Here is a 57328-nt window from a genome sequence, read left to right on the forward strand (position 1 = left end):
CGATCTGGCACAAAGGATTCCAAATTAATACGTTGCGGAGCTTGTCTGGCAGTGAGTCAGGAAGAAAGAAGATTCCCGACACCGCCCACAGCAGAGGGCCGATTATGTTGCCAAGAAGAAATCCGATCGGGGCAAAGACGCCGAATGTGCCGAAGACCAGCCCGGTTGCGACACCTAAAAGCCAGGACTGCACCAGCGCAAGCAGGAAGCCCTGATAATCTGCGATGACCAAGTCATGCCCAAGAAGCGCGAGCGTTCCGACGACGATGGCCACCACCAGGGTGCTGGTGACGATTTCCACCACAATGCGAGCGGCGAACAGGTCGAATATGTCCACGCCCGGAAAATAGAGCAGGGGGCGGTTTTGAACGATCGTCATCATGATCTGGCGGTGGCCGTACAGCCAGATGATGAAGGGCAACACTCCCGTCATCAGGAATACGGCGGTATCCGATCCGATGGGCGTCGGCCGCCCGACGAGCATCGTAATTGCGATCGCGATCGTCAAATGCCCCAGCGGCATGATCAGCCCCAGCAGGAAGCCGAAATAGCCGGTGCCGAAGCGCGTCTGCAGGTCGCGCATGATGACGGCGCCGACCACGCGGGCGTGCATGCCGGAGGCGGCGGCCCAGGTTTCGGTCGCGTGGCGCGTCCGGGCGTGATGGGTCGGCGCGTGACGGGGGCGCTGCATCGTCAGGCCTCCATCTGCTGGCGGTGGACCTCGATGGCGTCGTTGATGTCCTCGAACACCATCAGCCGTCCCTTCTGCAGCACCATCCCGGCCGAGCAGTATTCCTTGATGGTGCCGGTGGAGTGCGACGCCATGATGAGCCCGGCCCGCGCCCGCCGCTCGGCGAAGGCGCGCGCGCATTTGAGCTGGAAGCGCGAGTCGCCCACGGCGGTGATCTCGTCCACCAGGTAGAAATCGAACTCGATGGCCATGGAGACAGCGAAGGCGAGGCGCGAGGTCATGCCCGAGGAATAGGTCTTCACCGGCATGTCGAGATCGCGCCCGAGCTCGGAGAAATCCTCCACGAACTCCGTCACCTCCGCGATGTCGGCATCGTAGACGCGGGCGAGGAAGCGGATGTTCTCCCGCCCGGTCATCATCGGGTGGAAGCCGCCCGCGAACCCCAGCGGCCAGGAGATGCGCACCGAGCGATAGATGCGGCCGGAACTCGGCGCCTCGGTGCCGGCGATGAGCTTGAGGAAGGTGGACTTGCCCGCCCCGTTCTGGCCGAGCAGCCCGTAGCTGGCGCGGGTGTCGAGGTTCACCGACACGTCGGAGAGCACCACCTTGCGCTTCAGGTGCGTCCAGTAGGTCTTGGTGAGGTGGTCGGTGACGATCATGCCCGCCTCACGACTTGATATGCCGCATCAGCTCGAAGGCCGACACCAGCAGCAGCCACAAAAGCCCGAACAGCAGCGCCGCCGCCATCGGCATCCAGAAGCGGTTCGGCCAGTCGTGCTCCTGCGCCAGCACCGGCTTCACGAAGGTGGCAAGATACATGCCCTGCCGCTCCGCCGCGACCCGCGCCTGCTCCAGCGCCGCCGCGGCGGCGGTGTACTGGCGCTCGGCGATCTGGCGTTCGAGGTCGAGGGTGTCGTAGCGCGTCATCACCGCGGAGAGGGTGTCCTTGTCCGAGCCGGGGCCGCTGGTGAGGCGGGCCTTGAGCAGCGCGATGTTCTCGCGCACCGCCTGCCGCCGCGCCTCCAGCAGCATGAATTGCGGCGCCCCCGGGCTGAGCGTGCGCCGGGCGGTGGCGATCTCCTGGTCGATGAGCACCTGGTCGCTCTCGAGGTCCGCGATCAGCTTGCCGATGCCCTCGTTGGTGCGGGCGGGATCGATCACGCCCACCTCGTTGCGCAGGTCGCGCACGGCGGAGCGGGCCTTGCGCAGCCGCGCCTCCGCGCGCTCCAGCTCCTTCTCCGCCTGGGAGATGGCATCGGTGCGGGTGCGCTCGCCGAGCTTGTTCACCATGTCCTCGGAGAGCGAGACCATGGCCTGCGCGATCTTGAGCGAATCCTGCGGCGAGAAGGCCCACACCTTCACCGTGATGATGCCGGATGGCGACTCGATGGCGGTGTCGATCTGGCTGCGCCAGGCCCGCTCCAGCCGCTCGATGGGGCGATCGGGGTTGAAGCGGGAGAACCAGTCGATGCCGGGGCGGGAATAGAGCTGGCGCAGGTTGACCCGCTCCTCCAGCGCCTCCACCACGGCGAGGCTCTTCACGTAATTGGCGATGATGAGGCTGTCCTGCACCTCGGCAAGGCCGCCCAGGCTGGCGGCGCCGGAGAGCGACTCGAGGCCGGCATGCTCGGACGCGCGCACGGCGAACCGCGCCTCGGAGAGGTACTGGCTCGATGCGAAGAAGACGAAATAGAGCGTGGCGAGGAGGGTCGGAATCGCCGCCACCACGATGAAGCTCGCCATCAGCGGCAGGCGGAACTCTGCGATGGCGCGCACTTCCGCGCCCCAGAACGCCGCGGCCGAGGGCCGCACCACGGAGCGCTGCAGGCGCGCCTCGCGGGCCTGTCGCCTGAGCTCCTCGCGCAGCCGCGAATTGCGGCGCACGAGAAGGTCTGGCGATCGGCCCTGTGCAGGCAGCCGGACGCGCGATGCGACCTCCTGGTTCACTCCTCGACCCTCCCGGAGCGCCCCATATTGCCCCAGTTCTCCAGCCTGTGCGCGACCGCAACCGGCGCGCGTGCCGGGACACGCCGCTACTAGCAGCCGGCGGGCTTGTGTGTCTATCCTCGCCGCCCGTCGGCCAGACCATGGCCCGAAATGACCCAACAAAAGGTTCGCGTTGCAGATGTCTCGTCCGTTCGTCGCCGGTCCGCCCCCAGCCGATCCCGTGCCGGACGGGGATGACGCCCTTGCCGCCCGCCTCGACCGGATCGAGAGGAGCCTTGCCAACCTCGCGGCGGGGCAGGAGGAGATCGTCCGCCGGCTGGAGGCGCTTCAGGACCATGCCAATCTCGTCGGCTACAAGGTGGAGCAGATCGCCGCCGGGCAACCGTCGCGCACCTTCCACCTCAATCTGCCGCTGCCGCTGGAGCGGCTGCGCGAGCTCATCGTGGCGCCCGGCCCGTCCGTCGGCGCGCTCGCCGAGATGTGGCGCGCCGCCGGCCGCACCGCCATGGTGCCGGAACGCGATGGCGCCGGCCTGCTGAAGGCGCGCGCGCAGCCGGTGCGTCGCGCCCGCACCTTCGGTCGCGATTTCGCTGGCCTCGTGTTCGGGCGCAAGGGCGTGGTCTACCGCGTGCGGCCGCACCATCCGCCGGTGCCGGCGCGCCCGCGCATGCTCCACATCATCCCCAACGTGTTCGTGGGGGGCTCCACGCAGTTGGTGGTGGACCTCATGGAGCGCCTCGGCCACCGCTACGAGATGCAGGTGCTGACCGCCGCCTTGCCGCCTCAGGGCCGGCACGAGGGCATGGTGATCCACCACCTGCCCCTTGGCAGCCCTGTCAGCGCCTTTGCCCATGTTCTGGCGCAGGTGGCGCCGGACATCGTGCATATCCACTATTGGGGCGACAGCGACCGGCCCTGGTATGAGGCGGCGCTCGAAGCGACGCGGCCGACCCCGGCCGTGCTGGTGGAGAACGTCAACACGCCGGTGGAGCCGCTGCGCGATGCGCGGATCTCCTCCTATGTCTTCGTCTCGGACTATATCCGCGCCGCCTTCGCGCCGGACATCGTCAACGGCCGCGTGGTCCATCCCGGCATCGACCTCGACGCCTTCACGCCCGGCCCCTGGATCGGCGACGCGGCGGACAGCATCGGCATGGTCTACCGGCTCCATCCGGACAAGCTTGGCGAGACTTCCATCGACCCGCTGATCGCGGTTGCGCGGCGCCGGCCCAAGACACGGATCATCGTGGTAGGCGACGGCGAGCTTCTGCCCGTGTTCCACGCCAAGGCTGTTGCGGCCGGAGTCCTCCACAACTTCGAGTTCACCGGCACCGTGCCCTATGCGGACCTGCCCACGCTCTATCGCCGCTTCCGGCTTTTCGTGGCGCCGGTGGTGCGGGAGAGCTTCGGGCAGGTGACGCCCTTCGCGATGGCCATGGGGCAGGCGGTGGCCGGCTTCAAGGTCGGTGCCTTGCCGGAAATCCTCGGGACGTCGGAGACGCTGGCCGAGGAGTCCGAAGGGCTCGCGGGCATCATCTGCGACCTCCTGGACGACCCCGCGAAGCTCGATGCCGTTGGCGCCCACAATCGCGAACGGGCGCGGATGTTCGGCCTCGGCGCCATGATCGCGGCCTATGCCGAGGTTTATGCACAGGCACTCGGCCGACCCACAGACCTCATGCCTGGCTTCCCTCGGGCCAGCCTGTTCGCTGAAGTTTAACCAACATTGCTGCATATTGCGGTGCGATACGGACTGGCGGGTCCGGATCGTTCGCGCTAGGGTAGCAGCTTAGGCGGTAGGCAGGTCCTAACGGAAGGTGCCGGGGGGACTTGATCTTGGCCGTTTCTGTAAACTTCACACGGTGGAGGGTGCGGGGAGGCAGGGCCTCGCGCCGGCGGGGCATGACATCACTGGTTGTGGGGGGCGCAGGAGTCATCGGGCGTCGTCTGTGTCAAAGGCTTGCGGAAAGTTCGGTCGGCACCATCGCCACCACCCGCCGGCTCGATCATGCCCCCTTCCATCGTGGCGTCCGCTGGCGTGCCCTCGATCTTGCGACCTTCACCGGCTGGGATGACCTGCTCGACGGCGTCAGCACTGTCTATCATCTGGCCTGGTCCACAATCCCCTCCAGCGCCGGTCTCGATCCCGCCCGCGACATTCTGGAAAATGTGGTGGGCAGCGTGCGCCTGCTGGAAGCCGCGCGCCGCTATCCCGGCATCCGCATCGTCTTCGCGTCGTCCGGCGGCGCGGTCTATGGCGCGCCGGAACACCTGCCCGTCGCGGAGCATCACACGGCCAAGCCGCTCAGCGCCTACGGCATCTCGAAGCTCATGGTGGAGCATTATCTGGAGAAGTTCCGCCGCCTGCACGGGGTGGACGGCATCGCGCTGCGCATCGGCAATTGCTACGGCGCGGGGCAGACCGAGCTGGGCGGTCTCGGCGCCGTCACCCTCTTCACCCGCGCTGCCCTGCGCGGTGACCCGGTGAAGCTGTTCGGAAACGGCTCCATCGTGCGCGATTATGTGCATGTGGACGACGTGGTGAGCGCGCTGCTCGCCGCCGGACGGATGCACAATGTGCCCGGCCCTGTGAACATCGCCTCCGGCACCGGCCATTCCCTGTCGGAGCTGATCGCCAAGGTCGAGGCAGCGGTCGGGCGGCGCATCATCATCGAGCCCATCGCGGCCCGTCCCTTCGACGTCCCCGCCTCTGTCCTCGACATCCGCCGCGCCGGCGAGCGGCTTGGCTGGGCCCCCGTCATCGATCTCGATCTCGGCATCGAGATGCTCGTCAACGAGCTGAGGACCGAAGCAGACGTTCAATGCGGGTCGCCCTTTACGTCCATTGCTACTTCCCCGACCATTTCTACGGCACCGAAAGCTATACTCGCACCGTAGCGCGGGAGCTGAAGGCGCTCGGGCACGAGCCGGTGGTGGTCACGGCCACCTTTCCGGGCGAGCCGGCCCAGGGCGCACTGGTGGAGCGCGACAGCTTCGACGACATCCCGGTCATCCGCATCGACCGCAACGTCCATCCCAATGCCGCCGTTCGCGACACCTTCCACCTGCCGGCCCTGCGCTTCATCCACGAGCGCATCCTGCGGGACATCCGGCCGGACATCGTGCATGTGTGCCATCTCATCAACCACACCACGGCGCTGCTGGAGGTGACGGGGCGGCTCGGCCTGCCCACGGTCGCCACCTTCACAGACTTCTTCGGCTTCTGCTTCAACAACAAGCTGGATGCCGCCGACGGCAGCCTGTGTGCCGGGCCGGATGCCGACCGCGCCAATTGTATCGCCTGCGCCTTCTTCCCCGGCGGCAAGGACAAGGGGGCCGTGCAGGGGCTGCTGCGCGCCGTGGTGCCGCCGGTGGTGGCGCGCGTGCCGCGCCTTGCGCCGGCCGACTGGCGCGGCACCATCGCCGCCCTCAAGGAGCGGCCGGGGCACCTCGCCGCCGCCTATGGCGCCTATGCTGGCGCGCTCACACCGACCCGCTTCATGCTGGAGAGCTATCGCCGCTCGGACATCCGCGTGCCACTGGACCTGTGCCGCTTCGGCATCGACATCGACCGTGCCCCCAAGCCCGAACGATCCGCCGGGCCGCTGCGCCTCGGCTTCATCGGCCAGCTCGCACCGCACAAGGGACTCCATCTCCTCCTCGACGCCATGACGTCGGCGCCGGCCGGCGCCTTCAGCCTCGACATCTATGGCGACGAGCGGATGGACCCGGCCTATGCCGCAGAGGTCCGCGCGGCCTCGGCCGGGCTTCAGGTGGCGTTCCGCGGCACCTTCCCGGTGGAGCGGATGGCCGCGGTGCTGGCGGAGATCGACGTGCTCGTCATCCCCTCCGTGTGGGTGGAGAACAGCCCGCTGATCCTGCTCCAGGCCCTCGCCACCCACACGCCGGTGCTGGTCTCCGACGTGGAGGGAATGAGCGAGTTCGTGGAAAATGGCGTCAACGGCTTCACGTTCACAAAAGGCTCGGTGAAGGCGCTGTATGGCAGGCTGGAAGCCTTCGCGCGGGATCCGGGCCTTGCCCGCACCCTGTCCGCCGGCACGCGATACGATCGCACCTCGCGCCATATGGTGGAGGATGTGGTCGCCTTCTATGATCGCGCCCGCCAAGGCAGGGCGTCGGCCTGAGGGCGTCGGGGTACTGAGCGGGGAGACGGAAGAGGCGTGATGAGCATCGAGGCGGAGACGATGGCGGGTTCGCAGAGCGACGGCACGACAGCGGGTGAGCGGGCGGACGACGGGGCGGGCGCGCGCGCCCAGGCCGCGGCGCCGGGTAGCGTCGCGCCGGGCATCGCCGGGGATTTCGACGCCTGGCTCGCGCTCAACCGCGCCGAGGATGCGCCCGAAGGCGCCATCGCGCCGTTCCCGCCCGAGGAGCTGATGCACAACACGACGGGGCTCACCGCACCGCGCGATTTCGCCAGCCACGGCGTCGACTTCCTGCGCGCGCTGCAAGGGCTGAGCCCGGTGCCGCTCGCCGGCTTCCGCTCGGTGCTGGATTTCGGCGTCGGCGTCGGGCGGCTGGCGCGCATGTTCCACGGCTTCTCCGGTCGCTACGTGGGCATGGATGTGGACGCCCGCCATCTTGACTGGGTCGGGCAGAATCTCGCCCATGTGGAGCCGGTGCTGAGCGTGCCGCGCGCGCCACTGCCGGTGGCGGACGGCAGCTTCGATGCGGTGGTCTCCATCTCGGTCTTCAGCCACCTGAACGAGCAGGACCAGCTGTTCTATCTTCACGAGCTGCGCCGCGTGTGCGCCCCCGGCGCGCTCCTGTTCCTGTCCATCCATGGCGACCGCGCCTTCGCGCGCGCCCGTTCGGAGGAACGCATCTTCGAGATGCTGTCCATCCCGGAGCCCGAGCTTGCCGCTGCGCAGCCGGTGATGGAGGGCGGGCGCGGCTACGTCTTCATCCGCCAGGAGGGGCACCTCACCAGCACGGCCTATGAATACGGCATCACCTTCATCAGCGCGGCCTATGTTCAGGCCGAATGGAGCCACTTCTTCGACGTGGTGGCCATCGGCTCCGGCGCGCTGCATGATTTCCAGGATGTCGTGGTCCTGAGAGCGAGGTGACGATGGGCCTGCCGTCGGCGCCGCCCATCCGGGTTCTGATCGAGCGCAGCCGTGCCTTCGTGGTGCTGCCGTTCGTGCAGCCGGCGCTGCGCTGGCGGCGGCTGCCGCGCACCTTCGGAACCGGCGCGACGGCCTCGCAGCGCTGGTTTCGCCTGCTGCGCTTCTCTTTCGTCGCCTGCGTGCTGCTGCCGGCTGCGGTCTGCGCCTTCTATGCGGGAGTGATCGCGAGCCCCATCTATGTCTCGGAAGCGCGGCTCGCCGTGCGCGAATCCCAGCCCGACCGGGCCACGGCCGATGACGGCGAGGATGGCTCGAAAGGCGCGATGGCCGGGGTGATGAAGGGCCTCTCCAGCCTGTTCGGCGGCGGGGCCGGGGGCAGCCAGGCGCAGGCTCCCTTCGTCCTTGCCAGCTACGTCACCAGCCGTTCCTTCGTCGCCGCCCTCGATGCCGACGGCTGGCTGCGCGCCTTCTTCTCCCGCCCGGGGCTGGATCCGCTTTCGCGGCTCTCCGCCGATGCGACGCTGGAGGACGTGTGGCGCTACTGGAATCGCCACGTCACCGCCGCGGTGGACCGCCGCTCCGAAATCGTGCTCCTGCGGGTGCGCGCCTTCTCGCCCGAGGATGCCCGCACCATCGCCCAGCGCGTCGTGCACGCCGGCGAGGTGCTGCTCAACGACATCATCTCCCGCTCCCGGGCCGACAGCGTGACCCGCGCCGCGGACCAGCTCAACCGCGCCAAGGCGCGCTATGTGGCGGCGCTCGCCCACCAGCAGGAATGGCGTAGCCGCCAGCGCGCGATCGATCCGGTGCAGGCGGCCGAGGCGCTCGGCACGAGCCTCCTGCGGCTGGAGCAGGAGCGCATCTCCGCCGACAAGGAGATGCGCGCGCTGGAGAAGCTCTCCGCGCCCGATGGCCCCGCTTTGGGCGTGCTGCGCGACCGCGTGCGCGCCATCGACACAGAGATCGCGGCTTTCCGCGCCAGCCTTGGCGGTCCCGGTGGCTCCGAGGGGAGCACGGTGAACGCCCTCGCCGCCTTCGAGGAGGCCGAGATGGAAGTGCGTTTCGCCGAGACGATGCAGTCCATCGCCGTCGCCGGTCTGCAGGAGGCGGAGCGACGGATGCGGGCGCAGAGCGCCTTCGTCAACGTGTTCGTGCCGCCGAGCCTGCCCACCACCTCCACCGAGCCGAGCTGGTGGCGCACCGGCCTGTTCGTGCTGGTGCTGGCCGGCATCTTCTGGCTCAACGTCATGGTCCTGATCGCGGTCATCCGCGATCACCGCCGGTGAGGCGCCGCCCATGATCGCGCCCCATCGCGACCACCACCAGGAGGGCCGGCGTGCTCTTTAGCATCGACGAAGACGCCGGCAGCCGTATCGTCGGCTGGATCATGCCGGACAATCCCGCCACCACGCCGCGTGTCACTGTGATGGTGGGCGGTGAACTGCGCAAGGTGATCCCCGCCACCGTGCTGCGGCCGCTGCTGCGCGAACAGGGCCTGCACGAGACCGGCATCTGCGGTTTCGTGGTGGACGACCATGTGATCGCCGATCTCGCCAGCATCATCGACATCGAGCTTTACGACGAGACCACCAACATCCGCATCTACCGCCGCCGTCCACCGACGGCGAAGGCGGACCAGAAGCTGTTCCGGCTGGAGACGCGGGTGGTGGCGCAGGCGCAACTGAACCTGCCGCTGCAGGATCTCTTCCACATGCCGTTCACGCGGCTGGAGCGCACCCCCGAGGAGGCGGTGAAATCCATCCTCGGCATCGCTTTCACGCCGTCCATCTTCTGCACGGGGCGGGTGTTCTTCCGCACCTATGAGCCGCTGCTGCGCGACCGCGGATTCAAGTGCACCGTGCTGCTGCGCGATCCCTATGAGGAACTCGCCGAAGAGCTTCTGGTGCTGCGCTGGGCGGTGAAGACCCCGAACCTCGCTGCGTCGGTGCTGAGCGATGTCTACAAGCCCCTGCTGGACAGCCTCGCCAAGGCGGACCTCGCCGAGATGGCAGATCTCGAGACCTGGCTCGGTACCCTCTCTCCGTTCGAGCGCAGCCTCGTCGCCAATCCCATGGCGCGACTGCTCACCTGTCGCGGCTCCGACGACGTGCTGGAGACCTCGGCGGTCGAGAACGCCCTCGACACGCTCTCCGAGATGGACGTGGTCGGCCTCTCCGGCGATGAGGACGTCTGGTGGGAGACCATGCGCGCGGTGATGGAGCTGAACCTGCCGCCTCTGCCGGAACTCGCCTGGTCGCGGCAGGTCGGCGAACTGCGTGAGCAGGTGGCCGAGTGGCCGGCGGCGCAGGATCTCCTCGCCGTGGACGAACGCATCTTCTCCGACGTCACCGCTGCCGTCGGCCGGGTGGATGAAGCCACGGACGAGGCGGCGCAGGAAGGCGTCCAGGAAGGTGTCCCATAGGGCGCACCGGCGAGCGGTCAGTCGGTCAGAGCAGCCGTCAGGTCGCTTCCGGTCCGCCGGACCAGGCCCGGGGAGAGGCCGGCCCCGGATAGGCCGCGGGTTCCGGCCTCATGATCCGGAAAGCCCGTCCTACCGCGTCCGCGCGTAGACGCTCGCCACATAAAGTGCCACCACCGCCCAAGCGGCGAACAGGATGGCGAAGAGGGCGCCGGCCTGAAGCGCGGGGATGGGGAAAGCCTTCTCGTGCGGCAGGGTGGGGGCCATGAAGGCGAGGATGTAGACCTGCTGCCGGCCCCGGTCCATGCGGGCTTCGATGAGTTCGGCCTCGGCCTGCTTGAGCCGCTGCTCGGCGAGGCGGCGGCTCGCTTCCAGTTCGGCGCCGGCGACGAGGTTGACGCTGGAGCCCGAGGAGGCCGCATCGCCGAGGAGGGAGCCGTCGAGCGCGGCGATCTTTTCGTCCAGCGAGCGCAGCCGCTCCTTCAGCGCCCGTATCACGGGCGAATCCTCGTCGAGCCGGGCGCGGGCAGCGTTGAGGTCCGTGTTCAGGGCCGAGCGCTGGTCGCGCAGCTTGGAGATGACGGCGAAGGCGTCGCTGGCGCTCTTGGTCGGGTCCAGCGTGCCCTGACTGTTGCGGAAGGCTTCGAGCCCGGTGCGCACCACCGCCAGTTCCGTGAATGCTGCGCGCTCCTCCGCCTCGGCCTCCACCACGCGGTCGCTGCGGTTGCGGGCGGTGAGATCGTTGGTCACCTGCTCGGCCTGGCGCACCACGGCGGCAGCGAGCAGGGCCGCGCTCTGCGGGCTGAAGGCATAGACCTGCACCTTGATGACGCCCGACATCTGCTCGAGGCTGACACTCACCTGCCGGTTCCAGTAGGTGACGAGGTCTTCCGTGCTGGCCTCCGGCGACAGGGCGAACACCGGGTCGCGATCGGAGATGCCGAAGATGCGCTTCAGGTCGAGCTGGTCCTGGAGCGCGTCCACCATGGCGCGGCTGCGCAGGTAGTCCACGACGACCCGCGCCTCCTGGGTGTTGGCCACCTGCGGTATGCCATTGGCCGCGGGGGTGGCCGAGGCATTGGAGACGGTTTCCAGATTGCCGCGCACCACGAGGCGCGCCTCGGAGCGGAACTGGGGGGCGGCGACGAAGGTGAGATAGAGCAGGCTCGCGACCGCCGGCAGCAGCACCAGCAGCCCGAAGCTGCCAAGGGCGAGTTCCGTGCGGGTGAGACGGGCGCGGCGTCCTTCGGCGAGGGTGGCCTGCGCCTCGTTCCGCAACGCGGCCCGGCGACGGGAGATGGCCGCGCCGACGCCGCGCAGCAGCGGAAGCGGCAGGAAGCGCTGGATCCGCGCGACGGCCGGGGATGCGGCGACGGCGGGTTCCTGGGCCACGGCTGGCTCCTGAGTGACCCTGTCGGGGGCGGCGGTGGTCCTGCCGCCCCGCGCGCGGGTCGATCCGTTGTCCCGGGTCGCCTGCGCCGGGGCGGTCATGCCGGCCCTATTGCGCGACCGCGGCCGTGCTGACCACGGGCTGCGCGACGGAGTTGAACAGCGAGGTGACCTTCTGCAGGTCGGCCAGCGGCGCATTGGCCACGTAGATCGCGTCCTTGTTGCGGATATTGAAGCCGCGGGCGAGGAAGACGAAATTCGGGTCGCGCATGTTCCAGCGGTAGATCACGCGCACGTAGCCGTTGCTCTCCAGCGGCTGGGCGTCCGGCCGCAGGCGGTTGGCGAAGCGCACGGGCTCGATGCGCATGAGATAGACGCCGGAGGGATCGGCGCGGGAATCGATGAGGCCGCCGACGCGCGCGACCCCTTCTTCCAGCGTGATGCCGACGGCGTCGAACGGCACGATGGTCGGGTTCCCGGCGGCGCCGAACACCGTGTAGGTCTGCGGGTCGCGGATCAGCACGATCTTGTCCAGCGGGCGGACGTAGACGTCCTCCTTGGGATCGTTGAGCAGGGTCTGCATGGGCACGGTCACGGTGGTGCCGCTGCGGCTGAGGCGCACGAACACCTCATGGGCGGCAATCTTGATGCCGCCGGCTGCCGCAATCACGTCCAGCACGCGGTCGCCGCGCGGGGAGAGCGGGACGATCGCGCCGGAGGTCGCCTCGCCGAGCACGGTGGCGGCATTGCTGACGCTGCGCGTCACCACCACCACCACCTGCGGCTCGATGGCCTTGCCGCTCAGCTTCTCGACCACGGCCGACTCGATCTGCGCGGTGGTGCGCCCGGCCACCTGGATGCGCCCGGCATAGGGAACGGTGATGGAGCCGTCCTGCGACACCTGCTGCTCGGGGATGGCGGCGCTGCGCGAGCCGGTGCCCAGCCGGTCGATGACCGGACCGGAGAACAGGCCGCCGGCCGCCGCCTCCCAGATGGTGACGGAGATGACGTCGCCCACGCCCACCACGTAGCGGGTGGGGGGGCGGTAGTCGCCGAAGCGGCCGCCAAAGGAGGCGGGGCGCTCCTGCGCCAGAAGGGAGAGGGTGCGATCGTCCACGTCGACCAGCAGGTAGCGCTGGTCGTCCGTGGGCTGCGTCATCTCGATCTCGACCCGCGACGGGCCGGAAGACGGAAGCGCCGTGCACCCGCTGGTTGCGGCTGCGAGCAGCAGGGACACGAGGATCTTCTTTGCAGACAACATTGACGCGCTACGGTCCCGCCGCTGGAGGAGCAGGGCTGTTATACATCCTGGCACCGTTCACAGCGACCTAGCCACACAACGTTTAAGGGAGCGTTGCCGTGTTGCAACACGTCAGCGTTGTCCGCCAAAATACCGCAGTCGTCGCGCGCCTTTACGTGGTATCGCCGGCTCGATCATACCATCCGCGGAACGTGGGGACGGTATTTTAATAATCTCGAAAGGCAGGAGGAGGGGTTGAAACACGGTGTCGCAGCATCGATCGATCGCCCCAGCGCCCCCCTCGCCATCATCAGCGGCGGATCGAGCGGCATCGGTTTGTGCGCTGCAAGAATTCTCGGCGCAAAGGGATACCGCATTGCCCTCCTTGCCCGCGATCAGCAGCGCCTCGCGCAAGCCCGGGCGGCGCTGGAGGCTGACGGTATCGAAGTCGTCACCTGCATCCTCGACGTGCGTGACGCAGAGGCATGCCGGGCCGTCGTCGAAACGCTGACTTTCAGGCATGGCCCGCCTCTCTGGGTTGTGGCGAGCGCCGGCATCGTGGAGCCCGGATTCTTCCTGGAGCAGGGCGAATCCGCCACCCGCGACCAGATGGAGACCAACTTCCTCGGCACGGCGAATCTCGTGCGCGCCGCCGTGCCGTCCATGCTGGCGGCGGGGCGGGGGCATGTGGCGATGGTCGCTTCGGCCGCCGGCCTCTTCGGGGTGGCGGGCTACGCGGGCTATTGCGCGTCGAAGTTCGCGGTTCGGGGATTCGCCGAGGCGCTCCGCATTGAGCTTTCCGCCTCGGGTGTAAGCGTGACGGTGGCGGTGCCGCCGGATACAGACACGCCGCAGCTCGCCTATGAGCGCCCGCTGCGTCCGGCGGCCATCGCGCCTTTCGCCGGGTCCGGCCGGCCGCTGCCGCCCGAGGTAGTCGCCGCCCATCTCATCCGCACCGCCGAGCGCGGCGGGTTCCTGTCCGCGCCGACGGCGCAGCTCGCAGCCATCGCGCGGCTGCAGGGGGTCGCCTCCAGCCTCCTCGCGCGGATGCAGATGCGCCTGCTCAGCCGGCACAAAAGGTGAGCATCAGCGCCCCAGCGCCTCCAGCAGCGGCTGGATGGCGGGGCCGTAGCGGCGCCAGCGTCCGACCGAGGAGGCATAGAGCGGCTCGCGCACCTGGGTGATGCTGGCGGTGCGCACCGGCCGCTCGGTCTCGTGAAACTTCAGGCAGGCCGGGTCCCAGTCTTCCCCGCACGCGGAGATGAGACTGCGGGCGGCGGCCTCGATGTCGGCCACCACCGCCTCGTAGTCCATGGGAAGGATCGTGCCTTCCGGCAGCACCGCGCCCCAGTGTGCCATCAGGCCGGCATAGGCGTGATGGTGACGGGCAAGCTCGGCGAAATCGTAGCTGTACGGCAGGTCGTCGCGGAACAGCTTGGAGAAGCAGGAGATGGCGGTGTCCACCGGATCGCGCCGGCAATGGATGATGACCGCACGCGGAAACAGGATGTGGATGAGGCCGAGATAGAAGTAGTTGTTGAGCATCTTGTCCGCCACCAGCCGCTTGCCGGGGGCGCGGGCGGGCAAGGCATCGAGATAGGCGGAGGAGATCTCCCCCATCTCCGGCCGCTCCATGAGGTGCATCAGCTCGGGATAGTGGACCATGCCGCCGAAGGCCTGGTCGATGCGATTCACAGCGTGGTGGAACAGGTCCATCTCGCCGCCGCCCTGGATGGCGGGATGGCTGGCGAGAATCTGCTCCACCAGCGTGCTGCCCGAGCGCGGCATGCCGACGATGAAGATGGGCCGGGCCTCGGCAGTCCCCATCCCCGCCCGCTCGGCGATGAAGGAACGGGTGAAGATGGCGCGGATGCGCTCGAAGGTGGCGAGCGCGGCGGGCTCGTCATAGGTCACCTGCGCGCGCTTGAGCTTCGCGCCGGCGATGAACTGGTCCATGGCCTCGGCGTGGCGGCCGAGGTCGTCATAGGCCTTGCCGAGCGCGTAGTGGAGCGGGATGCGCTCCACTACGCCGGTCTCGCGCGACAGCGCCGTCTCCAGCGCCGCCACCATGTCTTCCTCCGGCCGCACCTTGCGCGCGGCGACGAGGTTCACGCGGCTGTTGAGGGAGGCGGGATCCTTCGCCAGCGCCCGCTCGAACAGGGCGCAGGCGCCGCGCAGGTCGCCGGTCTCCATCAGCAGCAGGCCGAGCACGTTCAGGGCGTCGAGATCGTCCGGGGCAAGCGCAAGCGCGCGGCGGGCGGCGTCCATGGCCTCCGGCCCGCGTTCCAGATCGCGCAGGATGCGGGCGAGGAGGACGAGGGTCGGCACATGGTGCGGATTGGCCCGGAGCGCACGCTGGCACGCCGAGCGCGCGCCTTCCGCCTTGCGCTCATTCAGCAGTCCCTGCGCCAAATAGAAGGCCGGCTCCGGCCGCTCCGGCGCCGCGGAAATGGCGAGGGCCAGCACCGCGAAGGCCTCTTCGCTCCGCTCCTGCGCGAACAGGGAGAGGGCGAGCGAATTGTAGGGCTCCACATAGTCCCGTCGCTGGGCGATGGCCGTATGGAGGGCTGCGTCGGCCTCGCGGAAGTCGCCCTGCTCGCGCAGCACGTTGCCGATGTTGTTCCAGGCCTCCGGATAATGCCCGCGGTGGGCGAGGGCGGCGCGGAAGGCGGCGATGGCCTCGCCCGGACGGCTTTGGGCGCGCAGGGCATTGCCGAGATTGTTGTGGGCCTCGGCAAAGGCGGGGCGCAGCGCGATGGCCCGCTCATAGCAGGCCATGGACTCCTCCAGCGCGCCGGTCTCGAACAGGGCGATGCCCAGGTTATTGTGACCGGCGGCATAGGCCGCATCCGCCGCCACCGCCGCGCGCCCGGCGGCAATGGCGCCCGCCCGGTCGCCGGTCTGGCGGCGCATCTCGCACAGATTGCTGTGGTAGGAGGCGCGTCCGGGATCGGTCTCGGCCGCAAGCGCCATGAAGCTCACGGCGTCTTGCGTGCGGCCTGTCTGCGCGAGGATGACCCCGACGAGGTGCGCCGCCTCGGCGGTCGCCGCCTGCTGGCCGAGCACCGCGCGCCGGACGATGGCCCGCGCCAGCGCTTCGGCACCCGCCTTGTCGCCGGCGTGGTAGAGTTCCCAGGCCCGCTCCAGCGTGGGCGGCCCGCCGCGATCCGCGCCCATCTCCCGCGCCTTCAGAACCGCAGCCTCAGCTGCGCGGAGGCGGTGCTGTTGGAATAGCTGTCGCCGAAGCTGCCGCGATACTCGATGTAGCCGTCGAAATTGGCCGAGAAGGCGAAGGAGAGGCCCGCTGCCGCCAGCGCCAGATCGCTCGGTCCGCCGGAGAGGATGTTGAAACCGATGGTGCTGTCGGCGAGGAAGGTGGCGCCGAGGCTCGCGCCGGTGTCGAGATATTCGTGCTGCCAGCCGGCCTCCAGGCGCAGCGTCACCGGCAGGGTGGAGAGAGACAACGGCTGCACGACACGCAGGCCCAGGGTGGATTGCAGCGACTGGGTGGTATCGGCGGCGACGTTCAGGTTGAACACGCCGGCGCCGCGCTCGGCGAAGGTCTCGGTGCCCAGCGCCGCGTAGGCGAGGCGCAGATAGGGCTCCAGCTTCGCGCCGGGGGCGTAGGCATAGTCAATACCCGCCTCGCCCACCACCGCGCCGGCATTGCCCGCATAGGTCGAGCGCGCGGTGAAGAGCGTGCCGCCGAACGCGATGGAACGGCTCATGTCGTAGGTCTGGTAGCCGTAGGTGCCGAACAGGTTGGCGTAGAAGGCGCCCCACTGCTTTTCCGCATAGAGCGAGGCGGTCCATTGATCCACCGAGCCGGAGGCGGGGCCGGTGAAGCCCAGATCAGCCGTCTGATAGCTGAACACGGCGCCGCCCCGCGCATCCGCGCCGAACGCCCGCTCGATGCCGCCGAGCACGCCGCCGCCGGAGCTGGTGGTGGTGCCGTTGCCGGTGTCCGTGCTGCCCCAATTGCCGAACGGGCGCAGCCACACGCTGTTCTCAGGCGCGGCCGGTGCCGGGGAGAGGGCGGCCCACGGGCCGGAGGCGCCGGAGGAGGGGGCCGTCGCGGCATAGGCGTTGGCGGAGAGGCTCACCTCGCCCGCGCCATAGGAGAGAAGCGCGCTGCCGCCGCTGGGCAGGGCGCCCGTGCCGCGCGTGGCGGCGAGTTGCTGGCTGATCTGCCCGTTGATGGTGCCGAAGGTCGCCATGGCGGCCGTCTTTGCATCGGCCAAAGGCGCGCCGGACATCTGGTTGAGGAGGTTGGCCACCTGCCCGTCGGTGCCGACATAAAAGCTGTCCAGCACCGGGCTCAGCGGCGAGGACAGGGAGAGCCGCTGGTAATTGAGATCGATGCCCGCCGCGAGCGAACGCCCCGCCAGCGTGAGGCCGGCGAGGGAGGTGGTGGCGTTGCGGGTGAGCACCAGCGTCGCCCCGTCCGCGTCATAGGTGACGGCGGCGGAGAGCAGGCTGTTGGGCGTGGTCACGTCGGAGAAGGCGCCGGAGATGTCGGTGGAGGCGACGAGATCGTAGTTCGTGGTCTTCGCCCGGATGCCGGTGGCGCCCAGCACGGCGACCGTGCCGTCGAGATCGGCGCTCGTCGCGACGATGGGCGCGGCGGTCCATTGCGGGGAGAGGTAGAGGCCCAGCGTGCCGCCGGCGGCCTGGGTGTAGGCGTTCGTTTCGATGGCGCTGTCGGCGGTGAGGATCAGCGTGCCCTGATCCTTCACGGCGAAGGTGCCGATGCCCACCGCCGTGCCGGTGAAGGCGAGGCTCACCGGTGTGCCGTCGCCGCCGACGCTGACGGTCGCGAGGCTCTCCAGCGTGCCCGAATAGGCGAAGCTCGTGCCCGCCCCGGCCAGAACGGTGAGGCTGCCGAGTCCACCGCCGAGCACGTCGCCGTTGAGGAGGCCGCCGCTCCAGGTGATGGCATCGGCATAGGTCGAGGAGAGCGCGAGGTCGCCGAAGACGGTGCCGTCCTCAAGCAGGATGCGGGTGGCCGCACCCTCACCGGTGAGGTCGACGGCGATGCCCGCCCCGTCCCCCTCGAAGGCGAAGATGCCGCCGCGATTGGTGAGCGTGCCGATGCTGCTGCCGCCCGCCACCTTGATGGCGGTGGCGCTGCCCGTAGCGCCGGTAGAGGCGGTGATGCCGCCGGTATTCACGAGGCCGCCGCTGATCGTCACCGCCCCGGCGGTCGCGAGCGCCGGGTCCACGCCCAGCGTGCCGAGGGCGGTCAGCTGCGCCGCGCCCAGCGCCTTGCCGTCGATGGGCGCGCCGATGGCGATGCCGATGGCGGTGGCGTCCGTGCCGTTCGCCTGCGCGGCAATGACGCTCGTGTTGGAGAGAGCCCCGCCCACCGCGCCGGAGGCGATCTGCAGGCCAACGGCTTTCGCCTGCGCCGTGCCGCTCGCGCCCGCCAGACCCGCCTCGGCGACCGCGATGACGATGCCTGAATTCACGATGCTGCCGCCGACGCCGCCCGTTGCATCGAGCGCGATGCCGTAGGCGAAAGCGGACGCATCCGCCTTGCCGCCGCTGGCGGACGCATTCGCGGTGGCGATGCCGCCGATGGTGCCGGTATTCACGAGATCGCCGCCGATGCCGGCGCCGCCCGCCGTGAGAAGCCCGAAAGCCGACGCGACGGCGTCTGCCTTGGTGGAGACCGTGCCGCCGCTGGCCGATGCGATCACGCTGGCCGATGCGGTCGCGCCGATGGTGGCGGTGTTGGTGAAATTGCCCGCAACTCCCGCCGTACCGGTCAGCATCACGCCCATGGAGAGCGCCGACCCGAAGCCGGTCGCGGTCGCGGTCCCATTGCCGCCGCCGGTGGCCGAGACAAGCGTGGTGACGGTGGCGCCGGAGAGGATGTCCGCGCTGTTGGCAAAGCCGCCGATGCCGTCGGTGGAGGCGATGAGGCCGCTTGCAAGCGCGAGCCCGGTGGCTTCGGCTTCCGCCGTGCCGCTTCCGCCCGAGGCGTTGGCGGCAGCGTTGAAAAGACCGGACGCGCGGGTCCAGATGGCGCCGGAATTGACGATGGAGCCCGTCACCTGGCCCGGCAGCGCGAGGACCCCCATGGCCAGCGACAGGCCGTCCGAGACGGTGGTCGCCTGCGCGCTCGTGCCGATGGCGGTGGCCGTTCCCGAAATGGCGAGCGCCTGCTCCACCGCGATGACGCCGGAATTGGTGAAGCTGCCGTCGAGCCCGTTGAGGCTCGCATAGATGCCGTAGCTCGCGGCGATGGCGCCGTCGAGGCCGGGCAGGGTGCTGAGCTGCGTGGACTGGCTGAGCGCCGAGGCCACGGCCGAGCCCGTGGTTGCGTTCGCGGTGGCGCTGTTGGTCAGCGTCACCGTCGAGAACAGATCGATGATGCCGGAATTGGTGATCGCCGTGGTCGGCACCACGCCGCTCGCGGGTGCGGTCGTCACCGCCGTGATGTTGAGGCCGAAGCTGTTGAGGTTCGGCGAGGCGGAACTGGCCGCGGCGCTCGCACTCGTCCCGCCGGAGGCCGTCGCCGTCTGGGTGGAGGCGAAGGACGAGGTGAGGTCGATGATGCCGGAGTTCGTCACCTCGGCGATGTTCGGCGTGTCGACGAGGATGCCGATCGCCTGGTTGGTGGCGTAGAGCAGGCCAGCGATGAGGGCGCTCGATCCCGAGGAGTAGGTGACATCCGCCACCGCCCCGCCGTCCGACAGGGCCGAGCCGGCGAAGGAACCGACCGCGCCGGAAGAGATGAGGACGCGCCCGCTGTTGCGCACGGTGGCGCTGTAGGTGCCGGCCTGGAAGCTGCTGGCCTCCACATCGATGCCGATGAGCCGCGTCTGCAGATATCCGGAGGCATTCGCGGTCGCCTGCTTGGTCGTTGGACCACTCTCGGCGGAGGCGACGAGCGTGCCTTTCGCCGAGGCGGTGGCTGTCAGCGCCACGGTGCCGCTGTTGACGATGGGCCCGGTGAGGTTGTCCACGGACACGTTGATGCCGGTGAGCTGGACGGCGGCGAAGTCCTGCTGCGCCACCAGCGCCTCTTCCCTGGCCATGGCGCTGGCGGTGGCGACCGTCGTCGCGATGCCCGTGACCTCGATGGTCCCGCTGTTGGTGAGTCCGCCGAGGCTGCCATTGGCGAGATCGACGCCGTAGGCGATCACCGCCGCACCCACCGAGCCCGACTCCAGGGAGGTCGTCGGCCCGGCGGGGGAATTGTAGTTCACCAATCGGGCGATCTTGTCCGCCGTCGCCTTGCCGGAGGAGGTCGCCGTCGCCGAGGCGGCGACCGAGATGGTGCCCGTATTCTCAAATTTGCCGATGGTCAGCCCGTTCGACATGACGCCGGACGCCTCGGCATTGGCGGTGGACTGGAGCATCAGCCCGGTCGCCTTCGCAGCGGAGGTCGACACCGAGAACTGGGTGGCGGCGGTGATGGACGCGGCGACATCGATGATGCCGGAATTGGTGAGGGTGCCCGTCGCGCCGGCAGGCGTCGCCAGGCCCGACTGGCTCATCCTCACGCCGATCGCGGTGGCGGTGGCCGAGGCCTGGAGCGTGCCCGTCGAGGTCTGGGCGAAGCTCTCGCTGATGGCTGCGGCCGCGCGCACCTTGATGGTGCCGGCATTGTCGAAGCTGTTCGCGGCGCCTGTGCCATAAGTGGCATAGCCATGGGCGAAGATGCCGGTGACGATGTCGAGCCCGGTGATCTTGTCGGACGCGCTGATGGCGACGTTCGCGGTATTGGCGACGTCGATGACGCCGCTGCTGGCATTGGTGACGCCGCCGGCGAAATAGCTGTCCAGCTGCACGCCATAGGCATATTCGGAGATGCCCACGTTGCCGCTGGTCTTGATGACGGGCTGGTCGGTGACGATGCGGTGAGACAGCACGGTCCCGCTGTTCAGCACGCTCCCGGTGGAGGGGGCGGAGCCATAGAGCACGATGCCCTTGGTGGTGCCGGAGGCACCGACCGCTGTGCCACCGGAATGGATCTTCAGCTTCGTGATGGTTTGGGTGACGCTCACCGTACCGGTGTTCACGATGCCGGCGCCGTCGGTCAAAGCGGACCGGTTGATCTCCAGCGCCGCCGCGCTGTTCTTGGTGGTTTCGGTATAGACGATGCCGCCGAGCACGCTGACCCCGCTGAAGGGTGCCCCCGGCGAGGCGCTATCGAGTGACACCGGCGCCGTGAGCACCGTGCCCGAGGGAACGAGATAATCCCCCGCCCGCGCCACCGGGCCGGCCAGCGCGAGCGCCAGCAGAGAGGTCGAGGCGAGCAGGCTGGTCGCAAGCAGGCGGGACATGCGCACCTCTCCCGGGGGGGCGGGACAGCTTTGGATGCAAGGGACGAGTGGGAACCTCTGCGAAGTTACCTCTCGATTCGGCTCGCGCGCAATCCGCCGGGAGCGCATCTCCCGCTTCATTTCAAACGGTTCTCGGGCGTGGTTAAGGCGTTGCACCGCACCGTCGCGGCCGAGCCCCCCCTTGATCGCCCCCCGCCCTTGACCGCCCCCCGCCGCATGGCGAGACCGGAGCGCCGCCGCCGGGGCGGCCGGCACCCGTTCCATGTCGCCTGCCGGTCGAGGACAACCATGGCGCAGGAAATGGAATGCGCTTCCGTCGGTCCGCCGGCCGTGCCATGAGCGGTGGTGTCGGGATCGGGCTGGAGAGCCGTGTCATGTCGCTGCCGTCGCGTGTCGTCGCCTCGCTCAAGGCCTCCATCGGCGATGTGGTGTTCGGCATGGAGGACGGCACCGTCTCCATCTTCGGCCTCGTCTTCGGCGTCGCCATGAGCACCAACGATCCCCGCGCGGTGCTGATCGCCGGCGCCACCGGCGCGGCCGCTGCGGCCGTGTCCATGATGGCGGGCAGCTATCTCGATGCGGAATCCGTGCGCGATGCGCGTCGTGCCCGGCGCAACGGGCCGGTGGATGCGGCGGAAGCCGCGGCGCAGGTCGAGACGGTCGCTGCGGCCCTCACGCGCGGCGGCATGGCGGCGGCGGACGTGACGCAAGTGGCGGAGGCGCTGAAGCGCGCGCCGCGTGCCACCCTCGGCCTGCGCTCCGAGCTGGACGAGGCGGACGACGGCGCCAGCCCCACCTCGCACGCTTTCTGGATGTTCGTCTCGGACCTGTTCGCCGGCTTCACCCCGGTGCTGCCCTTCGCCTTCCTGCCGATGGACGAGGCGCGGATCGTCTCGCTGGTGCTGACGACGGTGCTGCTGGTGGCGCTCGGAATCGGGCGCGGCATCGTGGCGAAACGCTCCATCCTGCGAGCCACGGCGGAAACGCTGGCCATCGCCGCCTCTGCCGCCGCGGCCGGCGTGCTGGTGGGCCGGCTGTTGTCCTGAGGGGCGATCGCGAGGGGCGTTGCGGCCTAATGTCCCTCACGCTGTCGAGGAGTTCTTCTGGCATCGAACTTGTTTCGACCTCGGCAGAGGAACCAGGGACAGGCCCATGCAGCCAAAGCCGGATGCCGACGACTATCTCGCGCTCTTCGGGCGCTACAAGGCGGATTTCGGGGACGTCTACATGGACCCGGAGGACGAGCGCTTCCGCCTGCTGTTCGACCAGATCTGCCGCATGCTGACCCAGCCTACGCCCTTCAATCTGGCCCTGCCGGAGCAGTTCCGCTCCACGGCCTTCCGCTATCTGGAGGGCGATCCGCACACGGTGGCGCACATGACCACCATCGAGAACCGGCACTTCATGCTGAGCGACCTGTTCGACTACGTCCACCTCGTGAACACCATGGGTGGACGCTGGGATCAGCGCGGGCGCTGATCCCACCACAGGCCCGCGGCTTCTGTCGGCCAACTCAGGCGACGTCGGGCCGGCGCGTCGTGGCGCCGTCGAGACGCCCGATCTCCCGCAGCCGGGTGCCGAGGGCGAGCCGGTCCAGCTTGGCGATCGGAAGCGCGGTAAAGGCCGATATGCGGTTCTTGAGATAGCGGAAGGCGGCGCTGAAGGCGGCTTCCTTGGCAATGTCGCTGCCCTCGACAGCGGCGGGATCCTCGATGCCCCAGTGTGCGGTCATGGGTTGGCCGGGCCAGATGGGGCAGGCCTCGCCGGCCGCGTTGTCGCAGACGGTGAAGACGAAATCCATCACTGGCGCGCCGGGCTCGGCAAACTCCAGCCAGCTCTTGGAGCGCAGGCCGTAGGTGGGATAACCGAAAGCGGTCAGGGTCCGGACCGCGAACGGGTTCACCTCTCCCTTGGGCGCGCTTCCAGCGGAGAAGGCGCGGAAGTGACCGCCCCCATCCTTCGCCAGAATGCTCTCTGCGAGAATGGAGCGCGCCGAATTGCCGGTGCACAGGAACAACACGTTGAAGGTGTCTCTTGTCTCAGACATGGCTCTTCTCGCGTCTTTTGGTTTCCGCGTTGGGTGGACAGGTACAGGAAAGAGCAGCCACGGCCGGTGCGCAGACTTCGGGATGGCCGTTGCAGCAGTCCTTCATCAGGAAGGCGATGAGCCCGGACAGGGCGGCATGGACAGGGCTGTAGATGATGGACCTGCCCTCCCGGCGCGAACGGACCAGACCAGCCTGTTCCAGATGGCCGAGGTGGAAGGACATCCGCGAGGACGAGGCGCCGCCCATCGCCTCTCCGATGGCGCCGGCCGCCAGCCCTTCCGGCCCCGCCTGCACCAGAATCCGGACGATGCGCAGCCGCGTCTCCTGCGAGAGGGCGGCGAATGCAGACAGGGCCGAGGCTTCGTTCATACTTCCATATCTCAAGATATGTTGAGATATGAGCGATCCTAATGCTTCCCATGGCAGGGCGCAAGGCTTGAGCGGTGGCGGGCGATGAAAGGTCAGGAGCGGCGGTTCGCCGAGTTCATGTCGGCGTGGCCATGGCAAGCGGAAGCCAGGGAGATGGAGCGTGCGGCCTGTGCCGCGGCCCTTCTTGCTCAGCCTGCGGCGACCGCCACGGCCTCGATCTCGAACCGCCATTCCGGGCGGGCGAGGGCGGCGGCGATCACAAGCGTCGAGGCGGGCTTTTGGCCCTTGAGCAGCTCCGTGCGCAGCGATCCGTAGCCGGCATAGTCGGCCGGATCGGTAAGAAAGGCCGTGACCTTGGCGAGGTCGCCGAGCCCCATGCCGGCAGCCGCGAGGACCTGTTCCAGATTGGCGAAGGCGGCGCGCACCTGACCCTCGAAGTCGGCCGGCACCTGCCCCGTGGCGTCGATGCCCACCTGTCCCGAGATGTAGAGCGTTCGCACCGGGCCAGTCGCGAGCACGGCGGGGCTGTAGGGCAGGGCAGCATCAGCCGGGTTGGCGAGCACGGGCGAGAGAACGGACATTCAGGCCTCCGAAGGGCTGGCGAGGGCGAGGATCGCGCGGGTGAGCGGGTCGGTGCCGTCGGCCAGGGGATCGAGCAAAGTGAAATGGTTGCGCCGGGCCGGCTCCATGGACTGCACCGCGCCGCCGCGCGCCGCCCACAGCGCGGCGAAATCGCGGCTCCAGCGTTTGAAACCGTCCGTCTCCTCCCCGCCCACGGCGCACAGGAGCGGCATGAGCCGGGCGCTTGGCGGCAGGTCGCCGAGACGCAGCAGCGGGCTCGCCGCCGCTGCCTCCGGCCCTGAGAGGCGGAGGTCGGCGTTGATGGAGGTGTGCCGCAGCGGCCGCAGGTCGTAGACACCGGAGAGGCCGGCGAGGGCGCAGATGGGGCCGTCGCCCCGCTCCGCCTGATCGAGCGCCAGCATGGCCGCGAGCTGCCCGCCCGCCGAATGGCCGGCCACCACGATGCGGGACGGAGCCAGATGGTCCACCACCCAGCGCAACGCGAGACGCATCTCGTCCAGGATGTCGGCAACGCGCACACCGGACACCAGATCATAGGTCGGTGCCACCAGCGTCACCCCGGCGGCGATCGAGGGGCCAGCGATGAAGGAGACATCGGACTTGTCCAGCGCGCGCCAGTAGCCGCCATGGATGAAGAACAGCACCGGCGCGCCGTCGCCGGCCGGAAACACGTCCAGCAGGCAGCGCGGGCCGGGTCCATAGCGCTGGTCCAGCCGCCAGCCACCGCTGGCGCGCAGCGCCGCACCGAGGCGGCGGTGGCCGTCATAGACGCTCTCGCGCTCGGGATGCCGTCGGCGCAGGGCGTATTCGGCTTCGAGCGCGGGATCGATGAGGGTATGCGGCATGGGATTTCCGAAAACTCACAGGCCGAGATAGGCGGCGCGCACGCCGTCGTCATGGAGGAGGTCGGCGCCCGCACCGTCGCGCACGACGGCGCCCTCGGCGAGGACATAGCCGTGGGCGGCGCTGCGCAGGGCCATGCTTGCATTCTGCTCGGCGATGAGGAGGGACATGCCCTCGGCATTGAGGCGGCGGATGGTGGCGAAGATCTCCTGCACCACCTTGGGCGCGAGGCCCATGGAGGGCTCGTCGAGCAGCAGAAGGCGGGGCCTGCCCATGAGGGCGCGGCCGATGGCGAGCATCTGCTGCTCGCCGCCGGAGAGCAGCCCCGCCGCCTGCCGCCGCCGCTCGGCGAGGCGGGGAAAGAGCGCGAACACCATGTCGAGGTCGGCAGCGACACCCTGCGCCCGGCGCGGCCACAGCCGGCGGAAGGCGCCCATCTCCAGATTTTCCTCCACCGTCATGGGCGCGAACACGCGGCGCCCTTCCGGCACCAGCGCCAGCCCGCGCGACAGGCGGGAGGAGGTCGAGAGGTTGGTGATGTCCGCCCCGTCGAACACGATGCGCCCCCCCGTGGGGCGGATGAGGCCGGCGAGGGTGCGCAGCAGGGTCGTTTTGCCCGCGCCGTTGGCGCCGATGAGGCAGACGGACTGCCCGCGCGCCACCTTCAGGGAAACCGCGTGCAGCACATCCGTTCCGCCATAGCCGGCGACGAGACCTTGCACCTCAAGCATCGGCCGCCTCCTCGCCGAGATAGGCGGAGAGCACCTCGGGATGGCGGCGAACCTCCTCCGCCGTCCCCTCGGCGATGCGCCGGCCGTTGTTGAGCACCAGGATGTCGTGGGAGAGCGACATGACCATGCGCATGTTGTGCTCCACCAGCAGCACGGTCATGCCGTCGCGGTTCAGGTCGCGAATGGTCTCGGCCATCCTGTCCGCCTCGGCATGGGGCAGGCCGGCGGCGGGCTCGTCCAGCAGCAGGAGGCGCGGCTCGGAGGCGAGGGCGCGGGCAAGTTCGAGCACCTTCATCTGCCCGAAGGCCAGCGACCCTGCCGGCGCATGTGCCTTGGCGGCAAGGCCGAAGCGCTCCAGCAGCCCCATGGCGGTGGCCTCCATCGCCCGTTCCTCGATGCTCACCGCCGGGATGTGGAGGAGGGCGGAAAGCGTGGTGGCGCGGCCGCGCAGGTGGCGGCCCACCATGACGTTCTCCAGCACGGTCAGCTCGCGGAAGATCTGCAAATTCTGGAAGGTGCGGGCGATGCCGCGGCGTGCGCGTTCGTGGGTCGGCAGGCGATCGATGCGGGCGCCATCGAACTTCATGGCGCCGTCGGTCGGTCGGGTGACGCCGGCGATCATGTTGAACAGCGTGGACTTGCCGGCGCCGTTGGGGCCAATCACCGCCTTGATCTCCCCGGCCTTCACCCGGAAGGAGAGATCGTCCACGGCGGTGACGCCGGCGAAGCGGCAGGTGAGGTTTTCGACCTGCAGAAGATCGCTCATGCGCGCCGTCATGCCCGCCTCCTGCGGATGAGGCCGGCCAGCGCGGCCGGAACGCCCGCAAGGCCGCGCGGGAACAGGATCAGCACCACCAGAAGGCCGAGGCCGAACAGCATGAGTTCGGCATCCTCGTAATCGAGCAGGATCTGCGGCACCGCCGTGTAGATCAGCGCCCCCATCATCGGCCCGTAGAAGGTGCCCGCCCCGCCGATGGCGACCATCACAAGGAGCATGATGGACGGCGCGATGCCGAAGGTTTCCGGCGAGGCATACTGGTTGATGTGCACATAGAGGCTGCCGGCGATGCCCGCCATGCCGGCGCTGAGCACGAACACCGCGAGCTTGGTGCGGAAGCTGTCGATGCCCAGCGACTGCGCGCCCAGTTCGTTGGTCGCCACCGCCCGGATGCTGCGACCGATGCGCGAGGCGAGAAGGTTGGAGATGGCGAGCATCACCAGGAAGGCCACGCCCCACGCCAGCGGGAAGGCCTTGGCCTCGGTGTCCAGCGCGTGGCCGAAGAAGGAGAAGGGCTCGACGCCGAGGAGGCCGTTGGGGCCGCCCGTGAGCCCCACCAATTGGGTGAAGAAGACGACGAGAATGGCATTCCACCCCAGCGTCGCCATGGCGAGGTAATGCCCGCGCAGCCGCAGCGCCGGAATGCCGATGAGGAGCGCTCCGAGGCCGGCGACGGTCGCGGCCGCCGGCAGCCCGGCCCAGGGCGGCACGCCATAGCGCACGTTGAGGATGCCGCTCGCATAGGCGCCAAGGCCGAAGAAGCCGGCATGGGCCAGCGAGATCTGACCGCCATAGCCCATCAGCAGATTGAGCGAGGCGATCAGCACCAGATTGATGAGGGCGAGATTGGCGAGGGAGATCCAATAGGCGTTGGGCACCAGAAAGGGCACCGCCGCCAGTGCGAGCCACACCAGCGCGAGACGGGCATGGCGGGAGAGGCCGCGCCGGGGCAGGCGGCTGTGGGTCATCGGTCCGGTCTCCGCCTCGATGCTGGCCATGGCCTCACACCTTCACGATGTCGGCGCGGCCGAGCAGGCCGGAGGGGCGGACGAACAGGATGAGCAGCAGCACGGCGAAGGCGATGGCATCCTTGAAGGCGGAGGAGATGTAGAAGCTGCCGAACGCCTCCAGCAGCCCCAGCGCCAGCCCGCCCACCACGGCGCCCGGCAGGCTGCCAAGCCCGCCCAGCATGGCGGCGCTGAACCCCTTGAAGCCGAACATGGCGCCCTGGTCGTAGGAGGCGAGGGTGAGCGGCGTGACGATGGCGCCGGCGAGCGCCCCCGCGAGCGCCGCGATGCCGAAGGAGAGCAGCACGGTGCTGCCCACATTCACCCCGACGATCGCCGCCGCCTCCCGGTCCGCCGCCGCCGCGCGCAGTGCCTTGCCGAGGATGGTGCGCTCGAAGAAGGCGTGCATCACCACCAGGAAGGCGAGGGTGATGGCGATGATCCAGAGCGTCTGGCTCTGGATGCTCACCCCGCCGACCGAGAGCGCGGTGTTGCCGGAGAAGCCGGCATAGCCCACCGGCTTCTTGCCCAGCACCAGCATCACGAGGCTTCGGCTGACGATGGAGAGGCCGATGGTGACGAGGGTGATGACCAGGGCATCCGGCTTCTTCAGCGGCTGCACCGTCAGCCGCTCGGAAAGAAGGCCGACGACGCCCACCAGCACCACCGCCGTCACCACCGCGAGGCCGATGCTGGAGAAGGCGCCGATGAGGAGAGCGGTGACCATGCCGCCCATCACCACCCATTCCCCCTGCGCGAAATTCATCGCGCCGGTGCTCTTGAAGACCACGTTGAAGCCAAGCGCCACCAGCGCATAAACGGCGCCCGTGCCGATGCCGGCGGACAGGACCTGGAGGAGGGCGGTTGCGGTCTGCATGGGGTGACGGCCAGCCTTCGGCGCGTTGGAAATGACGTGCCCCATCAGGGGGATGAAGGTCCCGGCCACCGCGCTCCGGAGCAATCGGGGCTTTGCCCCGGGGGGCGCGGACGGCCGGGACAGGTTCGGGTTGGGCGCGAGGCCCGCCCGTTTCCTCGGAACGAGACGTCCGAGGGGTCAGAAACTGCGCATGCGGTTGGTCTCGAACAGGGGCACCATGACCCCGAGTTCCGCGAGGCGCGTGCGGGCGTTGCCGGCGAAGGTCGCGAGCGCATCCTCCTCCGCCGCGCGCGGCGCGCCGCCGAGGCCGGCCTCGGCCGTGATCGCATCGGCCTCCGCTTCGGCCGCAGCGTGCTCGGGCGCGAGCCAGGGGCAGTGATAGCCCTTAAGCACCACGTCCCGCACATAGTCGGACAGCTCGGCCGCGATGGTCTCGCGCTCCGCCTTCGTCCAGCCCTCCGCCTTGGCGGCGAGATAGAGCCAGCCAAAGGCGGCGTGGCGCTCCTTGTCGGCAATCACGAAGTCGAGCATGGACTGCACGGCCGGGTTGGTGGCGGCGGCGCGCCAGGCCTTGGCCAGTTCCAGCTCCAGCCCGTCCTCGAAGGCGGCGTGGGCGGCCACGTAGGCGTCGAGCAATTGGCCGGCATCCATCACCCGGCGGTGCAGGTGGCGGTTGAAGACGGCCTCATAGGCCTTGGCCGCCGGCCGGGCGAGGCGACCGCCGAAGGTCTCGGCGATCTTGTCGTAGCACTCGACGTGCCACGCCTCTTCGGTGTTGCGGGTGGTGAGGTAGAATTTCGGGTCGATCTCCCGGCCCACCTCCATGCAGAAGCGCACGATGAGGGCCGGCGTCTCGGTGAGGCCGGTGGCCTCGGTCCACACCCGCCGGCTCCAGGTGCGGCGGGCGGCGGCGCGCACTTCCTCCGGATAGGTCTCCGGCCTGAGCGCGCTCCAGTCCACGTCGCGATGCGGGTTCCAGCGGCCGGCCTTGCCCGTGTCGTAGAGCGCGCGGATCTCCGGCAGCGTGACGTTCATCTCGAGCGGAAACCGCCGCTCGACGAGAAGCCGCACCGGCGGCAGCGAGGGCTCGGCCCGCGTGGCGTGGAGCGGCATGTCAGATGGTCCCGAGCTTGGGATGCGTGAAGGGGGGCAGTTCGATGCCGAGCGCGCGCATCTGCTCGCGGATACGCTGCACGGTCGCGATGAAGACCGGCTTTTCCTCGTCCTCCACGGTGGCGCCGAGGCCCGCCTCGTAGGTGATGCGGTCGGCCTCCACCTCGGCGTTGGAGGCCGGGTTCTCCGGCGCCAGCCATGCGCTGTGGTAGCCGTTCAGCTCCACCTTCTCCATCATGGTGATGACGGCATCCTCGATCATCTTCTTCTGATCGGGGGTGAGCTGCTCGCAGATGGCTTCGAGGAAATACCAGCCGAAGGCGCAGTGCCGGCTTTCATCGCGCATGATGTAGCGCACGATCTGCTTGGCGACGGGATCGTGTGTGACGTCGTTCAGGTGCTTGAAGACGTCGAAGGCGATCTCCTCCGCCGTGCAGACGAGGGCGGCGATGATGCCCTCCAGCGGCACGTCCGCATTGAGGGCGGCGCGGCGCACGCCGTGGGTGGAGACGGAGCCCTCGAAGAGCTGTTGCACCGGCTTCTCGATATAGCCGCCGAGCTTCTCCGCCATGGCGTGGCAGACCTCGGCGTGGCGCGCTTCTTCCTGGGAGCGGATGGTGAAGAAGAGCTGCATGTCGGAGGGGCGGTTCTCCACGCCGAAGCGCACCTGAAGCGCCGGGCTTTCGGAGATGGCGCCATACTCGCTCCACGCCCGGCGGCTCCAGTAGAGCCGGGCGGCGTAGCGCTGCTCGTCCGTGTATTTGGAGGGGTCGAGCTGGTCCCAATCCACGTCGGTCTTGGGGTCCCACTGGTTCCGCGTGGCCGCGTGGAACAGCTCGCGGATGCGCGGCAGATCGGAATTGAAGGTCAGCGGAAAGCGGTCCTCGGGGGCGTCCAGCAGCGTCTGGACCACCTCGAACGCCTGCTCGGCGGACATGTCACGCGAAAGGGCCATGGGTGTTTCCTCCCGTTGGTGTTTCCCGTCAGGCGTAGTCGGCAAGGTTGAAGCGGCCATCGCGCCAGTTCACCAGCACGATGTCCTGTTTCGAGAGGCCGGAATGGCGCTCGGGCGAGAAGGTGAAGACGCCGGAGATGCCGGGGAAATCCTTGATCTGCTCCATGCCCTGGCTGAGCTTGGAGATGTCGCCCCCCACCTTCTTCAGCGCCTCGCGGGCGAGCAGCGCGCCGTCGTAGGATTCCGCCGCATAGATGCTGGCCGGGCGTTTGAAGCGCGCCTCATAGGCCTTCATCATCTTGAGAATGCCGGCCTTGAGCGGGTCGCTGTCCGGCAACTGGTCGCCCACGGGCAGCTTCAGGCTGGCGAGGAGCAGGGTGTTGGCGGCGTCGCCGGCGAGCTTCATGTAGTCCGCCGAGACGAACCCGTAGCTGTGGATCAGCGTCTTCTTGTCGAGGCCCAGCTGCTGCGCCTGCTTGAGGAAGACGACGCCGGCCGGCGTCACCGTCCAGCAGATGATGGCCTCGGCGCCGGCATCGCGGATGCGGGTCAGCTGGGGCATCATGTCGGTGTCGGAGGGGGCGAAGGATTCATACATGACGTCGAGGCCGCGCTTCGGCCCGACGATCTTCATCTGCCCCACCGCGCCCTGGCCGAAGCCGGACGTGTCGGCGATGAGCGCCACCTTCTTGATCTTCTTCTTTTCGAGATAATCGGCGATGCGCTCCAGCACGTCGCCGTCGTCCACCGTGCTCTTGAACACATACTGGCGCTCGGCCACCGGCGTCACGATGGCGAGCGCGCCCTCGGACGAGATGAAGGGCACCTTGGCGGCATTGGTGATGGGCGCCATGGCCAGCGCGATGCCGCTCATGTTGCCGCCGCTGAGGATCAGCTCCACCTTGTCCTGGCTGATGAGCCGGCGGGTGGCGGTGATGCCCTTCTGGGTCTGGCTCTCGGCGTCGTAATAGGTCCACTCGATCTTGCGGCCGCCGAGGCCGCCCGCGGCGTTGAACTCCTCCACCGCGAGTTCGAGGCCGGCCTTCATGTCCTCGCCGAGGAAGGCCGCGGGGCCGGTCACGGAAAGGATGGAGCCGACGCGCAGCGGCTCGGCGGCGCGGGCGGCGCTGCTCCACAGGCCGGCCACGGTCCCGGTGCCGGTGGCCGCGAGGGCGGCGGCGGGCACCATCTTCAGGAAGCTGCGTCGTCCGAACTGCACTTCTGGCCTCCTCTGGAAGGGCGCTTCGTGCGCCTCGTTCATCGTGCGCCGGACGGAATGCCCGGAGCGGAAACGGCTGCGGGCATGGCAGTCAGTCGTCGTGGACGCCGCTGCGGTCGATTTCGGCGGCGGGGCCGCCGTCGCGGGAGAGGGGAACGCTGAGCGAATAGCGCACGAGATCGGCGCGATGCACGGTGTGGCCGGAGAGCGCGAGGCGGCCGGCGGCGTCGCGATAGCTCAGGGTGCGGATCAGCACCGGGGCGCCCTTGGTGAGGTGGAGATACTCCACCTCCTCCGGCCCGGCGACGCCGGCCTCGATGGTGAAGTCGCCGGTCTTCAGGTCCACCGCCTGCCACAGGCGATGGAGGGGCGAGCCGTGGACCGCCTCTTCCGTCCAGCCGATGGTGAGATCGGCCGGCAGATAGCGATAGTCGATGGCGAGCGGCACGCGGGCCGCCGCGCGCAGGCGCTTGATGAACAGCACCGGCGCGCCGGCTTCGGTCTCAAGGCTGGCGGCGATGGTCTCGTCGGCGACGATGCGCTCGAAGGCCAGCACGGTCGCCTGCATGGGCATGCCGGTGGCGGCCCACTGGTTCAGGAAATCCATGCCCGGGTTGAAGCGCTCTTCCAGCTTGCGCACGGCGACGAACGTGCCGAGGCCGCGGCTGCGGGTGAGCAGGCCCTCCTGCACCAGCTCCGCCACCGCCTGCCGCGCCGTGTCGCGGCTGACCGAGAACATGGCGCAGAGCTGCTCGTCCGAATAGAAGCGCCGGTCGCCCTGTTCCCACTTGAGGATGAGGCCGATCAGCCGCTGCTTGATCTGGGCATAGAGGGGCAGCGGCGAGGCGCGGTCGAGGGGCGGGAAAGGCCCCTCGGCGTCGAGCGGTGCAACGTTGGTCAGCGTCTCGGACATGCACGTCACCCCGGCGCGTAACCCCTGGTGCGTCACCTTTGGCGCGTCACCTTTGGCGCAGAACCCTCTGGTCCGCTGGCGCTGGACCACCGCGAAGGCCGTCTGCACCGGCTTTATATGAATGTAGGGTCAAGCATACATTTCACGCAACAGCTTTCTTGCGACGCGTGACGAAGACGGCAGCGACGGCGCAAACACGCAACCGGCGCGGCAGCGAACTAGGGAATATGAGAAAGGGCAGTGCCTGTATGGTACAGGTGGGTGGGCTCGAACCACCGACCTCCGGTTCCACAGACCGGCGCTCTAACCAACTGAGCTACACCTGCACGGCTCCGGCGCGTCGGGCGCCGGAAGAGAGCGCGGAACCTACGCGGGGCGCTCTGCAATTTCAAGGGGGCGAAAGCCGCTGATCACAGCGGTGTTGCGCGCCGGGTAAAATCCAGCGCTGGCGCGGGCGCGCGCCCGGTGCGCCGGGCGCGGCGCGTGTCGCCGGGCTTCAGTTTGCGCGCGCGGGGGCGTCGTCGTCCTCGTCTTGGACCAGCTCTTCCACCTTGCTCATGATGGAGACCCAGGTGCGGTGCGCCTCGACCTTGCCACCCAGCTCGAAGCTCTCCGCCATGCGATGGGCGAAGGCGACGCCCTCGGGGCCGTATTGCTCGGCGATGATGAAGGCGGTGCGCCAGACATCTTCCTCAGTGACCATGCTCTCATCCTTCCGTCGCGAGGGGGCAGCAAGCGCCAGGCGGAATTGTCACAAATCCAACACCAGCAGGTCGCCTTTGGCACGCGAGACGCAGGCCAGGAACCAGCCCTGCGCCTTGTCCTCGGGCTTGAGGCGCTTGTCGCGGTGATCGACCTCGCCTTCCAGCACCTTCACCTTGCAGGTGCCGCAGGCGCCCTGCTCGCAGGAGGTGGGAATCTTCACGCCTGCTTCTTCCATGGCGGTCGAAACGGAGCGGTCGCCGGGGATCTTGATGACCTTGCCGGTGGAGGCGATCTTCACGTCGAACACCTTGTCCAGCAGCGGCGGCGGCGCCTTGCCGGTGAAGCGCTCCACATGGATGCGGTTGACGCCGAAGCCCTTCTGCTGGGCGCTGGCGATGATGGGGTCGAGCCACCAGTCCACCCCGCAGAGGAAGACGTGCGTGTCGTCCGGCCGGTCCGCCAGCAGGTTCGCGGCGTTGAGGCGGGGCTCGGCGGCCTCGAAATAGAAGGTGGTGTTGGCCGCGAAGGCGGACGCCTCGATGGTGGACTTGAACGCGCCCGGCGAGCCGCCCGCGAAGAGATAGTGGAACTCGAACGGGATGTTCTTCGCCTTGAGATGATCGGCGATGGAGAGAATGGGCGTCGCGCCGATGCCGCGGGCAAACAGCAGCGCGCGCTTGGTGTCGCGCGGCACGGCGAAGCGGTTGCGCGGGGTGCCGACGGCGAGGCGGTCGCCCTCGTTCACCTGCTGGAACAGGGCCTTGGAGCCGCCGCGGCTGTTGGCATCCTTCCAAACGCCGATCACGTAGCGATGGCGCTCGCTCTCGCTGTTGATGAGGGAATACTGCCGCACGAGGCCGCCGGGGATGGTCACATCCACATGCGAGCCGGCAGTGAAGGCGGGCAGTTCGCCGCCCTCGGCGGGGATCAGCTCGAAGGAGGCCATGTTTTCGGCCTCGATCGTCTTCTTGGCCACGATCACCGGGCTCAGGGCATCGTCCGACATCGCATCCTCCAAACCATCCGCACAGGAACGCTGATTGGGGGAGGTGCAAACGAGGGGCCAGTTGCGTCCGCGGGCTCAGGCGAGCCTTGCGAGCGCCTCCGTGGCGAGCTTGTGCGTGAGGTCGGCGGCCGGAAGACGCGGGCTCAGGGCGGCGGATTGGCCGCACCAGAGGTTGGTGAAATCGTCCCGGCCCTCGGCCTCGGCCTTGGCGCGCAGCGGGGCGAGGGCGCCGCCGGAGGTGGGGAAGGCCGATGCCTCCGGCGCGATGGGGCCGATCTCGCGCATCACGCGGTTCATGATGCCGCGCGCGGGGCGGCCGGTGAAGATGTTCGTGAGCGCGGTGCTCTCGTCCGTCGCGGCCTCCAGGGCGGCGCGGTGGACGGCTGGCACCTTCGCTTCCGGCGAGAACAGGTAGGCGGTGCCGATCTGCACCGCCGAAGCCCCCAGCGCCAGCGCCGCCACGATACCGCGCGCATCGGCGATGCCGCCGGCGGCGATCACCGGCACCTTCACCGCATCCGCCACCTGCGGCACGAGGGAGAAGGTGCCCACCTGCCGGGCCACGTCCTGCCAGCCGATGGGGGTCTGCGAATAATCGCCGCCGAGGAAGAGGGCGCGATGGCCGCCGGCCTCGAAGCCCATGGCGATGATGGCGTCGCAGCCGTGATCCTCCAGCCAGCGCGCCTCGGCCACCGTGGTCGCGGAAGAGATGATCTTTGCGCCCGTCGCCTTCACCCGCGCCACGAGGTCCGGCGCCGGCAGGCCGAAATGGAAGCTCACCACCTCGGGGCACACCTCCTCCACGACGGTGCAGAACGTGTCGTCGAACGGCGCGCGGGAGGGGGAGGGGGTGCTCGCGGCCGGGTCGAGCCCGGCCTCGACGTAGTAATCGGCCAGGCGCGCCCGCCAGCGCAGCGCCCGCGCCGGATCGTCCTGCGGGGGCGTGTGGCAGAAGAAGTTGAGGTTGAGCGGCTTGCCCGGCAGGCCCGCGCGGATCTTCGCCACCGCCGCCTTCAGATCGTCCGCCCCATACATGGCGCAGGGCAAGGAGGCGAGGCCGCCGGCCGTGCCCACCGCAATGGCCAGCTCCGGCGAGCCGGGGCCGGCCATGGGGCCGAGAAGGATGGGGTGCTCGATGCCGAACAGGTCGAGGATGCGCCGGTCCGGCCAGCGGGCGGCGGCGGGAGCATCGGGCGTGGCGGCGGTCATGGCGTTGTCTCCCGAGGGGTCGCCGCCATTATCGCGCTTCCATCAATCATTGAAATTGAAACATTCTGATATTATCGTTCACTTCTGATGATGGACCTGCGCGATTTCCGCTTCCTGGAAGCGGTGGCCGAGACCGGCAGCGTCACCCGCGCCGCCGGGCGCCTCGGCTGCGTGCAGTCCAATGTCACCACCCGCCTGCGCAAGCTGGAGGACCGGCTCGGCCAGAAGCTCGTGGAGCGCATCGACGGCCGCATGGTGCCCACCGCCGCCGGTGCGATGGCTCTCGACTATGGCGCGCGGATCGTGCGTCTGTCGGAAGAGGCGGAGAAGCGGCTGCGTTCGGCGGCCGAGGCCTTCCCGCCGCTGCGCCTCGGCACCATGGAGACCACCGCCGCCGTGCGCCTGCCGCCGCTATTGAAAGCGGCGCGGGCGCAGCTGCCGGACCTGCGCCTCTCCATCACCACTGGCACCAGCGGCGAACTGGTCGCGGCGCTCGGGCGGGGCGACATCGACCTCGCCTTCGTGGCCGAGGAGGCGGCGGAGGCGCGTTTTGAAAGCGTGCCGCTGTTCGAGGAAGACCTGGTGGAGGTGCTGCCCATCGGCGGCGCGGCGGAGGCGGCCGCCGTCGTCTTCCGGGCGGGCTGCTGCTACCGCGCGCGCTTCGCCGAGGCGTTTGGCGACCTACCATTGCTGGAACTGGGCACGCTGGACGGCATCATGGGCTGCGTCGCCGCCGGGCTCGGACGCACGCTTTTGCCCGAAGCGGCGGTGGAGCGCTGGCGCAGGGCAGGGGAGGTGGAAACGCGCCCTCTTCCCCCCGGTCGTGGGCGGGTGGGCACGCTGGCGCTGTTCCGCGCCGCGAGCCCTTCCCGCCGCTCCATCGATGCCCTCGTGGCTCTGGCTCGCGGCTGAGCAGGTCCCACAGCCTCGCGACATCGTGCGTGGCTTCAATGTAACGCCGGAGGTCCATGGCCCGAACTCGGCCGTAGAAACCACACGGCGTCTGTGGCGTTGATGTCGGAGGCGGTCCGAGGCCGCATCGGTGAGCGAGGACGAATGAACAAGCCCTGGAAACCCCTCGCGACGCCGCAGACGTTTCGGCCCGAGGCCTCGGATGAGACCGGGCGCGGCCCCGCCATCGCCCGCTTTCTCAAGGTGCGCAGACAGACCGAAGACCTGGCGGAGCGCCTCCATCCCGAGGACCAGACGGTGCAATCCATGCCGGATTGCAGCCCCACCAAATGGCACCTCGCGCACGTTTCGTGGTTCTTCGAGACGTTCCTGCTGGTGCCCCACCTGCCGGGCTACGAGGTCGCCAACGCGGATTTCGCCTTCCTCTTCAATTCCTATTATGAGGCCGCCGGTCCCCGCCATGCCCGCTTCGCGCGCGGCCTCATCACCCGCCCCACGGTGACGGATGTGGCGGACTATCGCCGGCATGTCACCCACGCCATGACAGACCTCCTCACCGGGGCCGACGAGGAGACCGTCGCCCGTCTCGCGCCGCTGGTGGAGATTGGCATCAACCACGAGCAGCAGCATCAGGAACTGATCCTGATGGACATCCTGAACCTGTTCGCCGCCAATCCCCTGCGTCCCGCCTACCGGCCCGCGGTGCCCGCGCCGACGGCGGAGGCGCGGCCGCTGGCGTTCGTCGATTATCCCGGTGGCATCTTCGAGATTGGCCACGCGGGGGAGGGCTTCTCCTATGACAATGAGGGGCCGCGCCATGAGGTGCTGCTGCGCCCCTTCCGCCTCGCCTCCCGCGCCGTGACCAATGGCGAGTGGCGCGCCTTCATCGCGGATGGCGGCTATCGCCGGCCGGACCTGTGGCTCGCGGACGGCTGGGCGCGGGTGAAGGCGGGGGAATATGAGGCGCCGCTCTATTGGGAGCTTCATGACGGTGACTGGCAGGCGTTCAACCTCAATGGCCTCGCCCCGCTCGATCCGGCCGCGCCGGTGGTGCATGTGAGCTATTACGAGGCCGACGCCTTCGCCCGCTGGGCCGGCAAGCGCCTGCCCAGCGAAGCGGAGTGGGAGGTGGCGGCGCGCGGCCTGCCCGTCGCCGGCAATTTCCTCGACAGCGACGCGCTGCGCCCGCTTCCCGCCGCCACGGATGATCTGCCCGCGCAGATGTTCGGCGATGTCTGGGAATGGACCCAGAGCCCCTATGTGGCCTACCCCGGCTATCGCCCCGCGCCGGGCGCGCTCGGCGAATACAACGGCAAGTTCATGTCGTCGCAGATGGTGCTGCGCGGCGGCTGCTGCGCGACGCCCGAAGGCCATGTGCGGGCCACCTACCGCAATTTCTTCTATCCCCACCAGCGCTGGGCCTTCGCCGGCCTGCGCCTTGCCGAGGATGCCTGATGCGCGCTTCGTCCCTTCTGTGCGCCCCTGAGAGCCGAGAGTCCCCCGAGCGCGCCGCCTTCCGCGCCGACGTGATCAAGGGGCTTTCTGCCAGCCCAAAGCAGCTTTCGCCCAAGTATTTCTATGACGAGGCCGGCTCGCGCCTGTTCGACCTCATCTGCCGCCTGCCCGAATACTATCCCACCCGCACCGAGCTGGGTGTGCTGAAGGCCCATGCCGGCGACATCGCCGCCCTCGCCGGGCCGGGCGCGAGCCTCGTGGAGTTCGGCTCCGGATCGAGCGTGAAGGTGCGCCTGCTGCTCGATGCGCTGGAGCGCCCCGCCGCCTACGTGCCCATCGACATCTCCGGCCCGCACATGAGGGCTGCCGTGACCGCGCTGGCACGGGATTATCCGTCGGTTGCCATGACGCCGGTGGAGGGCGATTTTACCCGGCCGCTGGAATTGCCGGATCTTGGCGAAGGAGGGCGGCGCATTGGCTTCTTCCCCGGCTCGACAATCGGCAATTTCACGCCGGCCGAGGCTGAGGCGTTCCTGACCCATGCGCGGCAGTCGCTGGGCGCTGGCGCGGCGCTGGTGCTGGGGTTTGACCTGCCGAAGGACCGCGCGGTGCTGGAAGCCGCCTATGACGACCATCAGGGCGTGACCGCCGCCTTCAACCTCAACCTTCTGACGCGCATGAACCGGGAACTGGGGACGGATTTCGACCTCTCCGCCTTTCACCATCGCGCCGTATTTAATGAGGCCGAGAGCCGCATCGAGATGCATCTGGAGAGCCGGGCGGCGCAGACCGTGCGGCTCGACGGCGTGCGCTTCACCTTCGCCCCCGCCGAGACCATCCACACGGAGAATTCCTACAAGTATGCGGCTCCGCGGCTGATGGGCATGGCGCAGGCCGCCGGCTGGCGGCAGGCGGCACTGTGGACCGACCCGCGCCGCTGGTTCGCGGTGGCGGTGCTGGAAGCTGTCTGAACCGGGAAACAAACCGGCCCTGGCCCCGTTAGTCCTCCACCATGGCACGCTTCTGGGAAACCCAACTCATCCGCCCCATCTGGCTCCACGACGGATCGTGGTTGGCCACGCTCGGCGATTGCGGTCGCGTGCTGCTGCACCGCTTCGCGGAAGGTGAGAAGGGGCCGGAGCTGGACAATGCCCTGAAGGCACTCATCGGCGCCGCCGAGGCCGGGCGGCCGGAGGACATCGCCTTCGCCGAGCGGCAGGTCCGGCTTTTCTTCGAGGTGCGCGCGCTGCTGTGACGCGACCTTCCGAGCGCGCGGGCGCAAATGCGGCCATCATGTGACCGCGATCGCGTGGTAGTGGAGGGGGATGATCTGCGCCGAATGCGACCGCTGCCACCGCCGCTCCATCCTCTCCGCTCGGGGCGACGAGGACGGCCGGCTGGAGGACACATCTGAAATGCGGGCCAACAGCCTGCGCTGCGACCTGTGCGGCAGCCGTCGCGTGCGCCTCGTGCGGGTGGCTTCGCCGTTCGAGGCCGTCGCCTTCATCAACGGGAGGCTCGCGCCGGATCGCTCCGGCGGCTGAGCGGCGCGCGTCAGGAGAAGATCACGCCAGCCTGCGCGCTGCCCGTGAGGTGGCGGGGGGTGCCGGTGCCGGGAGCGTGGAGGCAGCCGCTGCAATAGACGGCGCTGTTCTGGAGGCTGCGGCCATCGGCATCGAGGGCATAAACCCCGACCCAGGTGCGATGGTCTCCCTCGTCGTCCGCGATGGAAAAAGCCAGTTCGCGGTCGAAGCAAATCGTTTCGCTCTGGAGGAGAAGTTTCCCCTCTTCGCTGACCATCGCCATGACGAGATAGGCGTTGGGGGTGGCGCTTGATGTCATTCGCGTCCCTTTCCGCCCCCGGATCGGTCCGTTCGTAATACAGAATTGGTAATTCCGCACCACGATGCGAGAACCTTACGCCTTAGACGGTCGCCGCGCTACTGTGACGTTCAGGATTCGGCGGGGCCAGGGCTTTTTGGACACATGGGATCGGTTGTTGTATCAAACATAGTCCTCCTCGTGGTTGCGGCGCTGGTCGTGGTTGGAACGCTCTCCAGCCTGCTCGCCGCCCGGTTCGGCGCGCCCATCCTGCTGGTGTTCCTCGTGGTCGGCGTGGCGGCCGGCGAGGGGGGGCCGGGAGGCATCCATTTCGATGACTACTGGGCCACCTACATGGTGGGATCCGCCGCGCTGGCGGTAATCCTGTTCGACGGTGGCCTGAGGATGCGGGTCGCCTCCATGCGCGGCGCCATCCTGCCCGCTGTGGGACTTTCCACGGTCGGCGTCGCTTTCACCGCCGCGCTGGTGGCGCTGGTGGCCGTGCCACTCCTCGGCCTTGGCTGGATGGAGGGCCTGCTGGTCGGCGCCATCGTCGCCTCCACCGATGCGGCGGCCGTGCTGTTCCTGGTCCGCGCGCAGGGGCTGCGCCTCGGCCGCCGGGTCGGCTCGGTGATCGAGATCGAATCCGCCACCAACGATCCTGCCGCCGTATTCCTCACCGTGTTGCTGGTGGAAATGCTCACGAGCAGCGCCGGCGGCCATGTGGGCGATCCCGGTCTCGTGGTGGTGTTCGGCGCGCTCCGCGAGATGGTTCTGGGCGCGGTGCTCGGCGTCGCGGGCGGATATGCGCTGGTGGCGCTGCTCAATCGCGTGGACCTGCCGGGCGGTCTTCATCCGGTGATGGTGGTGGGCGTGGCGGTGCTGCTGTTCGCGCTTACCTCGCTGCTGCACGGCTCGGGATTCCTCGCCGTTTATCTGGCGGGACTGGTGGTGGGAAACCGGCCGGTGCGGGCCATCGCCTCCATCACCTCGTTTCTCGATACAATCACCTGGCTCTGCCAGATCGTCATGTTCGTGATGCTGGGCATGCTGGTCTCGCCCGAGAAGCTCCTGCAATACGCCCTGCCGGCGCTCGGCGTCGCGGCCTTCCTGATTCTGGTGGGTCGGCCGGCGGCGGTGTTCGCCTGCCTCGCGCCGTTCCATTTCTCGCTGAAGGAGAAGCTGTTCGTCTCCTGGGCCGGGTTGCGCGGAGCGGTATCCATCTTCCTCGCCACCATCCCCATGCTGGCGCACCTGCCCATGGCGGAGGTGTATTTCAACGTCGCCTTCGCGGTGGTGGTCGTCTCGCTGATCCTGCACGGCTGGACCATGGGCTACGCGGCGCGGCGGCTCGACGTGGCCCTGTCCGATCCCGATCCCGGCGTTCGGCGCTTCGAGATCGACCTGCCGGGACAGACGGAAATGGAGCTGGTCGCCTATCCCGTCATGGCGGCGACGCCCGTGGTGGGGCAGGCGCAACTGCCCGAGTGGGCGCGCCTGATGATGGTGGTGCGCGCCAACGAGACGCTCACGCCCGAGGCGGCCGGCCCCCTCAAGACCGGCGACTACGGCTATGTGCTGGCGCCGCCCAAGCGTGTGCACCAGCTCGACCGCCTGTTCCGGCCCGAGGAAGCGACGCCGCTCGACGACAGCGCGGCCTTCCCCTTCGTCGGCGAGGTGCGGCTGGGCGATCTCGCCAGCTTCTACGGCCTTGCCGTTCCGGACGCCGAACTCGGCCTCACCATCGCCGACGCCTTCGCCGACCGCTCCGACGACAAGCCCGCGCCGGGCATGCGCATCGCCTACGGACAAGCGGTGATAGAGGTGCGGGCGGTGACCGACGGGCGGGTGAGCTATGTGGTGCTGCGGCTGCAGGCCGGCAAACTCAAGCGCTCCATCGCCCGCGCCCGTCGCCTGCTGGGCTTTCCGCCGGAGCAGGACGAGGACGACGAATAGAGGCCGACAACCGCCGCCGTCATGTTCATGCCGCGAGCGTGGATGAAACAGGGGCGTTCTTGAAGTCGTGCGTATGTGGAGACCCAACGGATGCGACTGTTCATGCGCCGCCGCGGCGAGGCCGGACCCGGCCTCGACGCCTCGCGCACCCTCGCCGACCTGGTGCGCACCACCCTGGCGCTGGAGGAGGCGGCCACCGTTTCCGTCTCCGAGATCTCCTGCGGTGATCCGGCCTGCGGCGGCGCGGAAACGGTGGTGCTGGTGATGCGCCCCGGCCGCCGCACCGAGGCGGCCAAGGTTCTGATGCCCATGGCGCAGGTGACGCCCGAGGCGCTGCTGGCGGCCCTGCGGCCGCTGATGCCGGGGGAGGCGGGGGTGTCCACCGGGCTTTCGCAGGAGGACGGAAGGGTCTAAACGGCGCTGGCCAGTCGCCCCACCTTCCTTGCCTTGCGAATTTCCCATGTCCCAGCCGCACTTTACGCCGCGTCCGCTCAATCCCCTCTATGCCGGCCTGCCCACCACCATCTTCGAGGTGATGTCCGGCCTTGCCCGCACCCATGCGGCGGTCAACCTCGGCCAGGGCTTCCCGGACGATCCCGGGCCGCTCGACGTGCGCGAGGCCGCTGCGCGGGCGGTGGTGGATGGCTGGAACCAGTATCCGCCCATGATGGGCCTGCCGGAGCTGCGTCAGGCGGCGGCGGCGCATTATCGCCACTGGCAGGGGCTGGAGCTCGATCCAGACGCCGAGATCATGGTGACCTCCGGCGCGACCGAAGCGCTGGCCGGCGCGCTGCTGGCGCTGATCGAGCCGGGCGACGAGGTGGTGCTGTTCCAGCCGCTCTATGATGCCTACCTGCCGCTGGTGCAGCGGGCAGGGGGCATCCCCCGCCTCGTGCGTCTGGAGCCGCCCTCCTGGGGCATGACGTCGGAGAAGCTGGACCAGGTATTCTCCGAGCGCACCAAGCTCGTGCTCTTCAACAATCCCCAGAACCCCACCGGCGTCGTCTACGACCGCGCGCAGATGCAGCTCCTCGCCGACTATTGCGTGCGCTTCAACGCCTATGCGGTGTGCGACGAGGTGTGGGAGCACGTGGTGTTCGACGGCCTCACCTTCGAGCCGCTGATGGCGCTGCCGGGGATGCGCGAGCGCACGGTCAAGATTTCCTCCGCCGGCAAGATCTTCGGCATGACCGGCTGGAAGGTGGGCCTCGTGTTCGCCGCACCGCACCTCATGAAGGTGCTGTCCAAGGCGCACCAGTTCCTCACCTTCACCACGCCGCCGAACCTCCAGGCGGCGGTGGCCTACGGGCTCGGCAAGCCGGACGATTATTTCACCACCATGCGCGCCGGCCTCCAGCGCTCCCGCGACCGCCTCGCAACGGGGCTCAAGGAACTGGGCTTCGACGTGCTGTCCTCGCGCGGCACCTATTTCCTCTCCATCGACCTCTCCCCCCAAAGTGTCTCCATCGATGACGAGGCCTTCTGTCTCGATCTCGTGAAGACGCGGAAGGTGGCGGCCATCCCGGTGTCGGCTTTCTATGCGCAGGATGCAGTGAAGAGCGTGGTGCGCTTCTGCTTCGCCAAGCACGACGCCACCATCGACCGCGCGCTGGAGCAGCTGGCCGGTCTTGCTGGCCGACTCTGACCAAAGGTCACGTAAAGGAGGGGGCTTTAAGCGTGGCCCTCACCCTTCACGAATGCGTCATTGCGCGCGCTTCCATGGCGAGATGCCGTGACAAAAGCTTAATTGGACCAGCGCGCTGAATTGTTGTTGCATTGCGGCGCGAAACGTTTCGACGCCGTGGGAGTATCGAGGACTTCATGCCAGCCGAGCACGCACCGGATAGCGCAAAGAGCGGCGGATCGGCCGGTCGCAAGATTGTCCTCGCGGTCCTGTTCCTGGCCCTCCTCGGCGGCGGGGCATGGGTGTGGGACAAGAAGCCGTGGCTCGCCGCGGGCGGCCAGAAGGCGCAGGCACCGCAGCAGCGGGTCATCGCCGTGCTCGCCGGAACGGCGGAGCGGACCTCCCTGCCGGTGCGGGTCGAGGCGCTGGGCACGGTGGAATCCATGGTCACGGTCCCGGTGCGCTCCCGCGTCGCCGCCGCCGTGGAGACGGTGGGCTTTGCCGACGGCGCGAGCGTGAAGGAGGGCGACCTGCTCTACCGGCTCGACGCCCGCGTCATCGACGCGCAGATTCTTCAGGCCGAGGCGACGCTCAACCGGGACAAGGTGCAACTGGACAAGAGCCTGCGCGATGTGGAGCGCTATGCCGGCCTCGCCACCCGCAACGCTGTTTCCCAGGTGCAGGTGGACGATGCCCGCACCACCGCCGACGTGCAGAAGGCGACCGTCGCGCAGGACGAGGCCAACCTCACCGCGCTCAAGGTGCAGCGCGGCTATTACGAGATCCGCTCGCCCGTCACCGGCCGCATCGGCGTCTCCGCCGTGCGCCCCGGCGCGGTGATCCGGGTGGACGATACCCTCGCCACCGTGCGCCAGCTCGCTCCCATCTATGTCGCCTTCGGCTTGCCGGAGCGTTACATCGCCGGCCTCAGAGAGGCGAAGGACGCCAAGGTGTCCTTCACCTTCCAGGGCACCGGCGAGACCATCTCCGGCGGCATTGTCGCGGTCATCGACAACACCATCGAGCCGCAGACCGGCACCCTCACCGCCCGCGCCATCTTCCCCAATGCCGACGAGCGCCTGTGGCCCGGCGCCCTCGGCGCGGTGACGGTGACGCTGCGCATCGAGGACAATGTGGTCGCGGTGCCGAGCGAGGCGGTCCAGAACGGGCAGGACGGGCCATTTGTCTTCGTCGTGGACGATGGCATCGCCCACGTGCGGCCGGTCACCGTCGCCCGCACGGTGGATGGGCGAAGTGTGATCTCCAAGGGCCTCAGCGGCGGCGAGACGGTGGTGACCGACGGACAGCTCTCCCTGCGCGAGGGCAGCCGCGTGAACGTGCGCACCCGCACCGCCGCACCCGCCACCGGGAGCTGAGCCCATGTTCTCCGAACTGTGCATCCGCCGCCCCGTGATGACGACGCTGATCATGCTGTCGCTCGTGGTGGCGGGCCTGTTCGCCTATCGCCAGCTGCCCGTGGCGGCGCTGCCGCGCGTGGATTTCCCCACCATCAACATCACCGCGACGCTGCCGGGCGCGAGCCCCGAGACCATGGCGACCTCGGTGGCGACGCCCATCGAACGCCAGCTGGCCACCATCGCGGGCATCTCCTCGCTCACCTCCTCGTCCACGCAGGGCTCCACCTCGATCACGGTGCAGTTCGACCTGAACCGCAGCATCGACGCGGCCGCCCTCGACGTCCAGTCGGCCCTCTCCGTCGCCCAGCGCCAGCTGCCGGACGAGATGACAACCCCGCCGAGCTTCCGGAAGGTGAACCCCGCCGACGCGCCGGTGATCCTGCTCGCCATCTCCTCCGACACCCTGCCGCTGTCGGCGGTGAACGAATATGCCGACACGCTGGTCGGACAGCAGATCTCCCAGCTGCCCGGCGTGGCGCAGGTGCAGATCTACGGCTCACAGAAATATGCCGTGCGCATCCGGGTGGATCCCGCCGCCGCTGGCGCCCGCAACATCTCGCCCGACGACATCCAGCGCGCGGTGGAGGCGGCGGCCTCCAACACGCCGCTCGGCATCGTCTCCGGTCCGAAGCAGGCGCAGACCATCGACATGGGCACGCCCAAGGCCGACGCCTCCCAGTTCCGCAGGGTGGTGGTGAAGGCGCGCGACGGCTCGGTGGTGCGCCTCGAGGAGATCGCCGTCGTCTCCGACGGCGTGGAGAACGAGCGCGTCGCCAGCTGGTTCAACGACCGCCGCTCCGTGGTGCTGGCCGTAGTCCGCCAGCCCGACGCCAACACCGTGCAGGTGGTGGACGAGGTGCGCCGGCGCCTGCCCCAGTTCCGCGCTCAGCTTCCCGGCTCGGTGGGCATCGAGGTGCTGAACGACCGCTCCGTCTCCGTCCGCGACGCGGTGGCGGACGTGCAGAAGACCCTGTTCGAAGCCATCGTCCTCGTGGTGCTGGTGATCTTCCTGTTCCTGCGCAACGTGCGCGCGACCCTCATCCCCTCGCTGGCGCTGCCTTTGTCCATCATCGCCACCTTCGCGGCCATGTGGGGCTTCGGCTATTCCATCAACAACATGACGCTGCTGGCGCTGACGCTGTGCGTCGGCTTCGTGGTGGACGACGCCATCGTCGTGCTGGAGAACATCTATCGCCATGTGGAGGCGGGGGAGAGCCCGTTCCGCGCCGCGCTGCGGGGTTCGCGGGAGATCAGCTTCACCATCATCTCCATGACGCTCTCGCTGGTGGCAGTGTTCATCCCCGTGCTGTTCATGGGCGGGGTGGTGGGCCGGGTGTTCCGCGAATTCGCGGTCACCATCTCGATCGCGATCCTGGTTTCCGGCTTCGTCTCCCTCACGCTCACGCCCATGCTGTGCGCCCGCGTGATGAAGCCGGTGGACCACACGAAGAAGCCCGGCTGGTTCTTCCGCGTCACCGAGCGGATGTTCGACGCCTGGCTCGCGGCCTACCGGGTGAGCCTCGACTTCGTGCTGCGCCACCGCCCCTTCATGCTGCTGGTGACCTTCGCCACCATCGGCCTGTCGGTCTATCTCTACATCGTCATCCCCAAGGGCTTCTTCCCGCAGGAGGACAACGGCTTCATCACCGGCACGGTCGAAGCGGCGACCGACAGCTCTTTCGCGGCCATGGTGGAGCGCCAGAAACAGGTTGCGGCCGTGGTGCGCGCCGATCCGGACGTGGACTATCTCGTCTCCACAGCCGGTGCCACGGGCATCAGCCGCACCACCAACACCGGCCGCATGTTCATCGCCCTGAAGCCCAAGGGCTCCGGGCCGGGCGAGCGCAAGCTCTCCGCCAACGAGGTCATCCAGAATTTGAGGAAGCGCGTCGGGCAGGTGCCGGGCGTGAACGTGTTCTTCCAGGCGGTGCAGAACATCAGCGTCGGCGGCGTCGCCTCCAAGAGCCAGTACCAGTACACGCTGCAGAGCCCCGACACCGCGACCCTCTACACCTTCGCCCAGCAGATGGAGCAGAAGCTCGCCACGCTGCCCGGCCTCAGGGACGTGACCTCCGACCTCCAGATCACCAATCCCCAGCTCACCATCGAGCTGGACAAGGACAAGGCGGCGGCCCTCGGCATCACCGAGCAGCAGTTGCGGGACGCGCTCTACACCCAGTTCGGCACGCGGCAGATCGCGACGCTGTACACGCCCACCAACCAGTTCGCGATCATCGCCGAGGTGCAGCCCATCTTCCAGCGCGACCCGAGCGACCTCGGCCGGGTCTATCTGCGCACCTCTTCCGGCAACGTGGTGCCGCTGGAGGCGGTGGCGAACATCAAGCGCACGGTCGGCCCGCTGTCTGTGCAGCATCAGCAGCAGCAGCCCTCCGTCACCATCTCCTTCAACCTCGCGCCGGGCACCTCGCTCGGCCAGGCGGTTGAGGAGATCAACGCCGCGGCCGCCGAGGCGCGGGTGCCGGACAGCGTCGTCACCGGCTTCCAGGGCACGGCGCAGGTGTTCCAGGATTCGCTGTCCAACCAGCCTCTGCTGATCCTCGCGGCGGTGGTCGTCATCTACATCGTGCTGGGCGTGCTCTACGAGAGCTTCATCCACCCCATCACCATCCTCTCGGGCCTGCCCTCCGCCGGCATCGGCGCGCTTTTGACGCTCATGGCGGCGGGCATGGAGCTTTCGGTGATCGCGATCATCGGCATCATCATGCTGGTGGGCATCGTGAAGAAGAACGCGATCATGATGATCGACGTGGCGCTGGAACGCCGGCGCGCCGGCGCGGCGGCGCAGGATGCCATCCGCGAGGCGGCGCTGCTGCGTTTCAGGCCCATCATGATGACGACGCTCGCCGCCATCTTCGGCGTGTTGCCCATCGCGCTCGGCGCGGGCGCGGGCTCCGAGCTGCGCCAGCCGCTGGGCGTCGCGGTCGTCGGCGGGCTCCTGGTGTCACAGCTGCTCACGCTGTTCATAACGCCGGTGATCTATCTCTATCTCGACCGGCTGGACGCTATCGTGCACCACGCGGTCTCCGGCCGTCACGACGAACGTGCCCACGCGCCCCGTCCCGCGCCCGCTGAGCGAATTGCGGCGGAGTAGGGGGCATGCTACCGGGCCGCGCATGCGGGTCGGTGGTACCTCCGGGTGTTGCGCCCGCGCCCCATGACGGGATGATTAACGGGTGTGACCAAATCTTGGCCATGCCCGGCAATTGCCCCAAGGTCGCCTGTTTGTTATCCGGAAAAAGACGAGGTTTGCGCGCGGGCGGCTGCGCGCCTTGATCCGGGGGCGGGGCATGAATCTGAAGTATCGGCCGGATATCGATGGCTTGCGGGCCGTTGCAGTCGTGGTCGCCCTGCTGTTTCACGCCCACATCCCGCCGTTCCGGGGCGGCTTCATCGGCGTGGACATCTTCTTCGTCCTGTCCGGCTACCTCATCACCTCGATCCTCTACAACGACATGATGAAGGGCGAGTTCTCGCTCGTCGACTTCTACGACCGCCGCATCCGCCGCATTTTCCCGGCGCTGTTCGTGGTGCTGCCGGTGAGCACCTTCGTCGCCGCCTTCCTGCTGATGCCGCGGCAGATGGTGCAGTTCGCGGAATCCATCATTCCCTCCGCGCTGTTCTACGCCAACATCCACTTCCAGGGGCTTATGAGCTATTTCGGCCCCAAGGCCGACGAGACGCCCCTGCTGCACCTGTGGTCGCTGGCGGTTGAGGAGCAGTATTACATCTTCTTCCCGCTGCTCATGTTCGCCTTCCTGAAGATGGGCGGGCGCGTCACCCTCGGCCCGCGCCGGATGGCGATCCTCGGCTTCCTCATCATCACGGTCGTGTCCGGCGTCTACGCGGAGCTGAGCGCGCGCACCCAGCCCACCGCGTCCTTCTTCCTGCTGCAGAGCCGCGCCTGGGAGCTTCTGGTCGGCGCGCTGCTGGCGCTGGTGCACATGCCGAAGGTGTCGGAAAAGGCAGCGAACTGGATCGGCGTCGCGGGACTGACGGCCATCGTGGTGCCGGTCTTCGCCTACGGCCACGACATGACCTTCCCCGGCCTGTCCGCCGCGCCCATCGTGTTCGGCACGGCGGCGGTGATCTATGCCGGCACCATCAACATGGGCGGCTACGCCAACTGGTTCCTCAGCCGCCCGCCGGTGGTCTATGTCGGCCGTATCTCCTATGCGCTTTATCTGTGGCATTGGCCGCTGCTGGTGTTCGGCACCATCTGGAAGGGCCGCGCGCTGACCTATTTCGAGGGCGGCGGGCTGCTCGTCGTCGCCTTCATCTTCGCCGCGCTGTCTCTGAAATATGTCGAGACGCCGCTGCGCCACGCCGGCTCGCTGGGCGGCAAGCGCCGGGCGCGCTTCGCGGTGGGCATCATGGCCATGGCCATGACGCTGGCGGTGGGCGTGCTGTTCGAGCGCCTGGGCGGCGGCTTCTATCCCATCTCACCGCTGGGCGCGCGCGCCGAGGCGGCGATGGAGGACAAGAGCCCCTTCAGCCGTACATGCAACAATTCGCCGAAGGGCTGGAGCGCGGCCGCGCTCAATCCGGCCTCGGCCTGCTCGGTGGGACCTGACGCGGCCAAGGGCGAGTATGACGTGGTGGTGTGGGGGGATTCCCACGCCGGCGCCTCCTTCATCGGCATCGCCGAGCAAGTGGCCGCCCTCGGCCACACCGCACGCCTCCAGACCATGGCCGGCTGCCCGCCCCTGATCGGCGGCCAGGCGCACCGCGACGACATGCCGAGTTGGACCTGCACCGCCTTCAATTCCGAGGTGCTGGATGAAATCCGCCGCGTGAAGCCCCAGGTCGCCGTGCTGGTCGGCCGCTGGGCCATGTGGACCAGCAAGGCTGGCCCCGCCTTCACCCTCACCTCCGACGAGGTGCCCGGCGGCGACGTGCGCTCCAAGGCGGTGAGCCAGAAGGTCTTCGCCCACATGCTGGACCGCACCCTGAAGGAACTCTCCGGCCTCGGCATCCATGTGGTGCTGGTGGGACAGACGCCGGAGTTCGGCCGCTCCCCCGGCCGCTGCGTCGCCGAGAGCGAATTCTACAAGCGCAATCTCGGCAACTGCCTGGAACTGCCGAGCGCATCGGTGGACAAGGTGGTGGGCATCGGCAACGAGATGATCACCAAGGCGGCGGCGACTTATCCCGGCACCACCACCTTCCTGCTCTCGGATGTCTTCTGCCGCAACGGCACCTGCCGCGCCGGGGAGGGGGAGCAGTTCTATTATGTGGACGCCGACCACCTCTCCGCCACCGGCGCCCACCACATGAGCCGTGACCCGGCCCTGCGCACGGCCCTGCTCAAGGCGCTGGGCGAAGGCGGCAACACCAGCGCCTCCCTCGCGCCGGCGACCGGCGAAGGACGCACGGCCAAGGACTGACCGCCAAGGAATCACCGCCAAGGATCCGCACGCGGCGGACGTTGCCGCGGCCCCTGCCGCCACCGGACTCGCTCTGCTGAAGCGCGGCCGTGGACCTGACCGCACGACGCTGCGGCAGGCCGGACGCCGCGCCGCGCGCTCCCAATGCGCGATTTGCCCCGGCCGAATTTTGCCGGTAAGGCGGTCGCCGCGGGGGCGTGCGCGTATGGCGCGCCGATCAAGGACACCAGGATGAGTCTGGCCTACCGGTCCGACATCGACGGCCTTCGGGCCATCGCCGTCGGCAGCGTGGTTCTGTTCCATGCACGCATACCGCCCTTCACCGGGGGCTATATCGGCGTCGACGTCTTCTTCGTCATCTCCGGCTTTCTCATCACGTCCATCCTCCATCAGGAGATGACGGCGGGCACCTATTCGCTGGCGGATTTCTACGACCGCCGCATCCGCCGCATCTTCCCCGCGCTCTTCCTGATGATGGCGGCGACCACCCTGTTCGCGGCGCTCATCCTGATGCCGCGGCAGATGCAGGGCTATGTGGGCACGCTGGTGCCCTCGGCCCTGTTCTTCGCCAACATCCATTTCGAGAACCTGCTCAACTATTTCGGTCCCGCCGCCGACGAGGTGCCGCTGCTGCATCTGTGGTCGCTGGCGGTGGAGGAGCAGTTCTACATTTTCTTCCCCCTCGTCCTGTTCGTGCTGATGAAGCTGGGCGGCCGCCGGCTGGCGGTCGGCGGGCTCACGCTCATCGCGCTCGCCTCGCTCGCCTATGCCGAGAGCATCGTGGAGAGCGAGCAGTCGGCCGCCTTCTTCCTGCTCCAGAGCCGGGCGTGGGAATTGCTCGCGGGCTCGCTGCTCGCCATGGTCACGCTGCCACGCCTGCCGGAGAAAGCCGCCTCCTGGCTCGGCATCGCCGGGGCGGCGGCCATCGTCATCCCCGTGTTCGCCTACGACAAGCAGACGGTCTTCCCCGGCCTGTGGGCGCTCCCGCCGGTGCTGGGCGCGGTGGCGATCATCCATTCCGGCGCCTTCGCGCCGCGCGGCATCGTCGCCCGCGCGCTGAGCCTGAAGGGCATGGTCTATGTGGGCCGCATCTCCTACGCGCTCTATCTGTGGCACTGGCCCATGCTGGTGCTCATTGCGATCTGGAAGGGGCGGCACACCACCTATATCGAATCGGGCATCGTCATCCTCGCGGCGGGCGTCATCTCCGGCCTGTCGCTGAAATATGTGGAGACGCCGCTGCGGCGCGGCAGCGCGCTGGGCGGGCGGCGGCTTCTGCGCATCGGCGCCGGAGCCTGCGCCATTCTCCTCACCGTGGGCGTGGCGCTGGCCCTGCAGAAGGTCGGCCGGGGCGTCTTTCCCATCTCCCGGCTGGGCGCGGCGGCCGAGGCAGCGGCCGACGACCGCAGCGTGTTCCAGCGGACATGCAACAACAACGCCCGATTCTGGACCCCCGACCAGATGCAGCCCATCGCCCTCTGCGCGCGCGGCCCGGGGGCTGCGACGGGCAGCTACGACGTGCTGGTGTGGGGCGATTCCCACGCCGGTGCGACCTTCCTCGGCCTCGCGGAGGCGGTGGAGAAGCTCGGGCTCACGGCGCGGCTCCAGACCATGGCCGGCTGCCCGCCGCTGGTGGGCGGCATCGCCCGGCAGGAGCACAACAACGGCGCCGTCTGCGCCAGCTACGTCAACGCCGTGATGGACGAGATTCGCCGCGTCAAGCCCAAGGTGGTGGTGCTGGTGAGCCGTTGGTCCCTGTGGACCACCCTGTCCGGCAAGGGCTTCGCGCTGGTCAGCCCCGAGGTGCCGGGCGGCACCGCCCGCGACCGGGCCTCAAGTGAGCGGGTGTTCGCCCACATGATGGAGCGCACGGTCGCCGAACTGCGCAAGATCGGGCCGCAGGTGATCGTGCTGGGCCAGTCGCCGGAATACAAGCCGGCCCCTGCCGGCTGCGTTGCGACCCGTGAGTTCAACCAGACGGGCGGGTCCGACGCCTGCATGACCCAGACGCGCGACAAGGCGATGAAGATCATCGGCCCGGCGAACGAGGTCATCCTCGCCACCGCCGGCCGGCATGACGGCGCGGCGGCCTTCCGCATGGCCGACATCTTCTGCCGGGACGACCGCTGCACGGCGGGAGAGGGCGCGCGCTTCTACTACGTGGACGGCGATCACCTCTCCGTCGCCGGCACACGCCACGCCTTCGAAAACAAGGCGCTGCGCCAGACGCTGCTGGCGGCGCTCGCCGCCGGTGGCGCGAAGCTCCCGGCGCCGAACGACTGAGAGGGGCGCCCGTCCGGCCTCAGTCCTTGTCGAGCAGGCCGGCGAGCTTCAGGGCGACGCCCTGCGAGCCCTCCACCTTCAGCCGGCCGGTGGAGAAGGCCATCATCGGCCCGATTCGCCCGGTGATGAGCTTGTCCAGCGTATCGGTGGAGAGCTTCAGCACCGCATCCGCCTCGCCCGAGCCCTCGCCCACCTCCACACCGCCGCCGGTGGCATCGAGCAGGATGGCCTCGCCGGTATCGGAAAGATCGAAGCGCACCTTGTAGCCCAGCTCCGAGAGGGCATCGGCGCGCTCGCGGATGGCTTCGACGAGGGAGGAGAGATCGGCCATGGAGTGTCCTTGTGAGAGGCCCTTTAGAGCGGTTTCCGTGAGCCAAGGCGGGCGGAAAATGCTGTAGGCCCCGGAATTGTTTGAACCCTCTCCCGCGTGCGGGGGAGGGCAGGGAGGGGGAAGCGGTGTCCGCGCTCACCCGGCCGCATCAGGTGGAGAGGGATGGCCCCCTCCCCAACCCTCCCCCGCACGCGGGAGAGGGGGGTGCAAAAGGCGAGGGCGGTGCCGTCCTAAGTCAGAAACACGCCCTCAGAACATCGCCTCGTCCAGCGCCATCATGGCGCCCTTGCCGGCCTTGATGGAACCCCACAGGGCCGCCACGTCCGGCAGGATCCGCTCCATGAAGAAGCGCGCGGTGACGATCTTGGCATCGTAGAAGGCGGCGTCGTCCGGGTTGGAGACGCGCTTCTCGTAGGCCACTTCCGCCATGCGCACCCACATGTAGCCCAGCGCCACGAGCCCGAACAGCCGAAGGTACTGCGTCGCGGCGGCGCCGGCCTCCTCCGGGTCCTTCAGGCCCTTTTCGGCGATATGGGCGGTGGCGAGCTGGAGCGCGCCGAAGGCCTTGGAGAGGGGGGTGATGAGGGGGCCGAGATTCTCGTCGTCCAGCTTCGCATCCATGTAGTTGAGCACGGGATGGAAGAAGGAGCGCAGGTAGCGGCCCATGTGCGCCGGCAGCTTGCGGCCCACGAGGTCCAGCGCCTGCACGCCGTTGGTGCCCTCGTAGATCATGGCGATGCGAGCATCGCGCACATATTGCTCCATGCCGTGGTCGCGGATGTAGCCGTGGCCGCCATAGACCTGCATGCCCATGGAGGTCGCCTCGAAGCCGAGGTCGGTGAACAGCGCCTTCACGATGGGCGTCATCAGCGCCGTGAAGTCCTCGGCGCGCTTGCGCTCCTCCGGATCCTCCGCCCGCTCCATGAGATCGAGCGCGCGGGCGACCCAGCCGGCGAGGGCCCGGCAGCCCTCGTTGTAGGCGCGCATGGTCATCAGCGTGCGCCGCACGTCCGGGTGCACGATGATGGGGTCGGCCGGCTTGTCCGGATGCTTGGCGCCGGTCAGCGAACGGCCCTGCAGGCGCTCCTTGGCGTAGACGACGGCGGCCTGATAGGCGGCTTCGCCAAGGCCGAGGCCCTGCGTGCCCACGGAGAGGCGCTCCGAATTCATCATGGCGAACATGGCGCGCATGCCCTTGTGGGGCTCGCCGACCAGCCAGCCGGTGGCCTCGTCGAACGACATCTGGCAGGTGGACGAGCCGTGGATGCCCATCTTGTGCTCGATGCCGGTGCACAGCACGCCGTTGCGCGGGCCGACGGAGCCATCCTCCTTCGGCAGGAATTTGGGCACCAGGAACAGGGAGATGCCCTTGATTCCCTTGGGCGCGTCCGGCAGGCGGGCGAGCACCAGATGGACGATGTTCTCCGTCATGTCCTGCTCGCCGGCGGAGATGAAGATCTTGTTGCCGGTGACCTTGTAGGACCCATCCGGCTGCGGCTCCGCCTTGGTGCGCACGAGGCCGAGATCGGTGCCGCATTGTGGCTCGGTGAGGCACATGGAGCCGGACCACACGCCATCCACCATCTTGGGCAGGAAGCGCTCCTTCAGCTCCTCGGAGGCATAGGCTTTGAGCGCCTGATAGGCGCCGTGGGTGAGGCCGGGGCAGATGCCGAAGGCGAGGTTGCCCGAGCAGAGCATCTCCTCAACCAGCTTGTTCACGCTCGCCGGCAGGCCTTGGCCGCCATATTGCGGATCGCAGGCAATGCCGTTCCAGCCGCCCTCGCGGAAGGCGGTGTAGGCTTCCTTGAAGCCCTTGGGCGTGCGCACCACGCCGTTCTCATAGGTGCAGCCCTCAAGGTCGCCGGACTGGTTGAGCGGCGCGAGCACCTCGGTGACGAACTTGCCCGCCTCCTCCAGCACCGCATCGATGAGATCGGGCGAAAGCTCCTCCAGCCCCTTGAGCGTGCTCAGCTCTTCGCTGCCGTGCAGCTCGTGGAGGACGAAGCGCATGTCGCGCAGCGGGGGGGTATAGACCTGCATGGCGTTGGCTCCCTTGTTGTGTTGCTCCCCTCTCCCCTTGCGGGAGAGGGGGCGGGGTGAGGGGGTGGCCGCCGTCTCCGGAGCGGTTGTGCCCGGCGGAGCCATACCCCTCACCCTGACCCTCTCCCGCAAGGGGAGAGGGGATTTGCTCCCTCAATTCCGCAGCGGCCGGCCCGTCTCAAGAATGTGCTCGATGCGGTCCAGCGTGGCGGTGGTGCGGATGAGCTTCATGAAGCCTTCCCGCTCCAACTCCAGCACCCGCGCCGCCGAGACCGGGGCGATGTGGTCGGCGTCGCCGCCGGTGAGCACCTCGGCGAGGGCCGCGGAGACCACCTTGTCGTGCCGGGTCGCCAGGCCCTTCTTGGCGAAGCCTTCCACCGCCATGTCCATCGCCGCCTTGCCGGAGGGACCGGGCAGGAAGAACTCCACGGGCTTGGGCGGCTGGTAGCCATCCACCATGGCGAGGGCCTTCGCCTTGGCGTCGGCCAGCAAGCGGTCGCGGTTCATGGTGATGCCGTCACCCTCGCGCAGGAACTTCAGCTCCTTCGCCTCGGCGGCGGACTTGGCGACGGTGGCGGTGGAGACGGTCTCGAAGACCTTCGAGGGGGCCGGCATGGGTCCCTTCGGGAATTTCGGGTCGGCCGCCCAGCGCTCCAGCATGGCGGTGCAGCCACCCCAGGCCGGCAGAACGCCGACTCCGCATTCGACAAGCCCGATATAGCTCTCGGCATGGGCCTGAACCGCGCTGACATGCAGGAGAATCTCGCATCCGCCGCCAAGGGCCAGGCCGGACGGCGCCGCCACCACCGGGAATGGCGCGTATTTCACATCCTGATAGGTCTTCTGCCCGGCTGCGACCAGTTTCTCGACTTCGCCGAAGGCGCCGATGTTGCAGGCAAACAGGGCGAGGCCGAGATTGGCACCCACCGAGAAGTTGGAGCCTTCATTATAGATGACGAGCGCCTTGTACTTGTCCTTTACGAGCTTCAGCGCCTTGGCGAGCATCGTGATGATGCCCTCGTCCAGCGAATTGCTCTTGGAAGTGAATTCCAGGCACACGACACCATCGCCGATGTCCCACAGCGCCGCCGATCCGTTCTTCGCGAGCGGCTGCGACTTCAGCTTGATGTCGGCGAGCAGCAGCACCCCTTCCGGGCGAACGATGTCGCGGTAGGTGCCATCAAGGCCAAGGTATTGGCGCTGGCCGTTTTCCACCCGGTAGAAGGGGGTGTCGGCAGCAAGCGCCAGGAGCGGCGGTACCTCATCCCCGTCGGCCTTCAGGAGGTCGATGAGGCGGGCGGCCCCGATCTTGTCGATCAGCTCGAAGGGGCCGGATTTCCAATTATATCCCAGGCGCATGGCATCATCGATGGCGACGATGTCGTCGGCCGCCTCGGGCACCAGCCGCGCGGCATAGGCCAGCGTGCGCACCATCACCGCGCGGGCGTAGCGCCCGCCTTCGCCGGGGGCGGAGAGGAGGGCGAAGAGGTCCCGGCCGCCGCCGTCCTCCAGCTCCACCACCTGCGCCTTGGCCTGCGGGCGATAGGCGCCGGTTGAAAGGTCAATGGCCTCCTTCAGCTTCTGCCCGCCGTCGCGGTTGAGGCGGTAGAAGCCGCCCTTGCCCTTGCGGCCGGTGTAGCCGGTCGAGATCATCTTCTCGATCAGCGGCTCGTCGCGAAGCGTTGCGTGGAAAGGGTCCGTGGCCGGAAGCGCCCGCTTCAGCGAGCCCTGCACATGGGGCATCAGGTCGAGGCCCACGAGGTCGATGAGGCCGAACACGCCGGTCTTGGGAAAGCCGAAGGGCCGGCCCATCACCGCGTCCGCATCCTCCACCTTCATGCCCAGCGCGAAGGCCTCGCCCACCGCCAGCTGCAGCCAGTAGGTGCCGAGCCGGTTGGCGATGAAGCCGGGGGTGTCCTTGCACATCACCACCGTCTTGCCGAGCTTCACGTCGGCGAAGCGGGCGACGGCGGCCACCGTGTCCGGATTCGTCTCCGGGCCGGAGACGATCTCCAGCAGCCGCATGTAGCGGGGTGGATTGAAGAAATGGGTGATGAGGAAATCGCGGCGGAAGCTCTCCGGCAGTCCGGCCGTGAGGTCGGCGAGCGGAATCGTCGAGGTGTTGGACGACACCGCCGAGCCCGGCCGGCGGACGGCCTCGATCTTCGCGTAAAGCGCCTGCTTGAGGTCGAGCCGCTCGATGATGGCCTCGATGATGAGGTCGCAATCGGCGATGTCGGCGAGGTTGTCCTCGATGTTGCCGGGCTTCACCAGCTTCGCCGCCGCCTTGGACATGAAGGGCGCGGGATCGGCCTTCAGCAGCTTCTCCACGGCCTTCTCTGCGATGACGTTGCGGTTGGCCGCGCCCTCGGGAACGATGTCGAGGAGCAGCACCTCAATGCCCGCATTGGCGACGTGGGCGGCGATACCGGCGCCCATGACACCGGCGCCGATGACGGCGACTTTCCTGATTTCAAAAGACATCCGGCCCTCCTCAGACGCGCTCGAGGATGGTGGCGATGCCCTGCCCGCCGCCGATGCACTGGGTGGCGAGGGCATACTTGCCGCCTTCGCGCTTCAGGAGCGCCGCCGCCTTGCCGACGATGCGGGCGCCGGTGGCACCAAGGGGATGGCCGAGGGCGATGGCCCCGCCATCTA

The 57328-nt window shown here is 68.5% G+C and carries 48 protein-coding genes and 1 tRNA gene (2 of these 49 cut by a window edge); 21 read left to right on the forward strand and 28 right to left on the reverse strand.

Features of this window, described 5'->3' with window-relative positions:
• The 3 genes in view from V5F63_RS10390 to V5F63_RS10400 are tightly spaced (at most 7 nt apart) and all read right to left on the reverse strand, a layout consistent with a single transcriptional unit that may run on beyond the window.
• Positions 1 to 691, reverse strand: partial view of an ABC transporter permease gene (locus tag V5F63_RS10390; RefSeq protein ID WP_394102618.1) — the 5' portion only. Its footprint begins 134 nt before the window's first position; the window shows 691 of its 825 coding nt (coding positions 1-691); its start codon is at positions 689 to 691; its stop codon lies beyond the left edge, outside the window.
• A 2-nt stretch (positions 692 to 693) separates the two neighbouring features.
• The gene (locus V5F63_RS10395; RefSeq protein ID WP_209488962.1) at positions 694 to 1350 is read right to left on the reverse strand and encodes an ABC transporter ATP-binding protein; all 657 of its coding nucleotides are present in this window, start codon (positions 1348 to 1350) and stop codon (positions 694 to 696) included.
• Positions 1351 to 1357: 7 nt separating this feature from the next.
• Positions 1358 to 2638, reverse strand: coding sequence for a KpsE/RkpR family capsule polysaccharide export protein (locus V5F63_RS10400; protein ID WP_394102619.1), 1281 nt, complete (start codon positions 2636 to 2638; stop codon positions 1358 to 1360).
• Positions 2639 to 2816: 178 nt separating this feature from the next.
• Between V5F63_RS10400 and V5F63_RS10405 the strand changes: the two genes are divergently transcribed.
• From V5F63_RS10405 to V5F63_RS10430, 6 genes are all read left to right on the forward strand, one after another.
• Positions 2817 to 4358, forward strand: a complete 1542-nt coding sequence (locus tag V5F63_RS10405) for a glycosyltransferase family 4 protein (RefSeq protein ID WP_394102620.1) — start codon at positions 2817 to 2819, stop codon at positions 4356 to 4358.
• Between the two features lie 182 nt (positions 4359 to 4540).
• Positions 4541 to 5536, forward strand: coding sequence for an NAD-dependent epimerase/dehydratase family protein (locus tag V5F63_RS10410; RefSeq protein ID WP_394028524.1), 996 nt, complete (start codon positions 4541 to 4543; stop codon positions 5534 to 5536).
• Positions 5461 to 6783 (forward strand): glycosyltransferase family 4 protein, encoded by a 1323-nt coding sequence (locus V5F63_RS10415; protein ID WP_394102621.1) that lies wholly within the window; start codon positions 5461 to 5463, stop codon positions 6781 to 6783. Before V5F63_RS10410 ends, V5F63_RS10415 begins: the two co-directional genes overlap by 76 nt.
• A 39-nt stretch (positions 6784 to 6822) precedes the next feature.
• A complete protein-coding gene (locus V5F63_RS10420) occupies positions 6823 to 7728 on the forward strand; it encodes a class I SAM-dependent methyltransferase (RefSeq protein WP_394102622.1) in 906 nt (301 codons plus the stop codon).
• 2 nt (positions 7729 to 7730) lie between these two features.
• Positions 7731 to 9014, forward strand: coding sequence for a KpsE/RkpR family capsule polysaccharide export protein (locus tag V5F63_RS10425; protein WP_394102623.1), 1284 nt, complete (start codon positions 7731 to 7733; stop codon positions 9012 to 9014).
• A gap of 50 nt (positions 9015 to 9064) precedes the next feature.
• Complete coding sequence (locus V5F63_RS10430) at positions 9065 to 10150, forward strand: hypothetical protein (RefSeq protein WP_209488969.1); 1086 nt, start codon at positions 9065 to 9067, stop codon at positions 10148 to 10150.
• 129 nt (positions 10151 to 10279) lie between these two features.
• On the opposite strand, the gene V5F63_RS10435 is transcribed toward V5F63_RS10430, so the two are convergent.
• Together V5F63_RS10435 and V5F63_RS10440 are read right to left on the reverse strand one after the other, a co-directional pair.
• Positions 10280 to 11539 (reverse strand): KpsE/RkpR family capsule polysaccharide export protein, encoded by a 1260-nt coding sequence (locus tag V5F63_RS10435; protein ID WP_394102624.1) that lies wholly within the window; start codon positions 11537 to 11539, stop codon positions 10280 to 10282.
• A 106-nt stretch (positions 11540 to 11645) separates the two neighbouring features.
• Complete coding sequence (locus V5F63_RS10440) at positions 11646 to 12695, reverse strand: polysaccharide biosynthesis/export family protein (RefSeq protein ID WP_245327515.1); 1050 nt, start codon at positions 12693 to 12695, stop codon at positions 11646 to 11648.
• A gap of 336 nt (positions 12696 to 13031) precedes the next feature.
• On the opposite strand from V5F63_RS10440, the gene V5F63_RS10445 reads away from it, so the two are divergent.
• Positions 13032 to 13859, forward strand: a complete 828-nt coding sequence (locus tag V5F63_RS10445) for an SDR family NAD(P)-dependent oxidoreductase (RefSeq protein ID WP_394102625.1) — start codon at positions 13032 to 13034, stop codon at positions 13857 to 13859.
• A gap of 3 nt (positions 13860 to 13862) precedes the next feature.
• On the opposite strand, the gene V5F63_RS10450 is transcribed toward V5F63_RS10445, so the two are convergent.
• Entirely contained in the window at positions 13863 to 15953 is a 2091-nt protein-coding gene (locus V5F63_RS10450; protein ID WP_394102626.1) for a tetratricopeptide repeat-containing sulfotransferase family protein, read from the reverse strand.
• An 11-nt stretch (positions 15954 to 15964) separates the two neighbouring features.
• On the reverse strand, positions 15965 to 21070 hold the full coding sequence (locus V5F63_RS10455; RefSeq protein WP_394102627.1) for an autotransporter domain-containing protein: 5106 nt from the start codon (positions 21068 to 21070) through the stop codon (positions 15965 to 15967).
• A 374-nt stretch (positions 21071 to 21444) separates the two neighbouring features.
• On the opposite strand from V5F63_RS10455, the gene V5F63_RS10460 reads away from it, so the two are divergent.
• Positions 21445 to 22116 carry a VIT1/CCC1 transporter family protein gene (locus V5F63_RS10460; RefSeq protein ID WP_209488975.1) on the forward strand — a complete coding sequence of 224 codons (672 nt, stop codon included), beginning with the start codon at positions 21445 to 21447 and terminating at the stop codon, positions 22114 to 22116.
• A gap of 106 nt (positions 22117 to 22222) precedes the next feature.
• On the forward strand, positions 22223 to 22549 hold the full coding sequence (locus V5F63_RS10465; RefSeq protein WP_209488976.1) for a hypothetical protein: 327 nt from the start codon (positions 22223 to 22225) through the stop codon (positions 22547 to 22549).
• Positions 22550 to 22583: 34 nt separating this feature from the next.
• Here V5F63_RS10465 and V5F63_RS10470 read toward each other — a convergent pair whose 3' ends face one another.
• From V5F63_RS10470 to V5F63_RS10545, 16 genes are all read right to left on the reverse strand, one after another.
• Positions 22584 to 23117 carry an arsenate reductase ArsC gene (locus V5F63_RS10470; protein ID WP_394028531.1) on the reverse strand — a complete coding sequence of 178 codons (534 nt, stop codon included), beginning with the start codon at positions 23115 to 23117 and terminating at the stop codon, positions 22584 to 22586.
• A complete protein-coding gene (locus tag V5F63_RS10475) occupies positions 23110 to 23487 on the reverse strand; it encodes an ArsR/SmtB family transcription factor (protein ID WP_209488978.1) in 378 nt (125 codons plus the stop codon). The genes V5F63_RS10470 and V5F63_RS10475 overlap by 8 nt, the downstream gene beginning before the upstream one ends.
• Before the next feature lie 188 nt (positions 23488 to 23675).
• On the reverse strand, positions 23676 to 24068 hold the full coding sequence (locus tag V5F63_RS10480) for a RidA family protein (protein WP_209488979.1): 393 nt from the start codon (positions 24066 to 24068) through the stop codon (positions 23676 to 23678).
• Positions 24069 to 24914, reverse strand: a complete 846-nt coding sequence (locus V5F63_RS10485; protein WP_394028533.1) for an alpha/beta hydrolase — start codon at positions 24912 to 24914, stop codon at positions 24069 to 24071.
• A gap of 15 nt (positions 24915 to 24929) precedes the next feature.
• Entirely contained in the window at positions 24930 to 25643 is a 714-nt protein-coding gene (locus tag V5F63_RS10490) for an ABC transporter ATP-binding protein (protein WP_209488981.1), read from the reverse strand.
• Positions 25636 to 26421, reverse strand: a complete 786-nt coding sequence (locus V5F63_RS10495; protein ID WP_394102628.1) for an ABC transporter ATP-binding protein — start codon at positions 26419 to 26421, stop codon at positions 25636 to 25638. The genes V5F63_RS10490 and V5F63_RS10495 overlap by 8 nt, the downstream gene beginning before the upstream one ends.
• Positions 26418 to 27419, reverse strand: a complete 1002-nt coding sequence (locus tag V5F63_RS10500) for a branched-chain amino acid ABC transporter permease (protein WP_394102629.1) — start codon at positions 27417 to 27419, stop codon at positions 26418 to 26420. The genes V5F63_RS10495 and V5F63_RS10500 overlap by 4 nt, the downstream gene beginning before the upstream one ends.
• A gap of 4 nt (positions 27420 to 27423) precedes the next feature.
• The gene (locus V5F63_RS10505; protein WP_394102630.1) at positions 27424 to 28374 is read right to left on the reverse strand and encodes a branched-chain amino acid ABC transporter permease; all 951 of its coding nucleotides are present in this window, start codon (positions 28372 to 28374) and stop codon (positions 27424 to 27426) included.
• 108 nt (positions 28375 to 28482) lie between these two features.
• Positions 28483 to 29418, reverse strand: coding sequence for a hypothetical protein (locus V5F63_RS10510; RefSeq protein WP_394102631.1), 936 nt, complete (start codon positions 29416 to 29418; stop codon positions 28483 to 28485).
• A 1-nt stretch (position 29419) separates the two neighbouring features.
• Positions 29420 to 30373, reverse strand: coding sequence for a ferritin-like domain-containing protein (locus V5F63_RS10515; RefSeq protein WP_209488986.1), 954 nt, complete (start codon positions 30371 to 30373; stop codon positions 29420 to 29422).
• A 28-nt stretch (positions 30374 to 30401) separates the two neighbouring features.
• Positions 30402 to 31592 (reverse strand): ABC transporter substrate-binding protein, encoded by a 1191-nt coding sequence (locus V5F63_RS10520; RefSeq protein WP_394102632.1) that lies wholly within the window; start codon positions 31590 to 31592, stop codon positions 30402 to 30404.
• 91 nt (positions 31593 to 31683) lie between these two features.
• Positions 31684 to 32505 carry a GntR family transcriptional regulator gene (locus V5F63_RS10525; RefSeq protein WP_209488988.1) on the reverse strand — a complete coding sequence of 274 codons (822 nt, stop codon included), beginning with the start codon at positions 32503 to 32505 and terminating at the stop codon, positions 31684 to 31686.
• 249 nt (positions 32506 to 32754) lie between these two features.
• Positions 32755 to 32831 (reverse strand) — tRNA-His (locus V5F63_RS10530).
• A 170-nt stretch (positions 32832 to 33001) separates the two neighbouring features.
• Entirely contained in the window at positions 33002 to 33208 is a 207-nt protein-coding gene (locus V5F63_RS10535) for a hypothetical protein (RefSeq protein WP_209488989.1), read from the reverse strand.
• A 48-nt stretch (positions 33209 to 33256) separates the two neighbouring features.
• Positions 33257 to 34216, reverse strand: coding sequence for a PDR/VanB family oxidoreductase (locus tag V5F63_RS10540; RefSeq protein WP_394102633.1), 960 nt, complete (start codon positions 34214 to 34216; stop codon positions 33257 to 33259).
• Positions 34217 to 34291: 75 nt separating this feature from the next.
• On the reverse strand, positions 34292 to 35425 hold the full coding sequence (locus tag V5F63_RS10545; RefSeq protein WP_394102634.1) for an NAD(P)H-dependent flavin oxidoreductase: 1134 nt from the start codon (positions 35423 to 35425) through the stop codon (positions 34292 to 34294).
• Positions 35426 to 35512: 87 nt separating this feature from the next.
• On the opposite strand from V5F63_RS10545, the gene V5F63_RS10550 reads away from it, so the two are divergent.
• The 5 genes from V5F63_RS10550 to V5F63_RS10570 all read left to right on the forward strand — a co-directional run bounded on the left by V5F63_RS10550 (position 35513) and on the right by V5F63_RS10570 (position 39336).
• On the forward strand, positions 35513 to 36337 hold the full coding sequence (locus tag V5F63_RS10550) for a LysR substrate-binding domain-containing protein (protein WP_209488992.1): 825 nt from the start codon (positions 35513 to 35515) through the stop codon (positions 36335 to 36337).
• Between the two features lie 144 nt (positions 36338 to 36481).
• The gene (gene egtB / locus V5F63_RS10555) at positions 36482 to 37792 is read left to right on the forward strand and encodes an ergothioneine biosynthesis protein EgtB (protein WP_394102635.1); all 1311 of its coding nucleotides are present in this window, start codon (positions 36482 to 36484) and stop codon (positions 37790 to 37792) included.
• Positions 37792 to 38763 (forward strand): L-histidine N(alpha)-methyltransferase, encoded by a 972-nt coding sequence (egtD, locus tag V5F63_RS10560; protein ID WP_394102636.1) that lies wholly within the window; start codon positions 37792 to 37794, stop codon positions 38761 to 38763. Before egtB ends, egtD begins: the two co-directional genes overlap by 1 nt.
• A 41-nt stretch (positions 38764 to 38804) precedes the next feature.
• Positions 38805 to 39047, forward strand: coding sequence for a hypothetical protein (locus V5F63_RS10565; RefSeq protein WP_209488995.1), 243 nt, complete (start codon positions 38805 to 38807; stop codon positions 39045 to 39047).
• Between the two features lie 70 nt (positions 39048 to 39117).
• On the forward strand, positions 39118 to 39336 hold the full coding sequence (locus V5F63_RS10570) for a hypothetical protein (RefSeq protein WP_394028582.1): 219 nt from the start codon (positions 39118 to 39120) through the stop codon (positions 39334 to 39336).
• Between the two features lie 10 nt (positions 39337 to 39346).
• On the opposite strand, the gene V5F63_RS10575 is transcribed toward V5F63_RS10570, so the two are convergent.
• Positions 39347 to 39634 carry a hypothetical protein gene (locus V5F63_RS10575; protein WP_209488997.1) on the reverse strand — a complete coding sequence of 96 codons (288 nt, stop codon included), beginning with the start codon at positions 39632 to 39634 and terminating at the stop codon, positions 39347 to 39349.
• A gap of 144 nt (positions 39635 to 39778) precedes the next feature.
• Here V5F63_RS10575 and V5F63_RS10580 point away from each other — a divergent pair, with 144 nt between their 5' ends.
• The 7 genes from V5F63_RS10580 to V5F63_RS10610 all read left to right on the forward strand — a co-directional run bounded on the left by V5F63_RS10580 (position 39779) and on the right by V5F63_RS10610 (position 52299).
• Positions 39779 to 41569: a potassium/proton antiporter gene (locus V5F63_RS10580; protein WP_394102637.1), complete on the forward strand. Its 1791-nt coding sequence runs from the start codon at positions 39779 to 39781 to the stop codon at positions 41567 to 41569.
• A gap of 90 nt (positions 41570 to 41659) precedes the next feature.
• Positions 41660 to 41983, forward strand: coding sequence for a hypothetical protein (locus tag V5F63_RS10585; protein WP_394028583.1), 324 nt, complete (start codon positions 41660 to 41662; stop codon positions 41981 to 41983).
• A 46-nt stretch (positions 41984 to 42029) separates the two neighbouring features.
• Positions 42030 to 43214 carry an aminotransferase gene (locus tag V5F63_RS10590; protein ID WP_394102638.1) on the forward strand — a complete coding sequence of 395 codons (1185 nt, stop codon included), beginning with the start codon at positions 42030 to 42032 and terminating at the stop codon, positions 43212 to 43214.
• A gap of 176 nt (positions 43215 to 43390) precedes the next feature.
• Positions 43391 to 44569 carry an efflux RND transporter periplasmic adaptor subunit gene (locus V5F63_RS10595; protein ID WP_394028584.1) on the forward strand — a complete coding sequence of 393 codons (1179 nt, stop codon included), beginning with the start codon at positions 43391 to 43393 and terminating at the stop codon, positions 44567 to 44569.
• Between the two features lie 4 nt (positions 44570 to 44573).
• Positions 44574 to 47723 carry an efflux RND transporter permease subunit gene (locus tag V5F63_RS10600; RefSeq protein ID WP_394102639.1) on the forward strand — a complete coding sequence of 1050 codons (3150 nt, stop codon included), beginning with the start codon at positions 44574 to 44576 and terminating at the stop codon, positions 47721 to 47723.
• 196 nt (positions 47724 to 47919) lie between these two features.
• Complete coding sequence (locus V5F63_RS10605; protein WP_394102640.1) at positions 47920 to 50016, forward strand: acyltransferase family protein; 2097 nt, start codon at positions 47920 to 47922, stop codon at positions 50014 to 50016.
• 231 nt (positions 50017 to 50247) lie between these two features.
• On the forward strand, positions 50248 to 52299 hold the full coding sequence (locus tag V5F63_RS10610; protein WP_394102641.1) for an acyltransferase family protein: 2052 nt from the start codon (positions 50248 to 50250) through the stop codon (positions 52297 to 52299).
• Between the two features lie 19 nt (positions 52300 to 52318).
• Here V5F63_RS10610 and V5F63_RS10615 read toward each other — a convergent pair whose 3' ends face one another.
• The 4 genes from V5F63_RS10615 to V5F63_RS10630 all read right to left on the reverse strand — a co-directional run.
• Complete coding sequence (locus V5F63_RS10615) at positions 52319 to 52630, reverse strand: SCP2 sterol-binding domain-containing protein (protein WP_209489005.1); 312 nt, start codon at positions 52628 to 52630, stop codon at positions 52319 to 52321.
• 249 nt (positions 52631 to 52879) lie between these two features.
• Entirely contained in the window at positions 52880 to 54670 is a 1791-nt protein-coding gene (locus V5F63_RS10620; RefSeq protein ID WP_209489006.1) for an acyl-CoA dehydrogenase C-terminal domain-containing protein, read from the reverse strand.
• Positions 54671 to 54823: 153 nt separating this feature from the next.
• Positions 54824 to 57154, reverse strand: coding sequence for a 3-hydroxyacyl-CoA dehydrogenase/enoyl-CoA hydratase family protein (locus V5F63_RS10625; RefSeq protein WP_394102642.1), 2331 nt, complete (start codon positions 57152 to 57154; stop codon positions 54824 to 54826).
• Positions 57155 to 57164: 10 nt separating this feature from the next.
• Positions 57165 to 57328, reverse strand: partial view of a thiolase family protein gene (locus V5F63_RS10630; protein WP_394102668.1) — the 3' end only. 982 nt of this gene lie beyond the right edge of the window; only the last 164 of its 1146 coding nucleotides appear in the window; its start codon lies beyond the right edge, outside the window; its stop codon occupies positions 57165 to 57167.

This window comes from Xanthobacter wiegelii, from assembly GCF_043193855.2.
Lineage (GTDB): Bacteria > Pseudomonadota > Alphaproteobacteria > Rhizobiales > Xanthobacteraceae > Xanthobacter > Xanthobacter flavus_A.

Excerpts from the sequence above, each read along its gene's own strand:
- V5F63_RS10550 (WP_209488992.1), top strand. The coding sequence starts at position 35,513 with ATGATGGACCTGCGCGATTTCCGCTTCCTGGAAGCGGTGGCCGAGACC.
- V5F63_RS10470 (WP_394028531.1), bottom strand. The coding sequence starts at position 23,117 with ATGTCTGAGACAAGAGACACCTTCAACGTGTTGTTCCTGTGCACCGGC.
- V5F63_RS10405 (WP_394102620.1), top strand. The coding sequence starts at position 2,817 with ATGTCTCGTCCGTTCGTCGCCGGTCCGCCCCCAGCCGATCCCGTGCCG.
- V5F63_RS10575 (WP_209488997.1), bottom strand. The coding sequence starts at position 39,634 with ATGACATCAAGCGCCACCCCCAACGCCTATCTCGTCATGGCGATGGTC.
- egtB (WP_394102635.1), top strand. The coding sequence starts at position 36,482 with ATGAACAAGCCCTGGAAACCCCTCGCGACGCCGCAGACGTTTCGGCCC.
- egtD (WP_394102636.1), top strand. The coding sequence starts at position 37,792 with ATGCGCGCTTCGTCCCTTCTGTGCGCCCCTGAGAGCCGAGAGTCCCCC.
- V5F63_RS10620 (WP_209489006.1), bottom strand. The coding sequence starts at position 54,670 with ATGCAGGTCTATACCCCCCCGCTGCGCGACATGCGCTTCGTCCTCCAC.
- V5F63_RS10420 (WP_394102622.1), top strand. The coding sequence starts at position 6,823 with ATGAGCATCGAGGCGGAGACGATGGCGGGTTCGCAGAGCGACGGCACG.
- V5F63_RS10455 (WP_394102627.1), bottom strand. The coding sequence starts at position 21,070 with ATGTCCCGCCTGCTTGCGACCAGCCTGCTCGCCTCGACCTCTCTGCTG.
- V5F63_RS10495 (WP_394102628.1), bottom strand. The coding sequence starts at position 26,421 with ATGACGGCGCGCATGAGCGATCTTCTGCAGGTCGAAAACCTCACCTGC.
- V5F63_RS10475 (WP_209488978.1), bottom strand. The coding sequence starts at position 23,487 with ATGAACGAAGCCTCGGCCCTGTCTGCATTCGCCGCCCTCTCGCAGGAG.
- V5F63_RS10570 (WP_394028582.1), top strand. The coding sequence starts at position 39,118 with ATGATCTGCGCCGAATGCGACCGCTGCCACCGCCGCTCCATCCTCTCC.
- V5F63_RS10510 (WP_394102631.1), bottom strand. The coding sequence starts at position 29,418 with ATGCCGCTCCACGCCACGCGGGCCGAGCCCTCGCTGCCGCCGGTGCGG.
- V5F63_RS10580 (WP_394102637.1), top strand. The coding sequence starts at position 39,779 with ATGGGATCGGTTGTTGTATCAAACATAGTCCTCCTCGTGGTTGCGGCG.
- V5F63_RS10615 (WP_209489005.1), bottom strand. The coding sequence starts at position 52,630 with ATGGCCGATCTCTCCTCCCTCGTCGAAGCCATCCGCGAGCGCGCCGAT.
- V5F63_RS10450 (WP_394102626.1), bottom strand. The coding sequence starts at position 15,953 with ATGGGCGCGGATCGCGGCGGGCCGCCCACGCTGGAGCGGGCCTGGGAA.
- V5F63_RS10625 (WP_394102642.1), bottom strand. The coding sequence starts at position 57,154 with ATGTCTTTTGAAATCAGGAAAGTCGCCGTCATCGGCGCCGGTGTCATG.
- V5F63_RS10590 (WP_394102638.1), top strand. The coding sequence starts at position 42,030 with ATGTCCCAGCCGCACTTTACGCCGCGTCCGCTCAATCCCCTCTATGCC.
- V5F63_RS10460 (WP_209488975.1), top strand. The coding sequence starts at position 21,445 with ATGTCGCTGCCGTCGCGTGTCGTCGCCTCGCTCAAGGCCTCCATCGGC.
- V5F63_RS10535 (WP_209488989.1), bottom strand. The coding sequence starts at position 33,208 with ATGGTCACTGAGGAAGATGTCTGGCGCACCGCCTTCATCATCGCCGAG.
- V5F63_RS10585 (WP_394028583.1), top strand. The coding sequence starts at position 41,660 with ATGCGACTGTTCATGCGCCGCCGCGGCGAGGCCGGACCCGGCCTCGAC.
- V5F63_RS10545 (WP_394102634.1), bottom strand. The coding sequence starts at position 35,425 with ATGACCGCCGCCACGCCCGATGCTCCCGCCGCCGCCCGCTGGCCGGAC.
- V5F63_RS10500 (WP_394102629.1), bottom strand. The coding sequence starts at position 27,419 with ATGGCCAGCATCGAGGCGGAGACCGGACCGATGACCCACAGCCGCCTG.
- V5F63_RS10605 (WP_394102640.1), top strand. The coding sequence starts at position 47,920 with ATGAATCTGAAGTATCGGCCGGATATCGATGGCTTGCGGGCCGTTGCA.
- V5F63_RS10515 (WP_209488986.1), bottom strand. The coding sequence starts at position 30,373 with ATGGCCCTTTCGCGTGACATGTCCGCCGAGCAGGCGTTCGAGGTGGTC.
- V5F63_RS10540 (WP_394102633.1), bottom strand. The coding sequence starts at position 34,216 with ATGTCGGACGATGCCCTGAGCCCGGTGATCGTGGCCAAGAAGACGATC.
- V5F63_RS10595 (WP_394028584.1), top strand. The coding sequence starts at position 43,391 with ATGCCAGCCGAGCACGCACCGGATAGCGCAAAGAGCGGCGGATCGGCC.
- V5F63_RS10490 (WP_209488981.1), bottom strand. The coding sequence starts at position 25,643 with ATGCTTGAGGTGCAAGGTCTCGTCGCCGGCTATGGCGGAACGGATGTG.
- V5F63_RS10485 (WP_394028533.1), bottom strand. The coding sequence starts at position 24,914 with ATGCCGCATACCCTCATCGATCCCGCGCTCGAAGCCGAATACGCCCTG.
- V5F63_RS10415 (WP_394102621.1), top strand. The coding sequence starts at position 5,461 with ATGCGGGTCGCCCTTTACGTCCATTGCTACTTCCCCGACCATTTCTAC.
- V5F63_RS10525 (WP_209488988.1), bottom strand. The coding sequence starts at position 32,505 with ATGTCCGAGACGCTGACCAACGTTGCACCGCTCGACGCCGAGGGGCCT.
- V5F63_RS10610 (WP_394102641.1), top strand. The coding sequence starts at position 50,248 with ATGAGTCTGGCCTACCGGTCCGACATCGACGGCCTTCGGGCCATCGCC.
- V5F63_RS10440 (WP_245327515.1), bottom strand. The coding sequence starts at position 12,695 with ATGACGCAGCCCACGGACGACCAGCGCTACCTGCTGGTCGACGTGGAC.
- V5F63_RS10425 (WP_394102623.1), top strand. The coding sequence starts at position 7,731 with ATGGGCCTGCCGTCGGCGCCGCCCATCCGGGTTCTGATCGAGCGCAGC.
- V5F63_RS10480 (WP_209488979.1), bottom strand. The coding sequence starts at position 24,068 with ATGTCCGTTCTCTCGCCCGTGCTCGCCAACCCGGCTGATGCTGCCCTG.
- V5F63_RS10565 (WP_209488995.1), top strand. The coding sequence starts at position 38,805 with ATGGCACGCTTCTGGGAAACCCAACTCATCCGCCCCATCTGGCTCCAC.
- V5F63_RS10395 (WP_209488962.1), bottom strand. The coding sequence starts at position 1,350 with ATGATCGTCACCGACCACCTCACCAAGACCTACTGGACGCACCTGAAG.
- V5F63_RS10600 (WP_394102639.1), top strand. The coding sequence starts at position 44,574 with ATGTTCTCCGAACTGTGCATCCGCCGCCCCGTGATGACGACGCTGATC.
- V5F63_RS10410 (WP_394028524.1), top strand. The coding sequence starts at position 4,541 with ATGACATCACTGGTTGTGGGGGGCGCAGGAGTCATCGGGCGTCGTCTG.
- V5F63_RS10465 (WP_209488976.1), top strand. The coding sequence starts at position 22,223 with ATGCAGCCAAAGCCGGATGCCGACGACTATCTCGCGCTCTTCGGGCGC.